The organism is Halorubrum sp. Atlit-26R (genome assembly GCF_003666015.1).
Taxonomy (GTDB): domain Archaea; phylum Halobacteriota; class Halobacteria; order Halobacteriales; family Haloferacaceae; genus Halorubrum.
This window is the reverse complement of sequence record NZ_QPLT01000002.1, coordinates 224515-280673: the sequence shown is the minus strand read 5'-3', so window position 1 is coordinate 280673 and position 56159 is coordinate 224515. Positions and strand designations below refer to the sequence as shown.

Genomic DNA, 56159 nt, shown 5'->3' with positions numbered 1-56159 from the left:
GCGATCTGCGACCCGGAGAACGGCCAGCTCATGCCCGGCCACGTCGCCTGCGCGGCCGACGAGAACTGGCTCTCGCCGGCGGACGAGCGCTTCTTCGGCGACTCCTTCCCGGGCGTGGTGGCGGACCTGACCGAGGAGGGCGCGCTGAACCGGCGCGAGGCCGCTGCGGGGACGCGCTGGGTCCACGCGGGCGGGTCGAGCCCGCAGCAGTCCGTGAACCTCCGCACCGCCGAGGAGCGCGAGGTGTCGCTCGTCGAACGGTCGAGCGGCGAGACGGTCGCGACGCTCGGCTTCGCCGACGCGCTCCGGGACGCCCACCCCGGCGCCATCTACCACCAGCAGGGCCGCACCTACGAGGTGGTCGAGCTGGACCTCGACCGCGACGTCGCGGAGCTCCAGCAGTCGTGGGCCGACTACTACACGCAGGTGCGCTCGGACAAGGACATCGTCGTGAACGAGGACCTCGACGAGCGCGCGCTCTCGGCGCGCGAGGACGTCCCCGTCCGGTTCGCGGACGTGACGGTGACCGAGCAGATTACGGGGTTCGCGCGGAAGGACGCCGCGACCGGCGAGTCGCTCGGCGAGTCGACGCTCGACCTCCCCGAGACGACGCTGCGGACGAAGGCGCTGTACTTCCCCGTGCCCGAGGACGTCGAGCGCGAGATGCGGCGTCTCGGCGACCCGGTGGACGCCGATGAGACTGACGCCGCGGCGGACGGCGGCGAACCGATCCCCGGCGGGGAGTACGCGTTCAACGGCGGCATCCACGCCGCCGAACACGGGATCATCTCGCTGTTCCCGTTCCACCTGCTGTGCGACCGCGCCGACGTCGGCGGCATCTCGACGCCCCACCACCCGCACACCGAGGGACCGGCGGTGTTCGTCTACGACGGGTACCCCGGGGGCGTCGGCCTCACGCGCCGCGGACACCACCGGATCGAGGAGCTGATGACCCGGACCGCGCGCCTCATCGACTCCTGCGACTGCGAGGGGGGCTGTCCCGCCTGCGTCCAGTCGCCCCACTGCGGCAACGGCAACGACCCGCTCGCGAAGGCGCCCGCCGTCAGGCTGCTGGAGTCCCTGACCGGCGCGGACGGCTGATACGGCCGGGCGTCACGACCCCCGCGACGCTCCGAGATCCGGCGACTCGGACGCCCCGAACCGACCCCAGCCGGTCAGTCGATGAGCGCGTTGAGGTACACCCAGCGGTCGGTCCAGAGCTGGTACCCGCGCGACGCGAGGAACCCGACGAGACAGAGCGCGACCCAGGCCACCGGATCGACGAGCGAGATCAGAGGGACGTCGACGAGCGCCGCGAGAACGACCGCCAGCGAGAGGGTCCCGAGCAGGCTGTAGTACTCGCTCCAGGTGATCCCGTACGGCGTGACGACCTCCATGTACACGTCGACGGAGCGGGCGTCCGCGGTGAGACGCACGGTCTTCCGGTCGGCGTCGTACTCGACGATCCCGCGCCCGTCGAGCTTCGGCAGGTGCGTCTGGTGTAGCGAGTTGTAGACGCTGTCCCGGATGTTTCGCGGCGGCGGCGCCTCGCCGGTCTCGTGTTCCGCGATGTATTCGGCCAAGTCGCGGAGCGTCGTCGTTCCCACTGAACTGCGGAGGTGCTTGATCACCTGTCGTCTGCGCTCGTTGCGGAGCAGGTCGTGTATCGCCGTTTCGGGAATCGTCTCGTGTCGATCGGTTATCGCCATCTTTCTGGTTACCCCCTAGCCCGCCGTCGCGGGCCTCGTCTCGATTCACGCGGACGGGCATCATTAGAAGTCGGCCCCTGCGGTGCGACCGCGGCGATTCAGGCGCCGGCTGACGCGGACCGAGCGGCGGAACCGATTTGGATCGGCTTACCGCGGGTCGGGGCCCCGACGCCGCCGCGTCTCTCCGCCCTCCGGAGATTCTCGTAACCGCCTCCTAACGGCCGTTTCACCGATAGTATCCGGGTGCTACCGCACGGGCCGAACCACGCAGGTCGGGCGTCGTCAGCGACCGCAGCGCGCCCTTCGGTGCTCGCGAACCGCTCGATCGACCGGTCGACTCCGAGGGACGGCGCCGTCCGAACGCCGACCGAGGTAACGTCTCGTTATCTGCTCTAATCGCCCGTTTAGAGGGCTAATTCCCTCGTTTTCTCACGAATCGTGCGATTTGCTAAGAGGGTGGGTCATATGGACTGAATCGCCCCGGTCGGGAGCCCGCCGGGGACGTTCGCGATGAGAGACACCCGACACGACCGCCGCACCGGAACGCCCCTCGGCCCGGCCGACGTGAGCGCCGCGTCCCGCGGGACGGGAGCGCTCCGCGGCCCGGTTCGGGGAGCTCGTCGGCGGACGAACGGTTCGGGCCCGCGCGGCGTGCGTCCGGGGTTCGACTCCCCGGCGGGCAGTTCGCCTCGCCGCCGGAAGGCGGGACTGGAGGCTGGGTGGCGGACTACCGCTCACGGCTGGCATCCGACTGCCGAGCAACCATGAGCGACGACAACAGCAACATCGAACTGTCACGGCGGAAGGCCCTTATGGGTCTCGGAGGTATCGGAATAGCTGGTGCTGCCGGTGGGTACGGTACTCAGGCACTATTCAGCGACACGGAATCCACGTCTGGGACGTTCACCGCCGGTGAACTCGACCTTCAGCTCGGCTACGAGGTTGAGCACTACGGGAACAGTGTCGACGGGACCAATCCAGTTAGTCCCCAAGATCAGGACGGCAGCCTCGCTATCGAACTGAACGATATCAAGCCCGGTGACAGTGGCTTGATTCGGTTCTCGATCCTGAACAACGACAACCCCGCGTGGGTCTGGTTCCGCGGCCGTCTCAGCAATTCGCAGGAGAACGGACAGGGCGACGCCGAACTGGACGCGGAAGGGCAGGATACCGATGGCTACGGCGAACTCGACGAGAATCTTGAGTTCCGCTCGTTCTACGATCAGGACCAAGGTGGTACCGTCGGTGACGGCCCTCAAACTGGCAGCATCTGGAACGACCGGTACATCCAGAAGCCTCTCGATCTGAAAGAGCAGCAAAATCAGGGGCAGTACGGATCGACCCCGGTCCTTCTCGACGGTGTTCGTGATGCCAGCTCTCCGGACACGTCGCCGTCTTCGGCCTACCCGAACGGCGAGCCGGTCGATCCGTTTGCCAACGGTGCCACGCAGTACGTGACGGTCAGATGGGCGCTTCCCACTTCCGTCGGCAACGAGGTTCAGGGCGACGCCATCACGGTCAACTTCGACTTCTACGCAGAGCAGTCGAGACACAATCCCGAGGAGCGGTTCCGTGGAACCGATGCCGGGCCGACACCTGACGGCGAGACCAACGTGAACACCACAAACCCGGGAAGTACCGCCGCCAATGACGGGTACCCCCAGAATCCCTGGGCGAGTCAGTACCAGTCTCAGGTGTTCGATCCGGCGAGCGAAAGCCCGAGCACCAGTGGACTGGTTCTCGGTCCTGAGCCCGACAACGGTCAACCGAACAGCTCAACGTAAACGTGAACGACAGACTACACCAGCTCGGTGTAGTTGTCCTCGTAGTGGCACTACTCCCCTTTATCCTCCACGCCTATCCGGTGATTGGAGGATTGGAGGCGAGTTACGTCGTACAATCAGGAAGCATGGAACCGACATATAGTCCCGGTGACGTGATATACGTCACTGATGTTCCGGCCGAGAACATCGAAGCAGGTGACGTGATCACCTTTAGAGAGGGGGCTGTCGGAGCCATAACTACTACCCACCGAGTAGTAGAGAAGACTCAGGGGTCAAGCGGTGAACCTCGTTTCATTACAGCGGGTGATGCGAACGAGAACCGAGACGCTGAAACTCGGAGTCCTCGAGAGATTGTAGGGGTCGTGATGTTCAGTGTCCCACTCATAGGGTACGTCATCAGCTTCGCCTCTACAAGCCTCGGAACGGTCGCGCTCATCATCGTTCCATCATTCCTGTTCGTAGTGTTGGAGGTGCGTGACCTCTGGCGTGAGGCTACATCGAGCGAAGAGAGCAAAGAAAATCTCACCGAAAAAAACAATGGATAATGACAACGGGATATCGCGGCGAAAGCTCCTCGGTAGTATTGCCCTCGCCGGTACGGCTTCAGCTACCGCGGGAGCGGGCACGTACGCGTACATCACCGACAGCGGGGAAGCGTCGTTCAGCTTCCAGGCGGGGAGCATCGTGCTGAAGATACATCCGAAGACCGTGGCGTTCACCTCGGCGGACGACACCGCCGGCGACCAAGACGACGGGAGCGAGATGACCGAGACGATCGAGCTGTCGAACCGCGGGACGCTCGACGCGAACGAGCTCGAACTGTCGAGCCTCGAACTCTCGGGTCCGCAGGACCTGCGGGACGCCGCGACGGTGACGACGTTCGAGTTCGTCGCGCCGGACGGGACGACGACGGAGCTCCCGACGGGCCAGTCGCTGGCCGAGCTGCGGGCGTCGGTCAACCAGTCGCCTCTCGCGCTCGACGGCGGAAACGCGGAGCCGGTGTTGGAGCCGATGGGCGACCCCGGAGTCCTCTCGATCGGGATCACCTACGACTACGAGGTCGTCACGACGAACGGCGGAACGCTCGCGGCCGAGTTCGGTTTCACGGCGGGGCAGTGACCGCCGCTCGCCCGCTCGGCCGGCGGCGAGTCGCCTCGACGCCGCGCCGATCGCCGCCGGCACACCACCGTCGCGGACACGGGGTGGAGCCGTGAGAGCGCTCCGCCTCGTGAACAAGCGGAACGTCCTGCGGCTGCTGGCGCTGCTCGTCGTCCTCGTTCCGATGGTCGTCCGCCTGCTGTGACCGCCGCGTCCCGGGACGGCACGAGCCCCGGCCGGAACTCCGCGCCGCCACCGACCTGCGGTCCCGGTGGTTTCACGGTGGAGGCGCCCGTGTCGATCCCATGGAGCTGTTCTGGCACCGACGGGACCTCAGAGTCGCCGACAACGTCGGGCTCGCGGCCGCGGCGGGAACCGGTGACGCCGACGCGGACAGGGGGCCGGCCGCGCCCGTCTTCGTCTTCGATCCGAGCGTCCTCGACCACGCGAGCGACGTGCGGGTGCGCCGCCTGCTCGACGGGCTCGCCGCGCTCCGGGACGACTACCGCGAGCGCGGGAGCGACCTGCTCGTCGCGCGCGGCGACCCCGAGACCGTCCTCCCGCGGCTCGCCGACGCGCTCGACGCCGAGCGCGTCGTCTGGAACCGCGACTACTCCGGGCTCGCCCGGGAGCGCGACGCGGGCGTCCGACGGGCGCTCGACGCGGTCGACGTCGCCCGCGAGGCGCACCACGACGCGGTCCTCCACGACCCCGACGCGATCCGGACGAACGCCGGCGACCCGTACTCGGTGTACAGCTACTACTGGAAGAAGTGGACCGACCGCGCGAAGGATAGCCCGGCGCCGACGCCGACCGGCGAGGGGCTCGTCGACGCCGAGCGGCTGGCGAGCGCGGCCGAGGCGCTCGACGCAGACGGCGGGGCGGTCGCGGACGGGGGCGACGCGGACGCCGAGGGCGTCGCCGTCGGCGCCGCGGTCGGCGATCTCCCGACGCCCGCCGACCTCGGCTTCGCGGAGCCGGACGCCGATATCGGGGGCGCGGGGACGGCGGCCGCCCGCGAGCGCCTCGACCGGTTCCTCTCGGAGGCCGTCTTCGAGTACGAGGCCGAGCGCGACTACCCGGCCCGGGAGGCGACCTCCCGGCTCTCGACGTTCCTCAAGTACGGCGAGATCGGCGTCCGGGAGGCGTACGCGGCCACGGAGGAGGCGATGGCGGAGGCCGAGTCGGACGCGCGGCCCGAGGACGCTCCCGAGCAGGTGGAAGAGTTCCAACAGCAGTTAGCGTGGCGGGAGTTCTACGCGCAGGTCCTCTTCCACAACCCCGAGGTCGTGACGGAGAATTACAAGGAGTACGAGGCGGGGATCGAGTGGCGCGACGACCCCGAGGAGATCGCCGCGTGGAAGCGCGGCGAGACGGGGTACCCGATCGTCGACGCCGGAATGCGCCAGCTCCGCGAGGAGGCGTTCATGCACAACCGCGTGCGGATGATCGTCGCCTCCTTCCTCACGAAGGACCTGCTCGCCGACTGGCGCCACGGCTACGACCACTTCCGAGAGAAGCTGGCGGACCACGACACCGCCAACGACAACGGCGGGTGGCAGTGGGCGGCCTCGACCGGGACCGACGCGCAGCCCTACTTCCGCATCTTCAACCCGATGACGCAGGGCGAGCGGTACGATCCCGACGCGGAGTATATAAAAGAACACGTGCCGGAGCTGCGCGGGCTCGACGCCGACCTGATCCACGAGTGGCACGAGCTGTCGCCCACGCAGCGCGCGAACACCGCGCCGGAGTATCCCGCGCCGATCGTCGACCACTCCGAACGGCGGGAGGAAGCGTTAGCGATGTACAAACGGGCGCGCGGCGAGGACCCGGACGAATAAGCGGGTGACGGCGGATTCGGGGTCGCTGTGACGGCGAACTCCTCCAAAGCCCGAGTCGTTCGCTTATAAATAGTCGACGACGGATAGACGACAAACGCCTCCAAAGCCCCAGCCGTGAGGCAGCCGCACGCTCGCTGTCGCCCGAAAATCGGAGATTTTCGGGATGACGAGACGCCTCCGGCGTCTCGAACCACGCGCTTCAGTCGCTCGCTTCGCTCGCTCTCTCCAGTGCTTACGTCGCCTGCGGCTGCCTCACGGCAGCGAGACGCTACGCGTCTCTGGCAGCCGGCGGCTCTGCCGCCGGCGACTGCCCCTTTGAGTCCCACCCCGCACAGCACCGCAGCCTCACGCCTCCCCAGCCTCGTCGGCCTCCCGTCGCTTCGCTCCGGTCGGCCGACTCCCTCGCGCGTGCTCCTCGCGGCCGCCTTCGGCGGCCACTCGCAGGCACGCGCCACCGCACGGCGGTTCTTATTTAAAAAGGCGTTATTTAAAAGAGCGCCTCGCTCTCGTCGAGGACGCGCGCCGGGCCGCCGACCTCCCAGACGTCCGTGTCGATGCCGATCTCGGCGATCCGGCTCTCCACCTCGTCGACGTGGTCGGCCAGGGTGTTCACGTACACCGAGGCGCCGGTGTCCGTCGAGAAGTAGACGGGGACGCCCTCCTCCCGGAGCTCGCGCACCGCGTTGAACACCGCGATCGTCTCGGGCTGCCAGTACACCCACCCCGCGGGGCCGGTCATCGTCGTGGCGGTCAGGGAGAGCGAGTCGTGCTCGGCCGTCTCGAAGATCCGGTCGAACGCGCCCGCACGGAGCGCGTCGGTCATCTCGACCAGCTGGTCCTGGACGTGCGCGGTCCGCGCCTGCATCATGTGGCTCGCGGCCGCCTCGCGGTGCGCCTCCTCGGTTTCTTTATAAGCCGGAACGTGCGCGGCGACGATCCGGAGGTCCTCCTCGGGGTCGAACCCGTCCTCGCTCACGCCGGTGTCGAGGCGGTAGGAGCGGCAGTCCTCGTCGTTGAGGCCGGCGTCGAGCCGCGAGTAGGCGCCCGTCACCGAGCGCGCCGCGGAGGAGGAGCCGCGGCGGGCGACCGTGGACACCTCCGGGAGCGACATGTCGAGCCCCGCGGCCTCGACGAGGGCGAGCGCGGCCGCCGCGAACCCGGACGAGGAGGAGCCGAAGCCGATGTTCGACGGGAAGGAGTTCTCGCTCTCCAGCCGCACCGCGGCGTCGACGCCGGCCAACTCGCGGACGTGGTCGACGACCATGTCGATTCGCTCCGCGGCGCGCCCGTCCACTTCCTCGCCGCCGATGACGTAGGTGTCCTCGCTCGCGTCGGGCTGCCACTCGACGGTGGTCGTCGTCGCCGTCGGGGCGGTACAGAGGCTGATGCTGTCGTGGTACGGGAGCCGCAGTTCCTCGTCGCGCATCCCGTGGTACTTGACGAGCCCCTGGATCGGGTGGGCTCGCGCGGTGGCCTTGCCGGTCATACCTCGGGAAGCGTCCGGCGGGGGATTAGTCGTTGCGATGGTCTCCTCTCGGACTCGCCACTCGGTCAGTTGCGGCGTTCAGTGGACCCGTCTCGTCCCGCACGAACGAGTGATTCGAGTTCTCTGGCCTCCGATTTGGAAAGAACCCCCGCGACTTCCGTCCACGATTGCTCGTCGACGATCCGCTTCACCACGTCCGAAAACGACTCACCCTCTCGCTTGTGCGCTTTGAGCAGTCTGTAGGCTTCCTCATCGAGCGAGACCGTTTTCGTCGTCATCACGGCAAACAAGTCATCTCGTGTATTTATAAATGTCAGCGCTGATCCCGAGCTGCTTCACCGTCTTCCGTCCCCGCGACGGCGACGGAACGGAGGGAACCCTTTTTGACCGGTCGGCGGGTACTCGGCGCCATGACCGAGTACACCGTCGAGTTCGTCGGCACCGGCGAGACGATCGAGGTGGCCGACACGGAGACGATCCTCAGTTCCTGCTTCGACGAGGGGATCGCCCAGGAGTACTCCTGCCGCGTCGGGATGTGTCTCGCCTGCTCCGCCGAGATCGTCGAGGGCGAGGTGACCCAGCCCGCGGCCCGCGGCCTCACCGACGAGGAGGCCGAGGAGTACGCGCTCACCTGTATGGCGCGCCCGCAGTCCGACCTGAAGCTCGACCGCGGGAAGTACCCGCCGAGCATCGAGGACGACGCGGCGACCGCCGCGGGCGAGGGCGACGGCGCGGCCGCGGACGACGACTGAGGCGGCTCGCGTCCCCCGCTCGCGCGCCACGTTCTCTCCGCTCCGCTATTCGTCGTCGCTCCGCTCTACTCGATCCGCTCGAAGCGGTGTCGCACCACGTCGGCGTCGTCGTCCCAGTCGAAGCTGCCGCCGTGCGCGCGGACCATTCGCTCCTTGTACGCCTCTAAGGAGGGCGAGCCCTCGCGCTTCGCGTCCTCGTCGGTCATGTCGCCGAGCGTCCGCCCGGTGACCTCGGTGAGTTCGAAGGCGACGCCCTCGATCTCGAACGCGTCGCCCTCCTCGCCGTAGCGATTCCCGCGGTGGAGCTGCGTCACCTCGCCGTCGAGGGCGGCTTGCTTCACGCGGTCGTTCGGCAGCAGGTCGGCCGGATCGTTGTCGGACATAGTCGGACCTTCGGCCCGGATCGGTTTATAAGCGCGGACGGGTGTCGGCGGCCGCCGAGCGTGCGAACGATCCCCGCGTTCTGCGAATCTCGAAACCGCCCGGCGGGAGGATCCGCACGGACGTGAACACCCGCGCTGCGCCCCGAGCCGAGGGATTCAAGATACTGCCGGGTCCCATCTCAGACGATGCGACAGGACCACCTCATCACCGCGACCCAGCTCTCGCGGGATGACATCGAGGCCGTGCTCGACCGGGCCCGGGCGGTCGCCGACGACCCCGCCGCCTACGCGGACCGGCACGCGGGCCGCGTGCTCGCGCTCTGCTTCTTCGAGCCGAGCACGCGCACCCGGATGAGCTTCGACAGCGCGGCCAAGCGCCTCGGGATGAACACCATCGGCATGGGCGACGTCGACTCCTCGTCGGTGTCGAAGGGCGAGTCGCTGTCCGACACCGTCCGCGTCATCGAGGGGTACGCGGACGCGCTCGTCCTCCGCCACCCGAGCGAGGGCGCCGCGACGCTGGCCGGCGAGCGCGTTGACGTCCCCGTGGTCAACGCGGGCGACGGCGCGGGGCAACACCCCTCCCAGACGCTGCTCGACCTCCACACGATCCGCGAGGACCACGGGCTCGACGACCTCACGATCGGGATCATGGGCGACCTGAAGTACGGGCGGACGGTCCACTCGCTGGCGGCCGCGCTCACCGAGTTCGACGCGAACCAGCACTTCATCAGCCCCGAGTCCCTGCGGCTCCCGCGCTCGGTCCGCTTCGACCTCCACGAGACGGGCGCGCAGATCCGGGAGCACGAGGAGCTGGAACCCGTGCTCGACGAGCTCGACGTGCTGTACGTCACCCGGATCCAGAAGGAGCGGTTCCCCGACGAGAACGAGTACCACCGCGTCGCCGGCGAGTACCGGATCGACGCCGAGACGCTCGAAGCCGCGGCCGACGACCTCACCGTCATGCACCCGCTCCCGCGCGTCGACGAGATCGCGCCCGACGTCGACGAGACCGACCACGCGCGCTACTTCGAGCAGGCGCACAACGGGATTCCCGTGCGGATGGCGCTGCTCGACACCCTCTTGGAGAACGCGAACCCGGACGGCGACGAGGGTATGGAGGTGGACCGATGAGCGAGCACGAACTCCGCGTCTCGAAGATCCGCGACGGCACCGTCATCGACCACGTCGAGGCCGGGCAGGCGCTGAACGTCCTCGCGATCCTCGGTATCGACGGGTCAGAGGGGTTCGGCGTCTCCGTCGGGATGAACGTCCCCTCCGACCGGCTCGGCCGCAAGGACATCGTGAAGGTGGAGGACCGAGAGCTCTCGCAGTCCGAGGTCGACGTCCTCTCGCTCATCGCGCCCGAGGCGACGATCAACATCGTCCGCGACTTCGAGGTCGTCGAGAAGAACCGCGTCACCCGTCCTGACAGCGTGACCGGCGTGCTCTCCTGTCCGAACCGCAACTGTATCACCAACGCCGACGAGCCGATCGAGACCCGCTTCGACGTCGTCGCCGACGGCGTGCGCTGCGACTACTGCGCGACGATCCTCCGGGCGGACATCGCCGACCACATCGACGTTTGAAACGTCGGCCGGCGTTCGGTGTGGGAGACACTCGCGAGTCTCCCTCCGGTAGATTTTAGCGCCCGCCGCCCGACGCGTCAAGTATGAGCAAGAAAGCCAAGCTCGTCCTCGTGCTGTCGCTCGTCGCGCTCGCGTACTTCCTCTTCGCCGGCGACAAGCAGCCCGTCGAAGTCGAGTAACGCCGCGACGTCGCGCCCGCGCCCTCCGCGGGCCGAACCGACTACCGTCCCGCACCGCTCGGCGAGTCGCATCGCGCGCCGAGCGCCGCGATACCGTCCGTTTTTACCGGACTGTCACGTACCCCGGCCCATGTACGGGGTCGTCACGCGCAACGCCGACGAGGTCGAGATGGAGCCGTTCGACCTCGGCTTCTACGAGGTCAAAGACGTCACGGGGCGGTCCGCCGAGCCGCTGCCGAACGCCGTGAACATGGTGTCGTGTTTCGGCGACAACGCGGCCGCGAGCGAGGACGACGACCTCGTCCCCGTCGACGAGCGCGGCGAGCCCGCGACCCGCGACCGCGAGTACTTCGACTGGGCGTACATCTGCCCGACGCACCCGGAGTACCGCGAGGGCCTCCTTGAGATCGTCGCGGACTGCGCGGCCGAGAACGGGGACGTCCGCCTCGACGACGTGGGGTTCCCCCGCGAGGGGTTCTGTCACTGCGACCGCTGCGAGCGCCTGTTCGCCGAGAGCGACCGCGACGAGTTCGCCGACTGGCGCGCCGACGTGATCACCGATTTCGTCGCCGAGGCGGCCGACCTCGTGCCCGGCCGCCTCCTGCTCACGCTGTACCCCGACCCCTACCCCGACCACCTCTACGAGCGCGCCGGGCTCGACCTCGACCGCCTCGCCGAGCACGTCGACGAGTTCGTCGTCCCCCTGTACGACACGGAGTACGCGACGACCTACTGGCTGGAGGCCATCGCCCGCGGGTTCCGCTCGCGGCTCGGCGGCGACTACGACCTCCACGGCGCGCCGCCGGAGACGCCGTTCTCGCTGGAGCTGTACGCGGTCGACGTCGACGTCGACGACCTGATCCACGCGGCCGAGGTCGCCGAGACGTACGCGAAGGACGTGTTCTTCGGCTACGACGCGAACAACGCGGCCGCCGCGCTCCGCCGGAAGGACGCCGACTCGCGCGACGGCGAGGTCCACCGGCCGGACTGACGGGACGCGTCGGCCGTTCGCTCGCGGTCCCGTGAACGAGGGTTTATATACGGCGGCGGCCGACGCCTACTCGACCGGCCGCCGGCGTGCGACACAACCGGTCGTCTCGCGTTCGCGCGAGGCGGCCGCCTTTCAACGTCCGCGCCGTAGCGGCGGTCGCTCTACACCGCTGAGCCGCAGGCTCGTTCGGGCTCGGCCGGACTCACCGATCGACCTCGCCCATGATCGTGTCCAGGCTCCCCAGCGACGCGATCAGGTCGGGGATCGCCTCGCCCTCGGCCATCTCGGGGAGCGCTTGGAGGTTCGAGAACGACGGCCCGCGGATCTTGAACCGGGCGGGCTCGTCCGTGCCGTCGGCGCGGATGTAGATGCCGAGTTCGCCCTTCGCGGCCTCGACGGCGCGGTAGATCTCGGTGTCGTCGTCCGGTCGGATCGTCCGGGGCACGTTCGCTTGGACGGTCCGCTCGTCCTCGGGCCAGTCTTCGAGCAGATCGACGCACTGCCCGATGATCTTCGCGGACTCCTCGACCTCGCGCATCCTGACGAGCAGCCGACTGTAGTTGTCGCAGCCGTCCTCGGTGACGACGTCCCAGTCGAGCTCGTCGTAGTAGCCGTACGGGTCGTCGCGGCGCAGGTCGTAGTCGACGCCCGACCCCCGGAGCACCGGACCGGTCGTCCCGTACTCCTTCGCGACCTCCGGCGGGAGCGTCCCGGTGTCGACCGTGCGGAGCTGGAGTATCTCGTTCCGCGTCAGGAGGTCGTGGTACTCCTCGATGCGCCGCGGGAGCCCGTCGAGGTACTCGCGGACGCTCCGCAGGAACTCCTCGCGCGGCTCGGGGAGGTCCCACGCGACGCCGCCGAGTCGGAAGTAGTTGAACATCAGCCGCTGGCCCGTCAGATCCTCGACGATGTCCTGGACGCGTTCGCGCTCCTGGATGGCGTACATGAACGTCGCCGTGAAGTCGCCGATCACGTCGAGCGCGTACGCGCCCATCGCCAGCATGTGCGAGAGGACCCGACTGAACTCCGCGGCCATCGTCCGGATCACCTGCGCGTACTCGGGCACCTCGATGTCCGCAAGGTCCTCCGCGACGCGGGCGTACGCCCACTCGTTGAGCAGCCCGCCGCCGCCCCAGTCCCAGCGGTCCGGATACGGCATGATCTGGTGGCGGTACGTGCCGGACTGGGCCATCTGCTCCTCGCAGCGGTGGATGTAGCCGATGTCCGGCTCCACGCCGATCACCTGCTCGCCGTCGAGGGTCACCTGAAGGTGGAGGACGCCGTGGGTCGCGGGGTGGTGCGGCCCGATGTTGAGGAGCATGGTGTCGCTGCCGGTCGCGGTCGACGACCCGGGTTCGATCGGCTCGTTCTCGGAGAGGGCGGCGATCTGCGGCTGATCCTTATCGTAGTCCATCGACAGGGGGTGCCCCTGCCAGGTCTCGGGCAGCAGGATCCGCCGGAGGTCCGGGTGGTCCTCGTACTCGATCCCGACGAGGTCGTACGCCTCGCGCTCGTGCCAGTCCGCCGTCCGGAACACCGGTGCGGCCGACTCCGAGACGGGATCGCCCTTGTCCGCGGGGACGACGACGCTGACCTCACGCGTCGGGTCGTCGTACGAGCGCAGGTGGTAGATCGACTCGTACCGCCCCTCGTACTCCTGTGCGGTGACGCAGGCGAGGTGGTCGTACCCCGCCTCGTCTCGCAGCGTCGAGAGCGCCTCCTGGACCGCGTCGGGCCGCACCCTCGCGGCCGGGGCGTTCAGGTGTTCCTCTCGCGCCGTGACAAGCTCGCGGACCGACGAGAACGGATCGGCCGTCTCCTCGTCGTCGCGGTCGCGCAGCAGCTCCGTCGACATGTCCGAAGGGAGGCGGGCGTACGACCCGAGGCTTCTGCCGGCTCAGTACGGGCATTTATAAGATCGCCGTCGTCACTGCTCGACGTGAAGTACCTGCGGCTCGAACTTCGGTATCCGCCCGATCTCATCCACCCGGTACACCGGCTCGTCGACGAGTCGGACGCCGTCGAGCGGGACGTGCTCCTCCACGGCAGCCTCTTCGACGAGACGGCCGACACGTTCCTGTTCTACGTCGAGGGCGACATCGACGTGTACGCCGAGGCGTTGCGGTCCGTCGACCGTATTCGAGAGTTCGAGATCACCCGGATCGACGAGAGCGGGTACTACGTCTTCCTCACGCAGCGGCGAGACGCCGTCGACGAGGCGATGTTCGGGTCGCTCCGACGGACCGGCGTCGTCGTCGTCCCGCCGATCGACTTCCGTCCCGACGGCGTCGCGCGCCTGACGGTCCTCGGGGAACACGGGCCGCTCCGGGACGCGCTCGCCGGGCTTCCGGAGCGGATCGACAGCGAGGTCCTCCGTATCGGCGAGTACGACTGGCGGCAGCACCTCTTCGATCCGGGCCTGACGGACCGGCAGTTCGACGCGCTCGCGGCCGCCGTCGAGTGCGGGTACTACGAGTCCCCGCGAACGGCCTCCGTCGAGGAGGTCGCCGAGCGGATCGGCGCCGCGCCGAGCACCGCATCCGAACACCTCCGGAAGGCCGAATCGGCGATGATGACCGCGTTCATGGAACTGCGCGACGTGACCTGATCGGGCGGGTGACGACGCACGCGACTCGTCGACGTGCGCGACCGTCGACACGCCCGAGCGACGACGCCCCCTAGTGAACCGTCCGGTCGTCGCTCGTGTCGATCTCCTCGATCGGGTCGGCGTTGCCGAATTCGGGTTCGGGCCCGTCGCCCGGTTCCGCCCAGTCGACCGCGTTCCGCAGCACCTGCCGCACGTCCTCGTCGTAGTAGATCGGGTACGTCTCGTGGCCCGGGCGGAAGTAGAACACCTTCCCGCTCCCCCGGCGGTAACAGCAGCCGGAGCGGAACGTCTCGCCGCCCTCGAACCAGGAGGTGAAGACGAGGGTGTCGGGCGCGGGGATATCGAACCGCTCGCCGTACATCTCGGTCTCGTCGAGCTCGATCCGCTCGCCGATCCCGTCCGCGATCGGGTGGCTCGGCTCTATCGTCCAGAGACGCTCGCGCTCCGCCGCCTCGCGCCACTTCAGCGAGCAGCTGGTGCCCATCAGCCGTTTAAATATCTTCGAGTAGTGCGCGGAGTGGAGGACGATGAGGCCGGTCCCGTCGAGGACGCGCTCGTGGACTCGGTCGACGACCGCGTCGCGCACCTCGTCGTGGGCGGCGTGGCCCCACCAGACGAGCACGTCGGTGTCGTCGAGGACCGCCTCGGTGAGCCCGTGCTCCGGCCCCTCGTCGAGGGTCGCGGTGCGGACCTCGTGGCCGCCCTCCTCCAGCGCGTCGGCGACGACGGCGTGGATCCCGTCGGGATACACGTCGGCGACGACGTCGCTCTCGCGCTCGTGTCGATGCTCGTTCCAGACCGTGACGCGTGCCATGCTCGGAGTCAACGCCCGACCGACTTGAGGGGTCGCCCTCGGCGCGCGGACTCGGCGATAAGCGCGGACCCGAAGGCACTTGACTCCGGAGACGACACGACGGCCCATGACGGGTCCCCGGAAGCTGTACCGCCGGCTCGACGACTGGGCGCGCGGCCTCTCTCGGCTCAGATACGCCCTCCTCACCGGCGTGGTCGTGACGGCGTCGGTCCTCTCGGTCGGCGTCCTCCTCGACGCGACCACGACGGTTCAGGCGGTCACGATGGGCGTCACCATGGCCGCGCTCTACTACGCGTTCGACATGAACGCGGACGAGGCGTGACCGCTTACGCCGACTCCGGCGTCGCTTCGACGTCCGCGAGCTGATCGGCCAAGTACTCCGCGATGGACACGGCTTCCTCCTCGACGAACCGCGCGAGCTCCTCGCCGTCGGGCGACTCGACGACGACGGTCGGGATCAGTTCGATCCCGTACGCTTCGACTAATTCTCCCTCCTTGCCGTCGGGCCCCTTCGTCACCGGGTACGCCTCGATCCGGTCGTCCGGGACGCCGGCGGCCGCGAGCGCGGCGCCGAACTCGGGGAGCTGTCGCCGGCAGTCGCCGCACCAGTCGCCGCCCCACACTTTGAATACGTATTCGTCGGTCCCGAGCGCCGCGAGGACCGCGTCGTCGAACGCGTCCGCGTCGAGGTCGGCGGCGGGCGCGAGGGTTTCGAGCGTCATGGGGCTGCGTAGGTCGTCGAGGCACCTAAACGGCGCGTCGGTGGCAATACGACGTCTCGACTGTGTAGAACACGGGCACCGCGGTATTCGGGCCGTACGTCGATTTGACTGTTTTTAAACCGCTGACCGTCACGAACTCCTCCGAAGCCCCAGCCGCTCGGCTGTACGTGGGTACATCCGGATCGACCGCGAACACGGCCGAAGCCCCAGCCGGGAGGCGGGCGCACGCTCGTTGCGCTCCTCGCTCAGTCGCTGTCGCTCCTTCGCTGCGGTGCTTACGTCGCCTGCGCCCGCCTCCCGGCTGCCCCTTCGAGTCCCGCCCCGCACCGCACAGCACCGCAGCCTCACGCCTCCCCAGCCTCGTCGCTGGCACCCTCCGCTTCGCTCCGGGAGCCAGCGACTCCCTCGCGCGTGCGACTCGCGCCCTGTCGGGCGCTCGTCGGCACGCGCCACCGCGTCGGCTCCGCGACGTCGGCCGTCTATTTATAAATGGAATCGGCCGGCACACGGCGATTTATAAATAAAATCGATCGTCGCGGCCGACATCGATTGCCGGAGTCCGCGGGGCCTTTGGGTCGCGACCGCCTCGGTTCGGGTAATGGACGACGACATCCTGTCGACGCTCGGCTCGCCGCTGGTGCGGGTCGACGCGCCCGCGGGGACGACGGTGGCGGCGAAGGTGGAGTCGCGCAACCCGGGCGGCTCGGCGAAGGACCGCCCCGCGCTGTACATGGTCGAGGCCGCGGAGGAGGCGGGCGAGATCGAGCCGGGCGACCGAATCGTCGAGCCGACCTCCGGCAACACCGGCATCGGGCTCGCGATGGTCGGCGCCGCGCGCGGCTACGACGTCACGCTGGTCATCCCGGAGGGGAAGTCGATCGAGCGCCGCCGCCTGATGAAGGCGTACGGCGCGACCGTCGAGCTCGTCGACGGCGACATCTCCGCCGCGAAAGAGCGCGCGGACGAGCTGGAGGAAGAGCCGGGAACCGTCCAGCTCCGCCAGTTCGAGAACCCCGCGAACCCCCGCGCCCACTACGAGACGACCGGGCCCGAGATCCTCGATCAGGTCGGCGACCGCACCGTCGACGCGTTCGTCGCCGGGGTGGGGACGGGGGGCACGCTCTCCGGGATCGGCCGCCGCCTGCGCGAGGCGTTCCCCGGCGTCCGGATCGACGCGGTCGAACCCGCGGACAACGCCGTCCTCTCGGGCGAGGAGCCGAGCGTCGACGACTTCCAGGGGATGGGGCCGGGGTTCGTCTCGCCGAACCTCGACGTCGACCTGATCGACGAGGTCCACACCGTCGAGCTCGACGCCGCCGAGGCCGAGTGCCGCCGCCTCGCCCGCGAGGAGGGGATTCTCGTCGGCCAGTCGTCCGGCGCCTCGAACCTCGCCGCGAAGGACGTCGCCGCCGAACTCCGCGAGAGCGGCGCGTACGCGGGTGAGGAGCCCCTCGTCGTCACCGTCTTCTGGGACAGCGGCGAGCGCTACCTGACCGCCGGCACCTTCGACGAGCCGGACGGCGAGTGACGCCCGCGACCGCGGCCACCCGGGAGTTGATTAGCGTCCGGCGCGCAGATCGGCCGTGAACACGCGCGCTGAATCGGCGGCGTCGGGCGAGGGTCCTGGAAACCGGTCGGACCCCGCTGACCGCCGCTTCGACGGCCCGTGGCTCGCCGCGCTCGCGGCGACCGTCGCCCTCTGGACGGTGCTGTACGCGGTCGACCGGGCGTTCCTGACCGGCGGAACGCCGATCGCCGCCGCGGTCGCGTTCGCGCACGGCTACCTGCTCGCGCCGCTCGCGACCGCGACCGTCCTACTCGACGCGCTCTCGCTCGCCGAGCGCCGCGTCGTCGACCTCGGCGTCTTTAAATGGCTGTACGCGCTCGCCGCGCTCCCCGTGCCGCCGGTCGCCGCGCTCTACTACGCGCACCGCGAGTGGCTGAAGCCGGCCGATTCGGACCTCCTCGGAGGACCGTGATGCCGGCGGACGCCGGCTCCCCGGAGGGCCCCGGCACCGTCGAGTCGCTCGTCACGGCGCCGGAGGGGGGCGCGCCGCCGGTCCGCCGCGACGCGGTCGAGATCCGCCCCGACGGCGTCGCGGGCGACCGCTACCGCAGCGGCGACGGTCACTTCCAGCTCGACGCCTGCGCGGTTACCCTCGTCGCCGCGGAGGCCCTCGACGCGGTCCGCGAGGAGACCGGGATCGACGTCCGCGACGGTCGTCACCGCCGGAACGTCGTCGTCGACGGGTTCGGCGCGGAGATGGACGGACTCCTCGACGCGACCGTCGCGGTCGGCGACGCGCTCCTGCGACCGACCCGCCGGCGCCCTCCCTGCGCGCACGTCGAGGAGCTCGCCGGCGAGGACGGGCTCGCGTCGGCGCTGCGGAACCGCGGCGGACTCTGCTGTGACGTGGTCGAATCCGGTCGCGTCGCCGTCGGCGACGCGGTGCGGGTCCGCGAGGCCGACCCGCGGACCGCCGGCGCGGCCATCGCGGAGCGGCTCGCCGATCGGGAGCGAACCGCAGAGGAGGAGCGAACCGCAGAGGAGGAGCGAACCGCAGAGGAGGAGCGAACCGCAGAGGAGGAGCGAACCGCAGAGGAGGAGCGAACCGCGGACGGGCAGCGATCTGCGGACCGGGAGTGAATCCCCAGACTGCTCGCCGCGAGAGGACGGTTTATACGGGTCGCGCGAGACGGCCGAGACGAGACGTGAACCGCGTGGTCGACGCCACGAGCGCTCGGAGCCTCTCGCCAGCGAATCGACCGGACCAGGCGGCGCGGAGGCGGCGGTCGGCGTGAACTGGCGCTACCGCCACACGGTGTTGACGCTGTGCATGCTCGCCTTCTTCGTGACGTACTTCGCCCGGCTGGCGATCAGCCCGGTCGTTCCCCTGATCATCGACGACTTCGGCGTCTCGAACACGGCCGTCGGGGTCGCGCTCTCGGGGATGTGGTTCGCCTACGGGCTCTCGCAGTTCCCGAGCGGCATCCTCGCCGACCGGTTCGGCGAGCGCCGCGTGATCCTCGTCGCGGTCGGCGGGACGACCGCGATGAGCCTCCTGCTCGCGATCGTGCCGGTGTTTCCGGCGTTCGTGCTGGCCGCGGTGCTCCTCGGGCTCGCGGCGGGGCTCCACTACGCGGTGGCGACCACGCTGCTCTCGCGGACGTTCGACGACCTCGGCACGGCGGTCGGGATCCACTCGCTGGGCGGGCCGCTGGCGGGGCTGGTCGCACCGGTGGCCGCGACGTGGGTCGGCTTCAGGTACGGCTGGCGCCCCGGGGTCGCGCTCGCCGCGCTCGTCGGCGTCCCCATCTTCGCCCTGTTCGCGCGGCGAGTCCGGCCGACCGAGCCGCGGCGACCGGACCAGGCGATGGCCGAGCGGCTCCGGCTCGCGCCGCTGCTCGAACTGATCGGGCGGCGCGAGGTCCTCGTCCCGCTCGTCGTCGCGACGCTCGGGACGTACGTCGCGCAGGGCGTCATCTCCTTCCTCCCGACGTTCCTCGTCGAGCTCCGCGGGTACTCGCCGGCGTTCGCCGGCGGCGTCTTCTCGGCGTTCTTCGTCGTCCGCGCGGGGGCGCAGGTCGGCCTGGGCCGGCTCTCGGACCGGCTGGGCCGCGACGCGAGCATCGCCGCGGCGCTCCTCGGCGGCGCGCTCGGCCTCGGGGGGCTGGTGGCGCTCCCCGACCTCCTGCGGCTCCCGACCGCGGTCGGGCTCCCAGCGCTCCCGACCCTCGCGGGGCTCGGCGTCGCCGTGTTCCTCGCCGGCCTCGGCTCATCGTTCTTCTCGGCGATCGACCCGCGCTTCATGGACGCGCTCGACGACGCGGAGCGCGGCGCCGGCTTCGGGCTGATCCGGACCGTCTACACGGTGATCGGCTCCGCGGGCTCGGTCGGCGTCGGGCTCGCCGCCGACCTCTTCGGCTGGGCCGCGTCGTTCGCGGTCATCGCCGGCATGTCGGGGCTCGCCTTCCTCGTCATCTCCGCGAACGCGCTCGTCGGCGAAGGGCGGTGAGGCGTCGGGGCGCCGCTCGGGGACAGCGCGGGCGCGGTGACGCGGCCGCGACGGCCGAGAGCCGCTCACCCGACGTAGCGCCGCCGCGTCGAGCGGTCGCCGTCCGCGTCGTACACGGTGACGACCTCGCCCTCGTCGTCGAGCGCGGGCGCGCTCCGCCCGAGGTAGTGGTCGGACGCGGTGTCCGCGCCGGCGCCGACGTGGACCGTCAGGGTCTCGTCGGGGCCGAGCGTCGCGCTCGGGAGGTCGTCCCGCTGGCCGTCGAGGTCGATTGCGTAGCCGGTCAGGTCGACCGGTTCGTCGGCGAGGTTCCGCAGCGTCACCGACTCGTCGAGGGCGTCCCCGGTGCCGTCGCCGACGCCGCTGCCCGGGCCCGCGTCGACGGCGTCGATCACGAGTCCGTCTGGGGCCGCCTCGGCCGCGAACGCCGTGACGTCGGCGAGGGTGTACCCGTCGGTCGGCGTCGATTGCGGGAGGCTCGGCTCCCAGCCGTCCGGCGCGGCGTTCGGGTAGGCCGTCTCGTCGGCCTCGATCAGGCCGATCAGCGTCTCGGCGACGATCCGACTCCCGACCGCGCCGAGGCGCTCGCCGTCCTGCTGGTACTCCGCCTCGGCGAGCACGTAGTACCACAGCGGCGAGTCGGGGTCCGCGCCGCGACCGTGCGCCCGCAGGGTCTTCATTATCGGCGAGTCCTCGCCGAAGTCCTCGTTGCGGATCGGGTCGTACCCCATCCGCGCGGCCACGTCCTGTCCGGACGGGATGCCGAGCGCCTTCCCGCGGCGGAGGTTCCGGACGGCGAGCGAGGAGTCGCCGGAGATCGGCAGGTCGAACAGCGTCGGCGCGAGGAGCGCGTCCGTCTTCCGCGCGTGCTGGTAGTCGCCGTCGCCGGTGTCGAGCAGCCGCGACCAGTCGACGACGAGGTCGCTCGGGACGGGCCGGCCGCCGCGGAGGTTCCGGCCGTCACCCGAGCCGGTGGGGAACAGCGGCACCTCGCCGACCTCGTCGTTGACGTCGAACGCGTGGCGGATCATGCTGTGGCCGAAGCGGTAGGCGGCGCCCCCGAACTCGACCGGTATCGCCGGCGTGCGCCCCGGCGGGACGAAGTGCTGTCGGCCGCGCTCCTCGATGTCGTCGAGGACGTATCGGTCGCAGATCCGCGGGAGGAAGTCGTGGCGCACGACCCACTGGTAGTGCCACCTGACGAGCCGCTGCGCCGCTTCGAGGACGGACTCGCCCTCTTCGACAAGGTCGGAGCCCGGGCCGCGGAGGTGGTCGACGACGCGGTTGTGGAAGTTCACGAACGCGAGCTGGAGCTGGGAGACGACGACGTTCTCGTCGTTACGCGGGTCGCCGATCAGCGCCACCCCCTGCTCGTTCCGCTGGAGGTCGGTCCCCGGGAGCCCCGAGAGCCCCCCGCCGTCCTCGGCGCCGGGTGCGCCCGCCTCGCCGGTGAGCAGCTTGCGCTCGTCCGTCTCGTGGTCGTAGAGGTACGGCGCCGCCTCGGCGTTCGTCCGGTACATCGAGTCGAGGTCGAGCGCCGGCGTCCGGAAGTTGCGCAGCGCGGCCGGGTCGTTCCGGCGGTCGATGTCCGAGGTCGGGTCGAACGTGACGTCGTGGTCGACGAACTGGCCGAAGATGCCGTAGCCGGCGGGCGTCTCGGCGTCGCCGACCGGGTCGTCGGGCGACTCCATCATCGGCGCGTCGGCCTCGCCGCCGGTCCCACCGAGCGTCCGGAGCAGGTCGTCGTCGCGCTCGTACGGGTCGAGCCCCGGGAACTGCGTGTGGAACCGGTGGCTCCTGACCGGCCCGGCGGCGGTACACGCCGCGTCGTTCATGCCGCGGTGCTCGGTTCCCCCGTGGATGGCGACGCTGTGCGCGTTCACCGTCAGGCGAAGCGCCGCCTCGTCTCCGTTCGGCCGGTCTCGCCGTCGGACCGGCTCCTCGTCGCCCCCGCCGACCGGGTTCCGAACCGTGAACGAGACGTCGTCCACGTCGACGCCGCCGTCCGGTTCGAGGACGAACCCCCCGTCGTCGCCGGTCGTCCAGTAGCCGATCCGGTCCCCCTCGCCGCCGCGCCGCTCGCCGACCACGACCCGGCCCGACAGCGGCCGATCGTCGCCGTCCACGACGCGACAGTGTATCTTGCCAGTGGTACCCATGGTGTGATAAACCAATCATCAGTAAGAAAAAATTTTCTAAATGAACTTTCAACGAGTTTTGCGGATCATGTTGCTGGTTCGATCTCGGCCCGTCGGGGCCGATCCCCGCGTGGTAACTCGCTCCGCACGACCCGAACCTTCGAGTCGGGCCGGGCCGTACGTCCGCCGTGTACGACTACCACGCCCACACGAACTACTCGGACGGGGCGTTCCTCCGGTGGATGGTCGAGGCGGCCGCGGACGCCGGGCTCGACGGGGTCGGGTTCGCCGACCACTGTAACGTCTCCCCGGAACCCGGCGCGCGGCGCTACAAGCGCGCGCTGGGGTTCAACCTCGACATGACGTACGAGCGGCGCCGCGAGGCGATCGAGGCGGTCCGCGAGGAGGCCGCGGTCGACGTGTTCGACGCCGTCGAGATGGACTACGACCCCGCCCACGAGGGTGCGATCGCCGAGTTCCTCGACGACGCCGGCTTCGACTACGCCGTCGGCAGCGTCCACGACCTCGACGGCGCGAACGTCCACACGCGCTCCCACTTCGCCGACAAGCCGGAGGCGGAACGGCGGGAGCTGGTCGATCGCTACTTCGAGAAGCTGGTCGGCCTGGTCGAGTCGGAGCTGTTCGCGATCGCCGCGCACCCGGACCTGATCGAGCGCAACCCGCACCTCCGCGGGTTCGCGACCGAGGACCACTACGCCGCGGTCGCCGACGCCTTCCGCGGCTCGCGGACGGTCCCGGAGATAAACGCCGGGCGCCTGCTCGACGACTACGGGGAGTTCCACCCGGCGCCCGCGTTCCTCGACCGACTCGTCGACGCCGGCGTCGACGTGACCGTCGGGACCGACAGCCATGAACCGGGCGAGATCGCGCCCCGAGCGCGGGAGATCGAGGCGGAACTCGCCCGGCGGGGGCTGGAGCCCGTCGGGCTCGACCGCGTGGTGAAACGGGCCTGACGCCCTCGGCTATCGACTCCGACGACGCCGCGCGTGGTACGGCAGACCCTCACGGGGCGTCACGGTTCCCCGATCTACTCCCCGTCCTCGTCGTCGTAGTCGGTCGTAACCACCGCGCTGCGAATGTCTTGGTACCGCTGTGAGTTCTGTAGCTCTTCGAGGCCGATGTCGAGGGTCCCCGAGGCACCCTGGTCGGTCGCGACACCGCTCGTGAGAACGCTCTGAATGCCCTCCTCGATGGTCATGTCTATGTCGTGTACGTCCGACTGCGGGATGTACGTCAACAGCCCGCCGGTCACCGGGTTCGGCGCCAACGGCAGGAACATCGAGACCATCTCCTCGTGACCGGTCGACTCCTCGATCGTCACCGGGGCCTCGCCGGTCTTGAACCCGAGCACGTAGACGTTCTCGTCGAAGCACTGGACGAGCTTCACGTCCTGAAACTTGTCGTCCTGCTCGTCGAGAACCACGTCTCCCATCCGCCGGAAGCTCTTGTACACCGTCCCGACGCCCGGGATCGAAGACACCACCAGATCGAAGACGTCCACGACCCGCTGCCCGTAGCGGTTGCGTCCCACGACCCCGACGACGGCGATGACGAGCACGAGGACCGCGATCGCGATGAGCTCGGAGACGAACGCCACGACGTCGGCGTAGATCCCGATCTCGATGAGCAGCTGGACGAATCCGCCCGACTCGATGCGCTGGATGAGACCGGCCCACCGCAGGACCCGAATGAGCGGGTCCAGCGCGTTCCGAACGAATCCGATCGCGATGCTGACGATGTACAGCGTCACGACGACGGGGATCATGATCGCGACGCCCGTGATCAGCGAATCGTACACGCGCGAATACAGGGATCGCCCGGTCTGTTTCGCCCGGGTCGCTACTTGGGAGGGCTCGCTATCGTCGGGGGACGACATGATACCTTCCTCTGCGGGGAACGGTAAAATAAATGGTCATTCACGAACCCGCCGACGGAGGTTCCCGCGCGCCTATCGAGCGCGACGAAGCTACGCTTCGTCGAACTGCGGGAATCTCCGATTTTCGCGCTTGACTTCGGCTTACGCCTCGTCAAACAACGCCTGACTGCGTCAGGCGAGCCCGATCCGGCTTACGCCGGGTCGAACAACGTCTCGCCGTCGACCATGTGCTCCTCGACGGCGTCCATGTCGAGGGTGAGGCCGAGGCCGGGCTCCTCCGGCACCTCGATGTAGCCGTCCTCGATGACGTCCTCCTCGACGAGGTCCTCCCACCAGCCGAGCTCGTAGGAGTGGTACTCGATCGCGAGCGAGTTCGGGATCGAGGTGCCGACGTGGGCCGCCGCCATCGTCGCGATCGGCGAGGCGACGTTGTGCATCGCGACCGGGACGTAGTACTGGTTCGCCACGTCCGCGATCTTGCGCGTCTCGCGCATCCCGCCGACCTTCGGCAGGTCGGGCGCGACGATGTCGACCGCCTGGTTCTCGATGAGGCGGCGCAGCTCGGTGACGCGGTAGCGGTTCTCGCCGACCGTGATCGGCGTGGTCGTGTTCTTCGTGACCTCCTCCTGAACTTCGAGGTTCTCCGGCGGCACGGGGTCTTCGAGCCACCACACGTCGTACTCCTCGATGGCGTCCGCGAGGCGCTTCGCCGAGCCGCCCGAGAACGTCCAGTGGCAGTCGAAGGAGACGTCGGCCTTGTCCTTCACGCGCTCGGTGACCTTCTCGACGATCTCCGCCTTGTGACGGATCTCGCCGGGGCGGAGGTGGCGGTTCGCGCGGTCCTTCTCGAAGCCGCTCGGCACGTCGAGGTCGAACTTCAGGGCGTCGTAGCCGAGTTCGTCGACGACGCGCTCGGCCTCGTCGGCGCAGGCCTCGGGGTCGGCCTCGTCCTCGGTGTGGCAGTCGCAGTAGACGCGCATCTCGTCGCGGTACTTGCCGCCGAGCAGCTGGTAAGCGGGGACGTCGAGGATCTTGCCGGCGAGGTCGTGGAGCGCGACCTCGATGCCGGAGATGGCCGTGACGGTGACGCCCTCGACGGAGCCCTCGCCGGACATCTTCTGGATCAGGTGTTCGTAGAGGCGGTCGATGTCGAGCGGGTTCTCGCCGACGACGAACGGCTTCATGCGCTCGATGAGCTCCGGGACGCCCGCGCCCCAGTACGCCTCGCCGGTGCCGACGACGCCCGCGTCGGTGTACACGCGGACGAGCGTCCACGGGAAGTTCCCGTCGACCATCGTCGTCTGGACGTCCGTGATCTCGACGTCGCGGCCGCCGCCGCGCGTCCCCGTGGTCCCCATCGTCTCGGCGGAGAGTTCCCGCATCGTGTACTCCGCGTTCGGGTCGTGGAGCGACTCGTAGTTTCGGCTCATGCGCGGTGATTCATTCGGGGCAGGGTAAATGTTTACCTTCGCTCGTCGGACGGCCCGAACAGGTGGCTTTTCATCCCCGTACGCGCAATGGAACCCATGGTCGAAATCACTGATTCTCTCGCGTGTCTGTACACGGGGCGAGTGGAGTCCCGCGGCGACGACTACGTCGTCACCGTTCCCGCCTCGGAGATCGAACACGGAAGCGTCGACGTCGGCGAGACGTATCGGATCGCCGTCTTAGACCGTGCCGAGTCGGGTGACGAGGAGTCGGCGTCGAGCGCCGGAGACGACGCCGCGTCCGTTCCGGACGCGAGCGGTAGCTCGGGCGAGAGCCCGTCCGACGACGGCCAGCGGCCCACCTCTCGCGGGGCCGCCGGCGCGGTCCAGCCCGACCCGCCCGTCTCCGAGGGGGAGGTCCGCGACGTGACGATCGAGACGCTGGGCGACAAGGGCGACGGGATCGCGAAGATCGAGCGCGGCTACGTCGTCATCGTCCCCGACGCCGAGCCCGGCGAGGAGCCGACCGTCGAGATCACGAGCGTCCGCGAGAACGTCTCGTTCGCGAACGTCGTCGAGGAGTAGCGACCGACCGGGGTCGCAGCGCCCCTCAGTCGCCGCGACTTTTCTGTTCCGGCGGGGCCCCCCGCGAGAACAGCGCCCGGAGGTTCGACGGCGAGAAGAACGAGGAGGGCTCGTCCATGTGGACGCCGATCTCCCCCGACAGCGCCCGCAGCCCGACTCGCTGAACGGGTTCCGGGAGCGAGTAGCACCGCCGGATCGCCTTTCCGAGCCGGATCTCCGTGGCCAGCTCCTCGCGCCACCCGGACTCGTAGTCGGCGAGCGTCGCCGGGTCGCGCGGGTCGATCGCCGCCGCGGCGACGTCGGCCGCGCGCATCCCGTAGAGGATGCCGCCGCCGGTGAACGGCTTCGTCTGCGCGGCGGCGTCGCCGATCAGGAAGCCGCGCTCGCTGGTCGTCCGCGACGGCGGCCCGACCGGAATCGCACCCGAGCAGCGTCGGTCGGTCGTCGCGCCGTAGGCGTCCGTGAGCCGGTCGAACATGGCCGACACGTCCTCGCTCGGGGGCGCCGCGAGCCCGTACTCGACGCCCGCGTCGCCGCGGGGGATCCGCCACGCGAAGAAGGTCGGCGCCGTCAGGTGGACGTCGACGTAGTCGCCCGCGTCCGGCTCCGGGTCGAAGCCGAGGACGCCGTGGAGCAGCTCGTCCGGCTCCGGGAGGTCGAGCGCGCGGCGCACCCGCGAGGTCGGCCCGTCGCAGCCGGCGACCATCCGGGCCTCCACCCGCTCCACGTCGCCCGCGGGCGTCTTGACTTCGACGACGACCCGGTCGGGACGCTCCTCGACGCCGACGACCGTGTGGTCCTCTCGGACGTCGGCACCGGTATCGCGCGCGCAGTCCGCGAGTGTCCGGTCGAGCCCGACGCGGTCGATCACGTTCGACACCGGCTCGCGCTTGTAGAACGGGTACGCCCGCGACCCCGGGCCGTCGACGTGGAAGCGAGCGCCGTACACGAGGTTCTGGAGGAGCTCGTCGCGGGCGCCGTCGGGGACGTACTCCCACACGTCGTCGGAGACGTGGCCGGAGCAGGCGAGCGGCTCGCCGACCGACCCCTTCTCGAAGGCGACGACGTCGCGGCCGGCCTCGGCCGCGCGCCGAGCGAACCGGGAGCCCGGCGGCCCCGCGCCCACGACGACGAAATCGTACATGGGGGAAGCGAGGTGACGGGGATATTTAATTACGGCGCGGCTAATCGGACGGGGCCGGCGGGTCGCGAATCGAGAGAGTACGGGGCGTCGTCGCTACGCCGACGGCTCCCGCGTCTCCAACCACTCCAGCGCCGCGTCGAGGTCGGTCCGCGGCGGCGAGCAGGTGAACCCCTCGCAGACGTAGGCTGTCGGCTCGCCGTCGGTCGCGTCGCGGTCGGCCCAGATCGGCGGCGCCTCCGTCATGTCGAGGCGGTCGAGCCACTCGTCGAGTCCGTCTTCCGTGGCCGGGCGCGGCGCGACCAGCGCGCCCGGCAGGTACCGCTCGCCGAGCGTCTCCCGCCACTCGTCCGGCACCTCGTCGGCGGCGACCGTCACTTCGATCCCGCCGGTCTCGACGACGTTCGCGGCCCGCACGAGCGAGGCGTGTTCCAGCGGGCTCCCGCGGACCCGGTCGGCGTGCGTCCGAACGACGCGCTCGGCGATCTCCCGGAACTCCCCGTCCGTCCGGAAGCCGTCGAGGAGCGCGAGCGTCTCGGCCGCGACGCCGAGGCTCGACGGCGTCGACCGGTCGGTGAACTCCTGCGGCCGCGCGATGAGCGGTCCGGCGTCGCCGGCGTCCGCTTTCGAACCCCCGTCGTTCAGGTCGCGCGTGAAGTAGATCGTCCCGTCGTCGGCGTCGTAGAACTCGTCGACGAGCGCGTCGGCCAGCTCCAAGGCGAACCCGAGCGGCTCCGGGTCCCCGGTCGCGGCGTAGACGTCGAGCGCGCCGCGCGCGAGGAACGCGTAGTCGTCGAGGTACCCCGGGCCGCGCACGTCGCCGTCGAGCCAGCGCCGGGCGAGCGCGCCGGTCTCCGCGTCGGCGTCGTAGAGCCGCTCGCGGCAGAAGTCGAGCGCCTCGCTGGCGATGTCGGCGTTCGGCTCCCCGAGGGCGTCTCCCGCCCGCGCGAACGCGGAGATGGCCCGCCCGTTCCACGAGGCCAGCACCTTCTCGTCGCGGGCGGGCCGCGGCCGCGACTCCCGGGCGTCGAACAGCGCCGTCCGCGCCTCCGTCAGGGCCTCCCGGACCTCGTCGGGCGCGAGGTCGCGCTCCGCGGCCAACTCCTCGACCGACGCGGCTATCGTCGGGACGGTCGTGCCGCGCTCGAAGTTGCCGCCGGGTCGGATCCCGTACCGCTCCTTCGCGAGCGACGCCGCCGGCTCGTCGAGGACGGCGTCGACCTCCTCGGGCGTCCAGACGTAGAAGGCGCCCTCGACGTCCTCGGCTTCGTCGGAGTCGCCCTTATCGTCGCCCCGCCGGCTCTCGGACGGCCGGCTCCGCGCGTCGAGGGTGCTGAAGAACGCGCCGTCCTCGTGGCGGAGCTCGCGGTCGAGGAACGCGAGCGACTCGCTCGCGACCCGGGCGTACGCGGGGTCGCCAGCGAGCCGGTAGCCGTCGAGGTAGGCCATCGGCAGCTCCGCGTTGTCGTACAGCATCTTCTCGAAGTGTGGCACCGTCCACTCGCGGTCGACCGCGTAGCGGTGGAACCCGCCGCCGATCTGGTCGTACATCCCGCCGCGGGCCATCCCGTCGAGGGTGCCCGTCGCGGCCGACAGGAGCGCGTCGCGGCCGCGCCCGGCGTACGCCCGCATGAGGAGGTCGATCCGCCCGGGCATCGGGAACTTCGCGCCGCCGCTCCCGAAGCCGCCGTACTCCTCGTCGTAGCCGCGGAGCGCGGCCGCGGCGGCCGTGTCGAGCAGGTCCTCGCCGGACGGCGAGTCTGTCCCCTCTCCATCTAGGTCCTCCGGATTCGGCGTCGGAACCGACTCCAGCTCGTCGCGCGCGCTCTCGGCCCACTGGTCGGCGCGCCGTTTCATCTCCTCGCGCTGCTCGGGGTCGCTCCAGGAGTCGGCGATGCGCTCGCAGAGCCCGCGGAAGCCGGGGTGATTCTGCCGCGGCTCGGGCGGGAAGTAGGTCCCGACGTAGAACGGCTTCCCCTCGGGCGTGCACCACGCCGAGAGCGGCCACCCGCCGCCGCCGGTGACGAGCTGGCAGACCGTCATGAAGGTGCTGTCGACGTCCGGGCGCTCCTCGCGGTCGACCTTGATCGGGACGAACGACTCGTTGACCACCTCTGCGACCGACTCGTCCTCGAAGCTCTCCTCGGCCATGACGTGACACCAGTGACACGAGGAGTAGCCGATGGAGACGAACACCGGCACGTCGTGTTCGCGCGCTCGCTCGAACGCCTCGTCGCCCCACGGCTGCCAGTTGACGGGGTTGTCCGCGTGCTGTTGGAGGTAGGGACTCGCCTCCCCGTCGAGGCGGTTCCGCTCGGTCGGCTGTGACATACGCCCGATTCGGCCCGGCGGGGCAAAAGGCGTCCGCACCGGGACGAGCGGCGCTGCCACCCCCGTGGTCGACCTCGCCGGCACCCCTATTTATATCCACAAACACGCATATATCTGGCCGAGAAGAGAGTAAGGTTTACACTACCGTGCGGACACCCGTCGGGCATGACGGAGACCGTACTCCTGGTGGGGGGCGGCGGCCGCGAACACGCGATCGCCCGCGCCGTGGCGGACGACTGCGCGCTGTACGCCTGCGCGAGCGTCCGGAACCCGGGGATCCGACGACTCGCCGAGGGCTTCGAGACGATCGACGAGACCGACGCCGCCGCGGTCGCCGACTACGCGACCGCGGTCGGCGCGGACCTCGCGGTCATCGGGCCGGAGTCGGCGCTGGAGGCCGGGGTCGCGGACGCGCTCGACGACGCCGGCGTCTACGCGTTCGGCCCGCGGGCGGAGGAGGCGCGCTTGGAGACGGACAAGGCGTACCAGCGGGAGTTCATGGAGGAGCACGCGATCCCGGGCTGCCCGGACTACGCGGTGTTCGACGACATGACGGCGGCCTGTGAGTACATCGACGAGTACGGCGGCGACCTCGCGGTCAAGCCCGCCGGCCTCACCGGGGGGAAGGGCGTGAAGGTCATCGGCGACCAGGTGACCGCGGAAGAGGCGAAGGCGTACCTCCGCGACTCCGACTACGACCGCGTCGTCTTGGAGGAGCGCCTCGTCGGCGAGGAGTTCACGATCCAGGCGTTCGTCGCGAACGGCGACGTGCGGACGACGCCCGCGGTCCAGGACCACAAGCGCGCCTACGAGGGCGACGAGGGGCCGAACACGGGCGGGATGGGGTCGTACTCCGACACGGGCCTCTCGCTCCCGTTCATGCGCGAGGGCGACTACGAGGCCGCCGTCGACGTGCTGGAGGCGGTCGTCGACGCGCTCCCCGACTACAAGGGCGTCCTCTACGGCCAGTTCATGCTCACCGACGAGGGGCCGAAGGTCGTCGAGTTCAACGCGCGGTTCGGCGACCCCGAGGCGATGAACACGCTGCCCGTCCTCGACACGCCGTTCGTCGACGTCCTCGCTGCCGCGCGCGACGGAGAGCCGCTCCCCGAGCTCGCCTTCTCGGGCGAGGCGACCGTCTGTAAGTACGCGGTGCCGGACGGCTACCCGACCGACCCCGACGCGGGCGCCGAGATCGCGGTCGACGAGGAGAGCGCCGGCGACGCCCTCCTCTACTACGCGAGCGTCGACGAGCGCGACGGCCGCCTGTACACGACCACGTCGCGCGCGTTCGCCGTCGTCGGCCGCGGCGACTCCATCGCGGCCGCCGAGGCGCAGGCCGAGGACGCGCTGGCGGCCGCGGGCGACCGCGTCCGCATCCGCCACGACATCGGGAAGGAGGGTCTGCTCGACCGGCGAGTCGAACACATGGACAGGATCCGCGACTGAGCGGGACCGAAACGTCTTCCTGACGCGCGTTTCTCTCGGGTGTTCTCGATCCGGCGGGAGAAATCCGCCGTTCGCAGCACTAACGAGAGCAGATCTCTCGTTCGCACACCGAAACACGAGGCATTCCAGAAACGCGCGCGAGTAGTATTGGGGACACGATCTGAAAATGTGGATGAGAAGTCCCCGTATCCTAAAGGCTACTCACCCTGTGAGCGTTGCGAACACGAAGAGGAGAACACTACCCGCGATAACGGTCGTGTCAGTCGTGAGTACCCCATATATCAACCCGACTATGCTGATAAGTAATAGAATGACGTTTAACGGCTTCACGGACTCATCGTCTTCGTCTTTATTCTCGTCTTCGTCTTTATTCTCGTCTTCGTCTTTATTCTCGTCCTCCTCCGGATCGGCTATTTCAAACGATACGCTCGCCTCGTCGTCATCCGTTTTTATATAATACTTTTGTCTACCGGGACCGGCCCCTTCGGGAACGGTGTTAGCGAATCTGATCTTCCGTGCCGCTCCTCCGCTGAGTTCATGTGAGTCCCGTGTGGCGACTCCGTGCTCGTTTTCGAGAACGACGTTCTGCTGACCGGAGAGCTCACCAGTATTCACGATACTAGCAACAAACTCCACGTCTTGCCCCGGACTCACCTTCTCTCCGTTTAGTTTCACCCTGCTAATTTCGAAATATGCCGGCTCTGCTTCGGAGTTAGCGAGGTCAACCACGACCTGGCGAGAGTCGTCGTATGACATTCGTAGTCGCCTTCCGTCGTTCTCAATGTGATAAAATATGTCGTCAGCAGGACTATACGTTTCCTGAGATATCACGGACCCAGTATGTAGGTTTAGAAATATATCTCCATCCGGGTAGAAGTCGTTAATATACAGCCGCATCTTGTCGTCGTTCTCCCACAGCTCGACGTTCGCGGATCCCACACCTGTCGTGTTACTAACCGTCGGTTCGTTTACTACCAGATCGCTTTCAAGTGTGGGTTTTTCTGCTTCACCCGACAAGGAAACCTTCAGTTGTACGTCTCCCGTGTCTAGATAGAGTTCGTCCTCACTAATAATATTATATTCGATATCTTCAATGATAATATAATCATTCGTATAGAACGTACCGGTTTCGAGATCCAAGTAGATGCTCTCCTCAGGATATACGTTGTTGAAATAGAGGCGTTTTCCTTTCTTTGTCCAGAGACTCACGTACATGGATGCCATCGGTTTTCCATCGGCCCACGAGATCGTCGGGTCCTCTATCTCAAGGTGCTCCCAAGGGGACTCCTCCTCGATAATAACGTCATCTGTAGACTCGCCATCGTGTTGCCGTACCAGCTTAGTGACGGCGGCTGGGTCCGCTCCTCTACTATCCCACTTGTTATATAATTCTACAGCAACCTCATCCTCGAACGATTCGGAGAACCGGTCATATGCTTCCCTCGTTTCCACGTGGCTAAGTGCCTCTCTCGCTTCACGTATCGGCAGGAACTTGTCTCTGTCACCCTCCGCATACCGTTTGAAAGCGAGTTTACCCGCCTTGTTGATCACGCTCTCGTCCGCCGATTCGGGAATACCTAATCGTGTGTAGAATCCGGTCGCTTCCGGATCGAAATCGTAACTCTGCATTGATGTGTGTCTGATTCAGTCCTTAACCGTCGGCAACGTTGACCGCATCTCTTCTACATTACTCTCGCTATGGCGACCCACACCTTCAAAAACAGCGTCGATACTGTTCCCGGATAGTAGATCCTCCGCTTCGACTTCCAGCGTCCCGTCCTTGTCAAATATAAACGTGACCGCAAGCGATGTTTCAGACGGGTCACGTGGTGGAATCGGCTTGTTTTTACCTAAAACGACATCTCCGATCAGATCGTTGTCTTCGGCCATCTCTGATTCGCCCTCCCTGATCGGGAAACGAACGGTCGTTTGGTCGTCCCTGATCGTGGAATACTGTTCTTTACGCGTCTCTACGGGCATGGCTTCGTTCGTTTCGATGACGGGAGACATGCGGCCGTCATTTAATTCGACACCCAACGTTTTGGGAACGACGTCAATGATGTCCGCGGCACCAACGCCGGTTTCTCCGTTTTCAGCCACACCGACATCAACTTCGTCCGCGAGTATACCAGCTTGAATGGCGGCACCACGGGCGACGGATCTGTCCGGGCTGATCTCTTGTGAAGGCGCTTGTCCGAAATAGTTCTCAACGAACTCGTGAACCTGTTTCATTCGAGAGGACCCACCGATCAGCAGAACCGTATCTACTTCCTCCGGATCGTACTCCGAAGTTTCAAATAGCCTGTCCATCGGCTCTCGGGTTCTTTCTATCAGCTCTTTCGACATCTCATTGAACTCTTCTCGTGCCAGCTCCGCTTCGAAATTGTAGCCCTCAAGGAGGAACGGAATACTGATCTTTGTCTCCGATTTTGAGGAGAGGGTGTGTTTTGCCTCCCTAGCTGCCTTATTGATCCGTTCCATTACTTCTGGGCTTTCGGTCGGATCCTGATCGGACTCGTTTTCGGCCTTGTGTGTGATCCAGTCCGCTATCGTTTCGGTCCAGTCTTTTCCTCCGAGAGAGTTTATCCCGTCCGTCTGCTTTGTTTCATAGAAATTGATGTCGTAATCGACCTCGACAAGCGATGCGTCGAACGTCCCTCCGCCGAGATCGTAAACGAAGACCAACTCGTCTCCACCCTCGCCGAGTTTTCCCTTCTGATATCCGTATGCGAGACAGGCCGCACTCGGCTCGGGGAGGAGGCGGTCTATTTCGAGACCCGCGATATCCCCCGCAGATTTCGTTGCTGACCGTTCGGCTTCTCCGAAGTATGCTGGAACGGTGATAACCGCGTTCGATATCGTTCTATCAAGCCGTGCTTCAGCGTCGTTAACCACTTTTTTCAGGGTAAGTGCTGAGATCTCTTCCGGTAGGTATTCTTCGCCATCTATGCGAAGAGGCTCCTGGTCACCCATCTTTCGCTTTATTTCTCGCACGGTTCTCTCGGGGTACTGTGCTGCCGAGTTCGCTGCTTCGCTTCCAACGATCGCCTCCGTACTTTCATCGATCTGGACGACGCTCGGGGTAAGATACTCCCCCTCCATGTTTTCGACTAGTTCCGGCTCCTCGTTGATCACGGTAGCGAGGGCGGATCGAGTCGTCCCGAGATCAATACCGACTGGCTTATAACGGCTAGACATACGACTTGATACTATTCTGAGAATATAAATAGCTGTGCTTCGCGTCAGTGATCAATTGAAATGAAGAAAACGCACGACTGAAGCTGGTTCAAAACGGAGATTTTGATTAATTCATTACTTATCCAATTTGTCAGATAACGTAATAATTTCACAATGTATAAAAGAAACGCGATTTTGGCTACTTCGTGCCTCGGCTGAAGAGGAAACGCGGTCGCGGTGGTACGGAGAGATTGCGGTACGCGGTATACACACCAGTCTCGGAGAGTGTCGATCCGGTACGGATCGACACTCTCCGAAATCACATCTGTAGTGACACGAAGAATCGTGTCATGAGACCACAGTAGCGTTGCTGAGCGTCCTCGTCCATAGCTCCTCGGTCCACGACCCGTGCTTCCGCTGTGAGCAGATCCCGTCTTCGCGGGAGCGAACGAATTGGCACCGAGGACGCCGATAATGATAGATACCGTCTTGACAAAACGCTTGCTTGGAGCAATTCATAATTGGACTTACATTAACTCGCCGACCGTATCCTTCGGAAAACATACATATGCGAAGTAGAATACGTATATAATAATCAAATATGTTAGTACAATAGGGACTCTCCACCCCGATATAATTAACAGCCGCTACACATCTCTATAGAGTATGGATACGAGATACACGCCATCCGAAACACGTCGATACGGTATACGTCCAGAAAGAAAGGGAATCCTCGAACTCGACGACGAAACGAGTCTGCCGTGTCAACACGAATAATGACTCGCAAAAATGATTCGGACGACATGGAGTCGAATGGTCCGCGTAGCGAGTCCTCGTCGGCCCCGAACGAACGGCAAACGGACGGGTCATTCTCGATTGAGGGTATCTCGGTTACGGCAGCATCGACGGATCGCCCGGGAGCATACGAATACGAGGACCTCAAGCGTGGTTCGGATACGAGTACGTTACTAACACACGCAGTTTTCTGGCCGATCTATTTATTAGTCGCTTTTCCGATACAGTATCTGATTCGGATCCTCCTTTGGGGTTTCTGGAGGAAAAGACACGTCTGGCATGTCCCTACTCGTCTCCAGATACTCTTTCGAGAAGCCACTGAGAACCTCCACAAACTCCGGTTTTTATTAAACCCGGATAGACGAGCGGTCTACCTCCGAGCATCCAGGGTGTACACACCGGCACAAGTATTTCCACATATCGCTGGGACGAAGCCGATCCCAGAGGATCCCAGTTCCAAACGCCAACGAAAGTCCGGTCGTTGGGATCGGCTTCGCAAACAGGTGTACGAACGTGACGAGTATACCTGTGTGAACTGTGGTGCTGAAGGTGGACCGAACGGCAGCACGGAATTGCACGCCGACCACGTTCTTCCGTCGTCGCGGGACGGCTCCGATACCTCACGAAACTTGCGTACATTGTGTCGAGAATGTCACGAAGCCAGACATGCCCGCAATTTCGACTGAATAACGCATCCGGCGGAACCATTTTCAAAGGTCAAATCTCGGCCGGACTCAGACGAAGTTGAGCGACCCTTATATCCCTGCCCCGTCAATCGAGGTCCGTGAGAGACGAGGGAACGAACGGAGACGGAGGATCGGCGGATCGACGTGGCCGACTGGAACGTCACCCGACCAGCGGCGTGCGGAACTCCCTGTGGTCGTGGCCGGACGCGAAGTCGCCGCTCGCGGTGGTCCGCAACTACGTCGTGATCGTCCTCGCGCGGATCTGTCCGAGCCTCCGACTGAAGAACTGGCTGCTGCGGCGGATCGGCGTCACGGTCGGGACCGGCGTCGCGTGGGGACTGGAGTCGACGCCGGACGTGTTCTGGCCCGAGCGGATCGCCGTCGGCGACGACGCGATAATCGGGTACGACGCCACCCTACTCTGCCACGAATTCCTCCACGAGGAGTACCGGCTCGGCGACGTCGTCGTCGAGGATCAGGCGATGATCGGCGCGGGTGCCATAGTCCTTCCCGGCGTCACCGTCGGCGAGGGGGCGCGCGTCGCCGCGAACTCGCTCGTCGCGGAGGACGTGCCGCCGGGCGCGACCGTCGCGGGCGTGCCCGCGGAGGTCGTCTCACAGGCCGAGGCGGCCCCGAGCAACGATTAAGCGGCGTCCTCGTCGCTCGCATCGGGGTCGGCGGTCGCGACCGGGTCGGCGTCCGCGTCGTCGGCGGCGTCCGAATCGTCCTCGGCGTCCTCGGCGGCCGCCGACTCCTCGGCGTCGGTGATGTGCGCCTCGGTGCTCACGCGCTCCAAGTCGACTCCGACCTCCTCGGCGACCGCGTCGAGGACGGCCCGCTGTTCGGCCATCTCGTTTTCGAGCGTCTTCACGCGCTCGGAGGTGTCTATCACCGTCTCCTGCGTCTCGTCGACCTCGTCGCGCAGCTCGCTGATCTTCTTGTAGGTGCGCTCCGCGCGGTCGGCGAGCGTCTGGATCTTCTTGGCGGTGTCCCCGAATCCCATACCGACGCGTCGGTCCGGCGATACGTGTGCTTTTCCGTTCGGTCCGGCGTCCGCGGCCGCCTCGGTGCGGGCGCGCCTCCGGCCGCTTCGGTGCCGTCGTGCCGCCGACCGACGGTGGACTTTTGCCCGACTCGCCCGTGATCCGGGTATGAGCGTCGACCGGATCCTGCTGACCAACGACGACGGCGTCGACGCCGCGGGGGTACGCGCGTTGTACGACGCGCTCGCGGACGAGTACGAGGTGACGGTCGTCGCGCCGGCCGACGACCAGTCCTCGGTCGGCCGCCGCCTCTCCGCGGACGTCGCGGTCGACGACCACGAGCTGGGGTACGTGGTAGACGGCACCCCCGTGGACTGCGTCGTCGCGGGGCTCGACGAGCTCGTCACGGACGCCGACGCGGTCGTCGCCGGCTGTAACGAGGGGGCGAACCTCGGCGCATACACGCTCGGTCGGTCGGGGACCGTCTCCGCGGCGGTCGAGGCGGCGTTCTTCGGCGTGCCCGCGGTGGCGACCTCGATGTACGTGCCCGGCGGCGACGACTGGTGGAAACGGGAGTTCGAGCGCGAAGACTTCGCGCACGCGGTCCGCGCGACGCGGTTCCTCTTCGACGAGGCGGCCGACGCCGGCGTGTTCGACCGCGCGGACTACCTCAACGTCAACGCGCCCATCGCGGACGCGGACCGGGCGCCGCTCCGGGTCACGACGCCCTCGACGTGGTACGGGATGCGCGCGGAGCGGAACGGCGACGGCCGCGTGGGCTTTTCCGACCCGATCTGGGGCCTGATGAACGACGGCGACGTGCCCGACCCGGTCGGGACCGACCGGCGGGCCGTCGTCGACGGCGAGGTGTCGGTCTCGCCGCTGTCGGTGCCCCACACCGCCGAACCGGACGCCGGCCTCGACGAACTGATCGACGCCTACGAGGCCGCCGTTCGGTCGTGAAAGCGGTCCCGCGACGCCCTCACTCGGCGCGCGGGCCCCTGTACCGCGCTACTCACCCTCGCCGGTGCTGACGGTCACCTTCGCCTCGCTCAGCACGCGGTCGCCCATCTCGTAGCCGGGCTCGTACACCTCGTGAATCGTGCCCTCGAGGCGGTCGCTGTCGACGCGGAGCATCACCTGGTGGCGCGCGGGGTCGACCTCCTCGCCCGGCTCGGGGTCGATCGCCTCGACGCCCTCCTCGGCGAGCACGTCGTCGAACTTCTCTAACGTCGACTCGACGCCGGGCCGGAGGTCGCTCCCCTCGTCCTGGTCGAGCGCGCGCAGGAGATCGTTGCGAACGGGGGTGAGCCGCTCGACGAGCGCCTCGGAGGCGCGCTCGCGGATGTCCTCCTGCTTCCGCTTCGCGCGCTCCTTGTAGTTGCTGAAGTCCGCCTTCACGCGGGCGAGCTTGCTCGTCAGCTCCTCGACCTCCTCGTCGCGCTCGCGGAGCGCCTCGCGGGTCTCGGCGAGGTCCGCCTCTAAGGCCGCGACCTCCCGCGCGAGCGCCTCGTCGTGTTCGGCGACGGCCGCGGCGATCGCCTCGCCGTCGCGGCGGGCGCCGGGGGCGTCTCTGCTCGACTCCCCGTCACCCGATTCGTTGCCGCCCGACTCGCCGCTCGCTCCCTCGGCGGCCGCCTCCGCCGTGCCGTTCGCTCTCGCCGCGTCGCCCTCGGCGTCGTCGGGGGACTCGACATCGACGGCGTCGTCGTCGCTCATACCCGATCGAAGTCGGTCGTCGGGGATAAGCGTTCAGAACTGCGCCGCGGCGAGTCAGCGTGCCCGGCGGAGGCCTACTCCCGCGCCGACAGCGCGGTGACGACGCCGTTCGTCCAGCCGAACCCGTACTGGGGGTCGTACTCGCCCAGATCGGCCGTTTCACCCTCCGTGCGGACGTCGTACTTCTCCGCCATGCGGCCGGTCTCCTCGAAGGAGCTCCGCGCGAGGTCGACCCAGCGGCTCGCGATCTCGTCGGCCAAGTCGTCGTGGCCGTACCGGCGCAGCCCGGTGACCGCCATCCAGTGGAGGGGGGCCCAGCCGCTCGGCGCGTCCCACTGCTCGCCGGTCGCCTCCAGCGTCGTCACCAGTCCGCCGGGGCGGAGGAAGTCGCGACGGAGCCGATCGGCGACCGCGGCCGCACGGTCGTCGGTCGCGGCGCCGGTGAAAAGCGGCGCGACGCCGGCGAGCGTGAGGCGGTCCGATCGGCGGTCGTCGACCCACGAGTGGTCGACGTAGAACTCGGCGTCCGGGTCCCAGCAGTACCGGTTGATCGCCTCGCGGCGGTCGGCGGCCAGGTCGGCGTACCGCTCGCCGGCCTCGCTCCGTCCGACCCGGGGGAGCCACTCCGCGAGGGCGGACTCCATGCCGAAGAGAACGGCGTTGAGATCGACCGGCACCAGCTCCGTCGTCCGGATGGTGGTGAGGTCGTCGCCCGCGAGCCACCGGGAGCTGAAGTCCCACCCGGACTCGCAGGCGGCCCGGACGTCGCGGAACAACTCGGGGCGGTCGTCGACGGGGACGCGCTCGGCGAGCCGCCGGTCCTCGTGGTACGACTCCGGCCGCGGGCGGGCGCGGTCGTCCCAGTAGCGGTTGAGGACCGTCCCGTCCGCGAGCCCGACGGCGCGGCGGTGGGCCGCCGGACCCTCCGCCTCGGCGACCCGACCGGACCCGTTCATCCAGAACTCGTGTTCCGTCCGGAGCGCCTCCACGTGGGGAGCGACCGCGTCGAACCCCTCGGCGCGCTCCAGCACGCGGAGCATCCGGTAGAACAGCGGGACCTGCGACCGACTGTCGTAGTACGCCCGGTTCCCCAGCGGGACGAAGCCGAAGCGGTCCAGAAGCGACGCGATGTTCCCGACCATCCCGGCGATCAGGTCGGTTCGGTCGGCCGCCGCCAGCCCCTCGGCGGTGAAGTAGCTGTCCCAGTAGTACATCTCGCGGAAGCGGCCGCCCGGGACCACGTGCGGGTTCGGGAGGGGAACGAGCGTCGATCCCGCCGGGCCGGCGTCCTCGAACGTTCGGGTCAACGTCCCCCACAGCGAGGAGACGTGGTCCTCCATCGACCGCGACGCGGCAAGGTCCGGCGACGCCGCGACCGGTTCCGGTAGCCGGAAGTGGGCCTCGACGAACGACTCTAAGTCGAAGTCGGGGCGGTCGCGTCCGGACAGGTACCGCTCGAACACGAGATCCGGGGAGACGCGCGGCTCGGCGTCGACGAACCGCTTGTCGTCGTCGTAGAGGTCCCGACGCTGGACGGTCCGAAAGAGCTCACCGGAGATCTGCGGAAAATCGGTGTAATCGAAGAGGCCGGAACTCATCTCCCCCACGTAGTGAAAGGATTGCTAAGTAATTATTGAATTGTCCGGGAAGAGAACGGATAACCCACAGCTCCGGACGTCCTCTTATCCATGGTCTATGATTAATTATAAGTGTAATAAATGACTACGGGCGGGTAGTTGATGACCCGCATTAGCATGCGATCGGTAAGCAAGTACTTCGACGGGGGTGACACGGTCGCCAACTACGAGCTGGACATGGAGGTTGACGACGGTGAGTTCGTGGTGTTCCTCGGGCCGTCCGGCTGCGGCAAGACGACCGCGCTCCGGATGATCGCGGGGCTGGAGGACCCCTCCGAGGGGGAGATATACTTCGACGACGACCGGGTCGACGGGACGCCGCCCGCCGATCGCAACGTCGCGATGGTGTTCCAGAACTACGCGCTGTACCCCCACATGACCGTCCGGGAGAACATCGAGTACCCGCTGAAGGTCAGGGGGGTCCCGCCGGAGGAACGCGACGAGCGGGTCGCGCAGGTCGCGGACCTGCTTCACATCGAAGACCAGATGGGGAGCGACCCGGGAGAGATCTCCGGGGGGCAGCGCCAGCGGACCTCGCTCGCGCGGGCGATCGTCCGCGAGCCGTCGGTGTTCCTCCTCGACGAGCCGCTCAGTAACCTCGACGCGAAGCTCCGCCTGGAGATGCGCTCCGAGCTCAAGCGGATCCAGAACGAGCTCGGGATCACGACCGTCTACGTCACGCACAACCAGGAGGAGGCGATGAGCATGGGCGACAAGATCGTCGTGCTGAACGACGGGACGATCCGGCAGGTCGCCGACCCCGAGGAGCTGTACGAGCGGCCCCGGACCACGTGGGTCGCGAAGTTCATCGGGTCGCCGCCGATGAACCTCTTCGAGGGCGAGAACCGCGACGGTCGCGTCCGGCTCGCCGAGGGCAACGCGCTCCCGATGCCGGCGGAGACGTCGTCGCAGACCGTCTCGGTCGGGGTCCGTCCCGAGGACATCGACGTGTCGACCGAGGCGCCCGACACGGACTGGACCGTGCCCGGCACGGTGAAGACGGTCGAACCGCTCGGGGAGTACGTGCTGGTCAACGTCGAGGTCGGCGGCTCCGTGGTGAACGTCAAGGTCCCGCACACCGACGCGACCGCGGGCGACCCGATCCACCTCACGTTCGACCCGACCGACGCGTACCTCTACGACGGGGACGGGGAGCTGGTGGCCTGATACCATGTCCGTCGAATCGTACCTCGAGGATCGGCTCGACCGCGACGTGGACGGGGAGAAGCTCACGGCGATCCTCGTCTTCATGCTCCCCGGCCTCACGCTGTTCGGCATCTTCTCGGTCGGGCCGATGCTGTACTCGGCGGTCGGGAGCTTCTTCACCTGGGACGGGTTCACGATCGGGCAGTTCGCCGGGTTCGAGACGTGGATCGCGACGCTCAACGACGACGCGATCATCAACTGGGACAACCTCCTCGCCCTGGAGTACCCGATGGGGGCGCTCCCGCAGAACATCATCTGGATGGTGGTCCACGTCCCGCTCAGCACCTTCCTCGGGCTCGGTCTCGCGCTGCTGTTCGCCGACCTGCGCGGCCGGAGCGTCCTCCGGTCGATGGTGTTCCTGGCGTTCACGACGCCCACCGTCGTCATCGGGCTCGTGCTGCTGTTCGTCTACGACCCGCAGGCGGGGATCTTCAACGAGCTGCTCCGGGTGATCGGGCTCGAAGGGCAGGTCCGCAACTGGACGCAGGAGCCGCAGATCGCGATCTACGCGCTCATCGCCGGCGGCGTCTGGGTCCAGACCGGGTTCAGCATGCTGCTGTACAGCTCCGCGCTCGCCGGGATCGACCCCGCGCTGCTGGAGTCCGCCCGCGTCGACGGCGCGGGGCGGTTCCGCCGGTTCAAGGACATCATCTGGCCGCTCGTCAAGCCCGTGACGGCGGTCGTCGTGATCATGAGCATGATCTGGGTGATCCGGATCTTCGCCATCGTCTACGCGGCCGGGGGGCCGTCCGGCGGCCCGGGCGGGGCGTTCTCCGTCCTCGGCCTGGAGGTGTACCAGGCCGCGTTCTCGGTCCCGATCGAGTACAGCAAGGCGATGGTCGTCGCGCTCATCGAGCTGGTGATCGCGCTCCCGATGGCGTGGTACATCGCGTCCATGGACTAACCGACAATGACTGACACACACAACCCAGACGGCTCGACCGACACGCACCGCAGCGACGATCCGACCGACGGCGGGCGGGGGACCGGCTCCGACGGCGATCCGAAGACCGACGGCGGGCGCGTGTACCACGAGCCGCCGGAGACCGCGCCGCTCTCCGACAGAGGCCTCCTCGAACGCGCCCGCGCCGCCGTCCCGAGCGCGCCCAGAGCGGTGCGGTACGCGGTCGCGATCGGCGTCGCGCTGCTGTGGCTCGTCCCGCTCGTGGGGCTGTTCATGGCCTCCGTCCGCCCGCTGGACCAGATCATTCAGGGCTGGTGGACGCTGGAGGGGATGACGGTCACCTTCGAGAACTACGCCCGCGCGTGGACGTTCCAGTCCGGCCCGATGCGGCAGGCGATGTACAACACCGCGATCGTCACGATCCCGTCGGTGCTCGCCGTGACGCTGCTCGGGACGATGGTCGCGTACCCGTTCGCCCGCTTCGACTTCCCGCTGAAGAAGTGGCTGTTCTTCCTGCTCATCGTGGTCATGGCCGCGCCGCCGGAGTTAGTGGCGATGGGCAACTACAACACGCTGCGTACCACCGGCCTGTTCGACACGTACATGGGCCTCATCTTGGTCCACATCGGCTGGGGGATGGGCTGGGTCGTCATGTTCCTCCGGAACTTCCTGCTCGGGCTCCCCGAGGAGCTGGAGGAGGCGGCGCGGATCGACGGCGCCTCGCGCTACCAGATCTTCAAGTCGATCGTGTTACCGTACTCCGCGCCGGCGCTCGTCTCGGTGGCGGTCATCCAGTTCACGTGGGTGTGGAACTCCTTCTTCTTCCCCCTCGTGTTCATGCGGTCCCGCGAGAACCAGCTCGCGCCGCAGGTGCTGCCGCTGATGAAGGGGCGCCTCCAGATCGACTGGGCGCTCGTCGCGGCCGGCTCGGTGCTGACGATGATCGTCCCGATCCTCCTGTTCGTCACCCTACAGCGGTACTACAAGCAGGGGATGGTCGCCGCGGTCGCCGACTGAGCCGACCCGGTCGCCGGTCCGTTTTCCGTCGAGAGGTTGCCCGTTTTCTCCCGTCAGGAGTCGCGCCACTTGTGGCCGCACTCGACGCAGGTGAACAGCCGAACCTCGTAGGAGCCGCCCGGCTTCGGCAGCATCTCGGAGGTGGCCCGGTCGCCGTCGCAGTCGGCCGCCGGACAGGGCTCCCGCGTCGTCTCGGCGGCGTCGCGGGTCGCGTCGGCCACGGCGGGGGGCCCGTCGTCCCGCTGTCCGTCCCGGGTCGCCATCGCCGCCTCCGCCCCTGAGTCTCGCGGCGCCTCGTTCTCGCAGGAGCGACACGCCCACGCGTCGCCCGCCGTGTGCATCATCGACCCGCACTCGTCACAGAACTTCATACGCGGTGAGTACGCTCGGCCGTCGGATATATCTGTTAACCTCCGCTCCGCGACGAGTTAAAAAAGAACCGCGATCCACCGCCTCAGTACGGCAGCACGCCGGTAACGGTGCCGAGCAGCGACGCGCCGATCGCGAGCACCTGCGCGACGAAGAAGGCCTTCGAGGAGGCCCACCCGAAGTACAGCAGCGCGATCATCGGGACCGCGCCGATCACCGCGGGCCACGTGCCCATGGTGAACAGGATGGCGAGGAGCCCGGTCGTCGCGAGGATGAGCACGTCCATCCCGAGCGAGACGAGGTTGCGCCGCCGCAGCTCCTCGGGGTCGAACATCCGCGCCAGCGACCCGCGCCGGTCGCTCCGGTCGTCCGCGGTCGACGTCGACTCCATCGTCAGTTACTCAGGGTCTCCTCGTGGGCGTCGTCGAGCGCGCCGACGATGTCTTCGGTCGGCGTGTCGGGCGAGGCCCACAGGCCCTTGAGCTGCGACCAGAACTCCTCCTGGAACGGGTTCCCGAGCGCGTCGTCGAGGTCCGGCACGACCGTCACCTCGGCGGCGAGGTCGGGCAGGTTCGCCATGACCTCGATCTCGTAGGCGTCGTCCGGGACCTGCGTGTTGGAGGCGATGAACCCCCCCTCCTCGACCCACACCTGCTGGCCCTCGGCAGAGACGAACGAGCTCAGCGCGTCGCGGGCCGCGTCGACGTTGTCCGAGTACGTCGGCACGGTGAACCAGTTGACCGACGAGGAGATGCCGTCGACGCCGGGCAGGCGGAACACGCCGAGGTCCGACGGGTCCTGGACCGCGTCCTGCGCGGGCGTGAACGAGCCCATGAAGTACAGCGGGAGGCTGTTGTCCCAGAAGTACTCGTACTGGACGCCGAAGTCGCGGGTCTGGCTGAAGTACCCCTCGTCGTGGAGCATCTTGATCTCGTCGAACGCGGTCGCGACTCGGTCGTCCGTCATGGAGGCGTCGCCGTCGATGAGCCCCTGCTGGAGCGACGCGCCGTCCTCCTGCCGCATGAAGAAGCCCTCGGTGATGTCGCTGAGGGGCCAGCCCGTGCCGTTCCCGGAGGCGATGGGCGCGTCGACGCCCTCGATCGCGGCGATGTCGTCGAGCAGCGTCATGAACTCGTCCCAGCTCTCCGGCTCGGAGAGGCCGTACTCGTCGAAGAACGACTGCCGGTACCAGAAGCCCGGCTTGAGGTCCATCTTGAACGGCGCGGCGTACACGTCGCCGTCGACGGTCACCCGCGACGGGTCGACAGCGAAGTTCTCCGCGTCCCACGCGTCGCCGACCGGCGCGAGGTGGCCGTTCTGGGCGTCCGAGATGATCCGCGCCGGCGAGGGCATCACGACGATGTCAGCGGAGGCCACGCCGGACTCGTAGTCCATGAGCGTGCCGGTGAGCAGGCTGTCGGTGTCGCGCGGGAAGTACTCCATGCTCATCTCGGTGTCCTCCTCCACGAAGCTCATCACGTTGCTGAACGACTCCTGCTCGCCGCCGGACCAGACGCCCGTGATTTCGAGGCTGTTCCCGCTCCCGCCGTCGCCGCCGTCGCTCCCGTCGGAGCCGTCGGAGCCGTCGCCGCCGTCTCCGCCGTCGCCGCCGTTACCGGAACACCCGGCGAGCGCGACGCTGCCGAGCACCGACGCGGTGCCGGTCGTCTTCAGGACGCTCCGCCGCGTAGTACAGGATCGATCATCGGACATGTCGTCCCAACCCAGTCGGCCCACTTACTTCAAATTTGCTTATTAATTACCGCTATAGTTACTAATCAGAATCGGCGGTCTCGGAACGCGATCACGGTTATTTATGAGTGTATTCCGGGTTGATGGGGGTATGACGGACAGAGCCGAACGCCCGTCCGACTCGTCTGACCGCCCGAATCTCGTCCTCGTACACTGTCACGACCTCGGACAGCACCTCGGCTGTTACGGGGCCGACGTCGACACGCCGAACATCGACCGGATCGCGGCCGACGGCGCGCGGTTAGCGAACAGCTTCTGTTCGGCCCCGCAGTGTTCGCCCAGCCGGTCCAGCATGATGACCGGCCACTACCCCCACGAGAACGGCGTCATGGGGCTCGCGCACATGGGCTGGTCACTCGGCGACGACTGGGAGACCCTCCCGAAGCGCCTCCGGGCGGCCGGGTACGAGACGGCCCTGCTCGGCTTCCAGCACGAGGTGCCCGACGAGCCCGAGCGGCTCGGCTACGAGCACGTCGACAGCGGGACGAAGCGCGCGCTCGAACTCGTCGACGTCGTCGACGACTTCTTCGCCGAGCGCGCGGACGCCGACGACCCCTTCTTCGTCTCGATCGGTATCGAGGAGCCGCACCGCCCGTTCCGCCGGGAGTACCTCTCGGAGTCGACGTACGACGCGTACGACCCCGAGGCGATCCCGCTCGACGACTTCCCGTACCTCCCGGACGCCCCCGGGGTCCGCGAGGACGTCGCCGACCTCCGGTCGGTCATCTCGGAGGTGCTCGACCCGGCGGTGGGCCGGTACCGCGAGTCCCTCGCCGACGCCGGGCTGGCCGAGGAGACGGTCTTCGTGTTCACGACCGACCACGGGCTGGCGATCCCGCGCGCGAAGGGCACCTGCTACGACCCCGGGATCGAGACCGCGCTCCTCGTCCACCAGCCGGGCGTCGTCGAGGGGGGCGACGTCCACGAGTCGCTCGTCACCAACGTCGACTTCACGCCGACGATGCTGGACCTGCTCGGCGTCGACCCGCCGACGGACGCCTCCGGCGAGTCGTTCGCGCCGCTGCTCCGGGGGGAGCCCCACGACGGCCGCGACCGGCTCTTCGCCGAGATGACGTGGCACGACCGGTACAACCCGATCCGCGCGGTCCGGACGGAGCGCTACAAGTACGTGCGAAACTTCTCGCTGCTCCCGAAGGTGTTCGTCCCGATGGACGTCGCGCCGACGGCCTCGGGCCGCGAGGTCCACGAGGAGTTCCACGTCCCGCAGCGGCCGGCGGAGGAGCTGTACGACCTCGAAGCCGACCCGAGCGAGTCCGAGAACCTCGCCTCCGACAGGAAGCCGTTCGAGGCGGCGGCCGAGGCGAGCGACCCGGACTCGGCCCACGTCGACGCCCTCGACCGACTCCGCGACGAACTGGAGGCGTGGATGGAGTCGACCGACGACCCGCTCCTCGACGGTCCCGTTCCGTACCCCGACGTGGAGTGAGGGTCTCGCGGGCCGCCGTCGACCGGAGGCGTCGCGTCGATCCGGGTCGTCGCGGACTCGGTGATTTTTAAGCACCGAAGTAGTTAATCGATCGACATGGACACCGAGGAACTCCTGGAGACGCTCCAGGCCGCGGACCTCTCTTACTATCAGGCGAACGCGTACGTCACGCTGCTCGAACTGGGGACCGCCTCCGCGACCGAGGTCGCGCAGGCCAGCGACGTGCCGGACGCCCGGATCTACGACGTGCTCCGGGACCTCGACGACTTCGGGTACGTGGAGCTGTACGAACAGGAGACGTTCCAGGCGCGCGCGACGGACCCGGAGACGATCGTCTCCGGGCTCACCGACCGCGCTGACGCGCTGGAGTCGGCGGCCGCCGAGATCGAGGAGCGCTACGAGCGACCGACGCTCGACACGCAGACGGTCAGCATCGTCAAGCGGTTCGACACCGTGCTGGAGGCCGCGCGGACGTTCGTCCGCGACGCCGACACGCAGGTCCACGCGACGCTCACCCGCGACCAGTTCGCGGCGCTGCGCGGCGACCTCGTCGACGCCCGCGACCGCGGCGTCACGGTCAACGTCACGGTCCTCGCCCGCGACGGCGACGAGCCCCTCGAGAACGCCGACTTCGAGGGCGCCGTGAGCGCCGCGCACCGCATCTCGCGCCCGGCCCCGTTCGTGCTCACCTCCGACCTCCGACGCACGGCGTTCGCCCCGAACCCCGCCGCGGTGGAAGACTACGGACTCATCCTCCGCAACCGGTCGTTCACCTACGTCTTCTTCTGGCACTTCCTGCTTTTCACCTGGCTCCCCTCGCCGGCCGTGTACGAGGCCGACGCGGCCGGCCCGCAGCGGTACGCGGACATCCGACAGTTCCTGCTGGAGAACCGCGACCGGATCCGCGGCGACGACCCCCTCCGCGTCGAGATCGAGGGCCGCGAGACCGAGAGCGACCGGTCCGTGACCGTCTCCGGCGAGGTCGTCAGCGCCGAGCACCTCTCGGAGGTCGACCGCGGGGACGACCGCGCCCCGAGCGTGATGGCGCTGACCGGCACCGCCTCCATGGTCGTCGACGACGGGGAGAAGCGGTGGACCGTCGGCGGCTGGGGCGCGACCTACGAGGACGTCGAGGCCGACCGGATCCGCGTGACCGGGACCGCGGCGGTGAACGAGGCCGAGCCGGCGGAGTGACGCCGGGCGGGGCGCCCGAGCGCGGGCGACGGCCGGATTTAAGCTCGCGGCCTCCCACGACACGTCCCGCATGCCACCTCGACCCTCGACCTTCTCGATCGCCGCCCGCGACCCGGAGACGGGCGCGGTCGGCATCGCCGTCCAGTCGAAGTTCGTCGCCGTCGGCGCCGTGGTCCCGTTCGTCAGCGCGGACGCGGGCGCGGTGGCCACGCAGAGCTTCGCGAACGTCGCGTACGGGCCGGACGGCCTCGACCTGCTGCGCGCGGGCCACGCGCCCGCCGAAGCGATCGACCGGCTCACGGCCGACGACGACGAAGCGCCCTCGCGACAGGTCGGGATCGTGAGCGCCGACCCGGACGAGCCGCCCGCGGCGTTCACGGGCGACGAGTGCCACGACCACGCCGGCGACCGGCAGGGCGACCACTACACGGTCCAGGGGAACATCTTGGAGAACGCCGACACGCTCGACGCGATGGCGGAGGCGTTCGAGGAGACGGAAGGCGGGCTCCCGGAGCGGCTGATCGCGGCGCTCCACGCGGGCAACGAGGCGGGCGGCGACAAGCGAGGCGAGCAGTCCGCCGCGCTGTACGTCGCGAAGCCCGAGGGGGGCTACGACGGGAGGAATGACCGCTGGGTCGACGTGCGCGTCGACGACCACGAGCGCCCGATCGACGAGTTAGAGCGCGTGTTCAAGATCTACGACGTGACCCTCCTCGAACGCGAGGCCCCCGACGACACGCGGGAACTGACCGGCGAGACCGCGGTCGCGGTCGGGTCGGCGCTCGCCGACCTCGGGTTCTACGACGGCGAGGCGACCGCGGAGTTCGGCGACGACGCCCGCGACGCGCTGGAGACGTTCCGCGGGATGAACAACTTCGAGAACCACTCGCTCGCGGTGTTGGAGGACGCCATCGCCCGCGGCTGGGACGAGACGGGATCCGACGCGGACCCCGAGTCGCGGCTCGTCGACGCCATCTGGCACGGGCTCTCTCGACTCGACCGGACGTAACGCCGACCCGCTACCGGTCTCTCGCCGTGAGCACCGTCGGACCGGGCCGGTCGACTTTTGCCCGTTCGCGTCCGAGCGGGGACATGACCATCGAACCCGACGCGGTCGCGGACCTCATCGAGGAGAACCTCCCCGACGCGGTCGCGCGCGTGACCGCGCCCCGGATCCACGACGACGAGGACGAGGACGCCCACTTCGCGGCGGTCGTCGTCTCCCCCGCGTTCGAGGGCGAGTCGCTCGTCGACCAGCATCAGCGCGTGTACGACGCGGTCGGCGACCACATGACGCGCTCGGTCCACGCCTTAGAGATCAAGACGTACACCCCCGAGGCGTACGCGGAACACGGCGACGGGAGCCTCGACGCAGACCTCCGCGAGGCGGGACTGCTCCCGGTCGACGAGACCTGACCCCCGGCCGCGTTGTAAGCCCTTCACTACCCTCCACACCGATGCGATCCGAACTCGCACGCGCCGCGCGCGGGGTCCTCGCCGCGGTCTCGCTGCTGGCGTTCGTCGCGCTCTTTCTCGCGCTCCAAGCGCGCGTCACCTCCCCGGCCGTCCTCGGCGGGCTCGCCGCGCTCGGGACCGCGACGCTGTTCGCGGCCGCGGGCCGGTCGGGAGTCCGACGGCTGCTCGGTCGAGGCGAGTCGACCGCGGCGAACAGCGACGGACCGGACGACGAGAGCGACGCGTGGCTCGACGAGCCGGCGGGCGACACGCCGTGGACCGACCGCTCCGACCGCGCCCGCGGTGACTCCGAACCCGACTGGCCGCTCGCACGGCTCGAACCCGCGCTCGACGACGCGTGGAACCGGTGGTCGGACGCCGCGCTGACGGTCGGGCTGGCCGCGCTGGGGGTCGGCGCGCTCGTCATCCTCGCCACCTACCCGGGCGACGATCCCCCGCTCGGACTGCTGATGCTGGTCGCGTTCGGGTTCAACGGGGCGCTCGTGACGCTCCCGTTCGTGTTTAAATAAGGCGCCGCAGAATCGGAATTCCGGTCAGCCGTCCTCGTCCGTCTCGGCCGCGATCGTCTCGTCGGAGCCGTCGCCGGAGCCGTCACTACCTGCGGCGCCGTCGTTGTCTGCGGCGCCGTCGTCGCCGCGACCGTCGTCATTTGCGGCGCCGGCGTCGCCCGCGACGCGGTCGGCGACCAGTTCGGCGAGCGGGTCCACCGTGACGGTCAGGCGGGCGACGAGGAACACGACGGGGACGAGCGCGACGAACAGGAAGGCGGCGTCGTACGCCCACGCGGCGCCGTTCAACACGGGTACCGCGACGCCGGCGAGCCCGCGGTACGCGACGAGGACGGCCCCGAAGGCGACGAGCCAGTACGCCATGCCCCCGGCGTTCTCGGCGACCCGACTCGGCGTCGCGTCGCTCTCGGCGTCGGCTCCGCGCCCCCCGAGCGCCAGCCGCGTCAGCAGCGCGAACTTCGGGGCGGCGTACAGGAGGATCCCCGCCACCGCGAGCGAGACGACGGCCGTCGCGACGGCGGCGAACGTCACCGGGGCGAAGGGGACGAGCCGGTCGATCCCCGGTAGCAGCGTGACGACCGCGAGGACGCCGACGGTCGCCAGCGCGCCGATCAGGAGCTTGCTCGTCGACCGGACCGTGTCGCGGTCGAGCGCTGTTCCGATCGCGGAGTCGTTGGAGCTCATGTGCGCCCGACCGTTGCCGACGGAGCGATATATAAGGGCGAAGCGTTTGCGCCGATTTTCGGCCGGTTTTGTCCGATTTGTCCTGTCACCCTGAACACCGTCGTATGCTACCAATTATCCCGACACTCGTTCTCATATTCCCGCGCGCTGGCGGCTTCCAGTACCTTTTACAGCGTCTCGCGGGAAGGTCGGCGCATGGGTGACGACTACCGCACGGAGGAGGACAGCCTCGGCGAGATGCAGGTGCCGGCGGACGCCTACTGGGGCGCACAGACCCAGCGCGCCGTCGAGAACTTCCCCGTCTCGGGGATCCCGATGAGCCGGCGGTTCATCCGCGCGCTCGGCGTCGTGAAGAAGGCGGCCGCGCAGGCGAACCGCGACCTCGATCTCATCGACGAGGACACCGCCGACGCCATCGTCGCCGCCGCCGACGAGGTGATTGCGGGCGACCACGACGACCAGTTCCCGGTCGACGTGTTCCAGACCGGTTCGGGGACCTCCTCGAACATGAACGCCAACGAGGTGATCGCCAACCGCGCCGCCGAGATCGCGGGCGCGGAGATCGGCGACCGCGTCGTCCACCCGAACGACCACGTCAACTACGGGCAGTCGAGCAACGACGTGATCCCCACCGCGATGCACGTCGCCGCGCTGGAGGCGGTCGAGAAGGACCTCGTCCCCGCCTTAGAGACGCTCCACGCCGAGCTCGAAGCGAAGGAAACGGAGTTCGACGGCGTCGTCAAGACGGGCCGGACGCACCTCCAGGACGCCACCCCGATCCGGCTCGGGCAGGAGTTCAGCGGGTACCGCACGCAGGTCGCGAAGGGGATCGAGCGCGCCGAGGGCGTCCAGTCGAACCTCCGCGAGCTCGCCCTCGGCGGCACCGCGGTCGGGACCGGGCTCAACACCCACCCCGAGTTCCCGGAGCTCGCCGCGGAGTACATCTCGGACGAGACCGGGACCGAGTTCCGCGAGGCGGCGAACCACTTCGAGGCGCAGGCCGCCCACGACGCGATGGCGGAGGGCCACGGCGCGCTCAAGACGGTCGCCGGCAGCCTCAACAAGATGGCCAACGACCTGCGGCTGCTCGCCTCCGGCCCGCGCAACGGGCTCGGCGAGATAGAGCAGCCGGAGAACCAGCCCGGCTCCTCGATCATGCCCGGGAAGATCAACCCGGTCGTCGCCGAGTCGGTCAACCAGGTCCACAAGCAGGTCGTCGGCAACGACGCGGCCGTCTCGGCGGGCGCCGCGCGCGGCGAGATCGACCTAAATCTTTATAAGCCCGTCATCGCGCACAACTTCCTCGAGTCCGCCCAGCTGCTCTCGAACGTCGCCGAGACGTTCGGCGAGCGCTTCGTCGGGAAGCTTGAGGCCAACGAGGAGCACTGCGAGACGCGCGTCGAGCAGTCGATGGCGCTCGCGACCGCGCTGAATCCCGCGATCGGCTACGACAAGGCCTCAAAGGTGGCCAAGAAGGCGCTCGCGGAGGACAAATCCGTCAAGGAGGTCGCCGTGAGCGAGGGGTACCTCACCGAGGACGAGGCGGACGAGGTGCTCGACCCCGAGGCGATGACCCACCGCGTCATCCTCGGCGACGAGGACTGAGCCGCGGGGGCGACGGCGCGGGGGAGTCGCTCGGGGTCGGCCCCCTCGGGACCGACGCGCGCCGGACCGCCGACCGAAGCCGGCAGAACATTTTTTGTGAATGTGTGTGAGCCCCGCACATGGCAGAGAGTGACTTACAGGCCGAGCAGGAGCCGTTGAAAAAGGAGTACGAGAAGAACCCCGAGGCGGCCCAGATCACGCTGTCCGCGACCGGCGAAGAGCAGGGCGACGCCCGGTCGTGTAGCGTCGACATCGGCCGGGCGATCTACGAGGCGGAGCTCCACGAGGGCGCCGGCGGCCCCGGCGGGGGCGCCTGCTCGGGCGACCTCCTCTTGGGCGCGCTGGCCGCCTGTTCCCAGCTGACCGCGCAGGCCGTCGCCGAGAGCTTCGGCGTCGACGCCGAGGTCGAGGTCGAGGCCAGCGGCGACCTCGACCTCCGCGGGACGATGGGCGTGGACGACGAGGCGTCAGTCGGGTTCGAGGACCTCCGGCTCGACGTCAGCGTCGACGGCGATGTCGACGAGGACACCCGCGCGGCGCTTCAAAAGTACACCGAGAAGTACTGCGTCGTCTACCAGACGCTGGCGGACCCGCCCGCGGTCGAGACGAACTGGACGTTCGACTGACGGCGGCGCCGCCGCGCTCGGTGTTGCGGACGGGCCGCCGCGCTCGCCGTCACGGCGACCCCGCGGCCGCGCCGTTCGCGCCGAATCGGAACCATTTAAGCCGATGTCTGTCCCGATCCCACACGGATGAAACTTCACGAGTATCAAGCGAAGTCTCTCTTCGCGGACGCCGGGATCCCGGTTCCGGACTCCCGGCTCGCGACGAGCGTCGACGAGGCCCTCGACGCCGTCGACGAGATCGGCTACCCGGCCGCGATCAAGGCGCAGGTCCACGTGGGCGGCCGCGGGAAGGCCGGCGGGATCAAGATCGCGACCGACCGCGAGGAGGCCGAGCAGTACGCCGAGGAGATCCTCGGGATGGACCTGAAGGGGTACACCGTCGATCAGGTCCTCGTCGAGGCGGGCGTCGACTTCGTCGACGAGCTGTACGTCGGCGTCACGATGGACCGCGGCGAGGGGAAGCCCGTCCTGATGGTGTCGACCGAGGGCGGGGTCGACATCGAGGAGGTCGCCGAGGAGAACCCCGACGCGATCGCGCGCGAGCACGTCGACCCCGCGTTCGGGCTCCACCCCTACCAGGCCCGGAAGGTCGTCTACGAGGCCGGCGTCGACGCCGACGTGGCGCTCGACGTGGCCTCGATCCTCTCGACGCTGTACGACCTCTACGAGGAGAACGACGCCTCCGAGATTGAGGTCAACCCCGTCATGATCACGAGCGACCGCGACGTGGTCGCCGCGGACGCCGTGATGAACATCGACGAGGACGCGCTGTTCCGCCAGCCCGACCTCGCCGAGATGGCCGAGGCGTCCTACGAGGACGACCTCGAACGGAAGGCCGGCGAGTACGGCTTCGACTACGTCCGCCTCTCGGGCAACGTCGGGATCATCGGCAACGGCGCCGGGCTGGTGATGACGACGCTCGACCTGGTCGATTACTACGGCGGCGCGCCCGCCAACTTCCTCGACATCGGCGGCGGCGCGAAGGCCGAGCGCGTCGCGAACGCGCTCGACATGGTGTTCTCCGACGACAACGTCGACGCGGTCGTGTTCAACATCTTCGGCGGGATCACCCGCGGCGACGAGGTCGCCAAGGGGATCAACGAGGCCCTCGAACGGTTCGACGAGATCCCGAAGAAGGTAGTCGTCCGGCTCGCCGGGACGAACGCCGAGGAGGGGATGGAGATTCTGAACACCGACCTCGTCGAGGTCGAGAAGACGCTGGAGGACGCGGTCCAGCGCGCGGTGAAGAACGCGGACGAGGTGACCCAATGAGCATTTTCGTCGACGACGACACCAGAGTGGTGGTCCAGGGGATCACCGGCGGGGAGGGGAAGTTCCACGCCGGCCAGATGATCGAGTACGGCACGAACGTCGTCGCCGGCGCGGTGCCCGGCAAGGGCGGCCAAGAGGTCGACGGCGTCCCCGTCTACGACACCGTCGACGAGGCCGTCGAGGCGGAGGACGCGGACGCCTCCGTCATCTTCGTGCCGCCGGCGTTCGCCGCCGACGCGATCTTCGAGTCGCTCGACACGGACCTCGACCTCGCGGTCGCGATCACCGAGGGGATCCCGACCCAGGACATGGCGAAGGTGAACAAGCGCCTGAGCGAGACCGACACCCGTCTCATCGGCCCGAACTGTCCCGGGATCATCACCCCCGGCGAGGCGAAGCTCGGCATCCTCCCCGGTAACATCTTCTCCGAGGGCAACGTCGGGCTCGTCTCCCGTTCCGGCACGCTCACCTACCAGGTCGTCGACAACCTCACCGAGCGCGGGCTCGGCCAGTCGACCGCCATCGGCATCGGCGGCGACCCGATCATCGGGACCTCCTTCGTCGACGCCCTCGAGGCGTTCGAGGCCGACACCGACACCGACGCCGTCGTGATGTGCGGCGAGATCGGCGGGGAGGACGAGGAGCAGGCCGCGAAGTTCATCGGCGAGCACATGGACACGCCGGTCGCCGGCTTCATCGCCGGCCGCACGGCGCCGCCGGGCAAGCGGATGGGCCACGCGGGCGCCATCGTCTCCGGTTCCGGAACGGGCACGGCGCAGTCGAAGATCGACGCGCTCAACGACGCGGGCGTCCCCGTCGGCGACACCCCCGAGGAGGTCGCCGACCACGTCGAAGACTTCTTGTAGGCGCTCGCGCACCGCCGTTCGCGGGCGGCAAGCCCGATTTTCAGTTTCGGTATCCGAGGCGAAAACTAAAATTACTGGTAGGGAGACACACACAGCATGAGTCCCGCCCCAGACGACCCGCCGCCCGACCCCGGTGCGGATGCGAGCGACGCGTCTGGAGCGCCCGGCGACGGCGGCGCGAGCCGCGTCCTGTTCGTCGACGACGAGCCCGGGGCGGCCGACCTCGCCGCGACCCACGTCGAGCGGCTCGTTGACGGGATCGAGACGGTGACGCGGCTGTCGCCGGACGAGGCGCTGGACGTGGTCCGCGAGGGGCGCGTCGACTGCGTCGTCAGCGACTTCGACATGCCGGGGGCGGACGGGCTCGAACTGCTGGAGTCGATCCGCGACCTCGACCCGGGGCTCCCCTTCGTGCTGTTCACGGGAAAGGGGAGCGAGGAGATCGCGAGCGACGCGATCTCCGCGGGCGTCACCGACTACCTCCAGAAGGGCGCGGGGCGGGACCGCTACGAGATGCTCGCCAACACCGTCGCGAACGCGCTGGGACGCCGCCGGGCCGAGCGCGACCTCCGGAAGGTGAACGCGAAGGTCACGGCGATCCACGAGTTCGCGACGGAACTGGCGTCGGTGACCGACGTCGAGACGGTGTTCGACCGCACGGTCGACGCGGCCGAGGAGATCCTGGAGTTCGACCGCTGCGTCACCGCCCGCCGACGCGGCGACCGGGTCGTCCCCCTCGTACTCTCCGAGAGCGTCACCGAGGACGAAGTCCGGACGTTCGACGTCGGCGAGGGCGTCGTCGGGACCACGGTCGCGGAGGAGGAGACGATGGTGGTCGACAACCTCAGCGTCGACCCCGCGGACCCGGACGACTTAGAGGACCCCTCGTCTCCGGGTCGTCCGACCGCCGGGACCGACCGACGGGAGGGGTCGGAGGTGGCCGACCCGGTCGCCGACGACATCCGGTCGGCGATCAGCGTTCCGATCGGCTCGCACGGCGTGTTGCAGGCCGTCTCCAACGGCTACGCCGCGTTCGACGAGCGCGACGTGGAGTTCGCTGAACTGATCGCCTCGCACGCCGCGAACGCGATCGAGCGGATCGAGACGGAGGCCGAGCTCCGACGGGAGCGCGACCGGCTGACGGCGCTGTTCCACGACCTCCCGCTCCCGGCGGTGCGTACCGTCGCGCTCGGGGAGAGCGAGCGTCGCCTCGACGCCGCGAACGACGCGTTCGAGCGGACGTTCGGCTACGGCGCGGACAGCGGGTACGAGGAGGTCCGCGAGGCGATCAT

Annotated in this window: 54 protein-coding genes and 1 pseudogene (2 of these 55 only partly in view); 34 read left to right on the top strand and 21 right to left on the bottom strand. The window is 68.2% G+C overall.

Annotated elements, in window-relative coordinates:
• Positions 1 to 1101 carry the 3' portion of a DEAD/DEAH box helicase gene (locus DVK07_RS03810; protein WP_121595812.1) on the top strand. 1296 nt of this gene lie to the left of the window's left edge, so only the last 1101 of its 2397 coding nucleotides appear in the window; its start codon lies beyond the left edge, outside the window; the stop codon is at positions 1099 to 1101.
• Between the two features lie 74 nt (positions 1102 to 1175).
• Here the strand turns inward: DVK07_RS03810 and DVK07_RS03805 are convergent, their stop codons facing one another.
• Positions 1176 to 1709 carry a hypothetical protein gene (locus DVK07_RS03805; RefSeq protein ID WP_121595811.1) on the bottom strand — a complete coding sequence of 178 codons (534 nt, stop codon included), beginning with the start codon at positions 1707 to 1709 and terminating at the stop codon, positions 1176 to 1178.
• 764 nt (positions 1710 to 2473) lie between these two features.
• On the opposite strand from DVK07_RS03805, the gene DVK07_RS03800 reads away from it, so the two are divergent.
• The 4 genes from DVK07_RS03800 (at position 2474) to DVK07_RS03785 (ending at position 6435) form a co-directional block, all read left to right on the top strand.
• Positions 2474 to 3493 (top strand): SipW-dependent-type signal peptide-containing protein, encoded by a 1020-nt coding sequence (locus DVK07_RS03800; RefSeq protein ID WP_121595810.1) that lies wholly within the window; start codon positions 2474 to 2476, stop codon positions 3491 to 3493.
• A gap of 2 nt (positions 3494 to 3495) precedes the next feature.
• Entirely contained in the window at positions 3496 to 4038 is a 543-nt protein-coding gene (locus DVK07_RS03795) for a signal peptidase I (protein WP_121595809.1), read from the top strand.
• Positions 4031 to 4612 carry a TasA family protein gene (locus DVK07_RS03790; protein ID WP_121595808.1) on the top strand — a complete coding sequence of 194 codons (582 nt, stop codon included), beginning with the start codon at positions 4031 to 4033 and terminating at the stop codon, positions 4610 to 4612. Before DVK07_RS03795 ends, DVK07_RS03790 begins: the two co-directional genes overlap by 8 nt.
• A gap of 284 nt (positions 4613 to 4896) precedes the next feature.
• Entirely contained in the window at positions 4897 to 6435 is a 1539-nt protein-coding gene (locus DVK07_RS03785; RefSeq protein WP_121595807.1) for a deoxyribodipyrimidine photo-lyase, read from the top strand.
• Positions 6436 to 6922: 487 nt separating this feature from the next.
• Here DVK07_RS03785 and mvaD read toward each other — a convergent pair whose 3' ends face one another.
• Together mvaD and DVK07_RS03775 are read right to left on the bottom strand one after the other, a co-directional pair.
• Complete coding sequence (gene mvaD / locus DVK07_RS03780) at positions 6923 to 7921, bottom strand: phosphomevalonate decarboxylase MvaD (protein ID WP_121595806.1); 999 nt, start codon at positions 7919 to 7921, stop codon at positions 6923 to 6925.
• Positions 7922 to 7986: 65 nt separating this feature from the next.
• Positions 7987 to 8199 (bottom strand): antitoxin VapB family protein, encoded by a 213-nt coding sequence (locus DVK07_RS03775; RefSeq protein WP_121595922.1) that lies wholly within the window; start codon positions 8197 to 8199, stop codon positions 7987 to 7989.
• A gap of 132 nt (positions 8200 to 8331) precedes the next feature.
• On the opposite strand from DVK07_RS03775, the gene DVK07_RS03770 reads away from it, so the two are divergent.
• Positions 8332 to 8673 (top strand): 2Fe-2S iron-sulfur cluster-binding protein, encoded by a 342-nt coding sequence (locus tag DVK07_RS03770; RefSeq protein WP_017343374.1) that lies wholly within the window; start codon positions 8332 to 8334, stop codon positions 8671 to 8673.
• 65 nt (positions 8674 to 8738) lie between these two features.
• Here DVK07_RS03770 and DVK07_RS03765 read toward each other — a convergent pair whose 3' ends face one another.
• Positions 8739 to 9056, bottom strand: a complete 318-nt coding sequence (locus tag DVK07_RS03765) for an ASCH domain-containing protein (protein ID WP_121595805.1) — start codon at positions 9054 to 9056, stop codon at positions 8739 to 8741.
• Between the two features lie 186 nt (positions 9057 to 9242).
• Here DVK07_RS03765 and pyrB point away from each other — a divergent pair, with 186 nt between their 5' ends.
• From pyrB to DVK07_RS03750, 3 genes are all read left to right on the top strand, one after another.
• On the top strand, positions 9243 to 10190 hold the full coding sequence (pyrB, locus tag DVK07_RS03760; RefSeq protein ID WP_121595804.1) for an aspartate carbamoyltransferase: 948 nt from the start codon (positions 9243 to 9245) through the stop codon (positions 10188 to 10190).
• Positions 10187 to 10645, top strand: a complete 459-nt coding sequence (gene pyrI, locus DVK07_RS03755) for an aspartate carbamoyltransferase regulatory subunit (protein WP_121595803.1) — start codon at positions 10187 to 10189, stop codon at positions 10643 to 10645. Before pyrB ends, pyrI begins: the two co-directional genes overlap by 4 nt.
• A gap of 309 nt (positions 10646 to 10954) precedes the next feature.
• Entirely contained in the window at positions 10955 to 11815 is an 861-nt protein-coding gene (locus DVK07_RS03750; RefSeq protein ID WP_121595802.1) for a hypothetical protein, read from the top strand.
• Between the two features lie 202 nt (positions 11816 to 12017).
• On the opposite strand, the gene DVK07_RS03745 is transcribed toward DVK07_RS03750, so the two are convergent.
• On the bottom strand, positions 12018 to 13670 hold the full coding sequence (locus tag DVK07_RS03745; RefSeq protein ID WP_121595801.1) for an NADH-quinone oxidoreductase subunit D: 1653 nt from the start codon (positions 13668 to 13670) through the stop codon (positions 12018 to 12020).
• 84 nt (positions 13671 to 13754) lie between these two features.
• Here DVK07_RS03745 and DVK07_RS03740 point away from each other — a divergent pair, with 84 nt between their 5' ends.
• Positions 13755 to 14423: a helix-turn-helix domain-containing protein gene (locus DVK07_RS03740; RefSeq protein ID WP_121595800.1), complete on the top strand. Its 669-nt coding sequence runs from the start codon at positions 13755 to 13757 to the stop codon at positions 14421 to 14423.
• Positions 14424 to 14493: 70 nt separating this feature from the next.
• Here the strand turns inward: DVK07_RS03740 and DVK07_RS03735 are convergent, their stop codons facing one another.
• Positions 14494 to 15237: a ThuA domain-containing protein gene (locus tag DVK07_RS03735; RefSeq protein WP_121595799.1), complete on the bottom strand. Its 744-nt coding sequence runs from the start codon at positions 15235 to 15237 to the stop codon at positions 14494 to 14496.
• 106 nt (positions 15238 to 15343) lie between these two features.
• Between DVK07_RS03735 and DVK07_RS03730 the strand changes: the two genes are divergently transcribed.
• On the top strand, positions 15344 to 15559 hold the full coding sequence (locus DVK07_RS03730; protein ID WP_121595798.1) for a hypothetical protein: 216 nt from the start codon (positions 15344 to 15346) through the stop codon (positions 15557 to 15559).
• A gap of 4 nt (positions 15560 to 15563) precedes the next feature.
• On the opposite strand, the gene DVK07_RS03725 is transcribed toward DVK07_RS03730, so the two are convergent.
• Entirely contained in the window at positions 15564 to 15959 is a 396-nt protein-coding gene (locus tag DVK07_RS03725; RefSeq protein ID WP_121595797.1) for a thioredoxin, read from the bottom strand.
• 598 nt (positions 15960 to 16557) lie between these two features.
• On the opposite strand from DVK07_RS03725, the gene DVK07_RS03720 reads away from it, so the two are divergent.
• The 4 genes and pseudogenes from DVK07_RS03720 to DVK07_RS03705 all read left to right on the top strand — a co-directional run bounded on the left by DVK07_RS03720 (position 16558) and on the right by DVK07_RS03705 (position 19975).
• Positions 16558 to 17487, top strand: a complete 930-nt coding sequence (locus DVK07_RS03720; RefSeq protein ID WP_121595796.1) for a PLP-dependent cysteine synthase family protein — start codon at positions 16558 to 16560, stop codon at positions 17485 to 17487.
• A 55-nt stretch (positions 17488 to 17542) separates the two neighbouring features.
• Entirely contained in the window at positions 17543 to 17938 is a 396-nt protein-coding gene (locus DVK07_RS03715; protein WP_121595795.1) for a hypothetical protein, read from the top strand.
• Positions 17938 to 18489 (top strand): annotated as a pseudogene (locus tag DVK07_RS03710) (MOSC domain-containing protein); the annotation flags it as partial. The gene DVK07_RS03715 and the pseudogene DVK07_RS03710, both read left to right, overlap by 1 nt.
• A gap of 268 nt (positions 18490 to 18757) precedes the next feature.
• A complete protein-coding gene (locus DVK07_RS03705; RefSeq protein ID WP_121595794.1) occupies positions 18758 to 19975 on the top strand; it encodes an MFS transporter in 1218 nt (405 codons plus the stop codon).
• A gap of 65 nt (positions 19976 to 20040) precedes the next feature.
• Here the strand turns inward: DVK07_RS03705 and DVK07_RS03700 are convergent, their stop codons facing one another.
• A complete protein-coding gene (locus tag DVK07_RS03700; protein ID WP_121595921.1) occupies positions 20041 to 22101 on the bottom strand; it encodes a peroxidase family protein in 2061 nt (686 codons plus the stop codon).
• A gap of 200 nt (positions 22102 to 22301) precedes the next feature.
• On the opposite strand from DVK07_RS03700, the gene DVK07_RS03695 reads away from it, so the two are divergent.
• Positions 22302 to 23087 carry a PHP domain-containing protein gene (locus DVK07_RS03695; protein WP_121595793.1) on the top strand — a complete coding sequence of 262 codons (786 nt, stop codon included), beginning with the start codon at positions 22302 to 22304 and terminating at the stop codon, positions 23085 to 23087.
• Between the two features lie 74 nt (positions 23088 to 23161).
• On the opposite strand, the gene DVK07_RS03690 is transcribed toward DVK07_RS03695, so the two are convergent.
• A complete protein-coding gene (locus tag DVK07_RS03690) occupies positions 23162 to 23932 on the bottom strand; it encodes a DUF502 domain-containing protein (protein WP_007344727.1) in 771 nt (256 codons plus the stop codon).
• 269 nt (positions 23933 to 24201) lie between these two features.
• Positions 24202 to 25440 carry a mandelate racemase/muconate lactonizing enzyme family protein gene (locus DVK07_RS03685; protein WP_121595792.1) on the bottom strand — a complete coding sequence of 413 codons (1239 nt, stop codon included), beginning with the start codon at positions 25438 to 25440 and terminating at the stop codon, positions 24202 to 24204.
• A gap of 96 nt (positions 25441 to 25536) precedes the next feature.
• Here DVK07_RS03685 and DVK07_RS03680 point away from each other — a divergent pair, with 96 nt between their 5' ends.
• Positions 25537 to 26022, top strand: coding sequence for a TRAM domain-containing protein (locus DVK07_RS03680; RefSeq protein WP_121595791.1), 486 nt, complete (start codon positions 25537 to 25539; stop codon positions 26020 to 26022).
• A 25-nt stretch (positions 26023 to 26047) separates the two neighbouring features.
• Here DVK07_RS03680 and DVK07_RS03675 read toward each other — a convergent pair whose 3' ends face one another.
• Positions 26048 to 27166: a geranylgeranyl reductase family protein gene (locus DVK07_RS03675; RefSeq protein ID WP_121595790.1), complete on the bottom strand. Its 1119-nt coding sequence runs from the start codon at positions 27164 to 27166 to the stop codon at positions 26048 to 26050.
• Between the two features lie 93 nt (positions 27167 to 27259).
• Complete coding sequence (locus tag DVK07_RS03670) at positions 27260 to 29494, bottom strand: thioredoxin domain-containing protein (RefSeq protein ID WP_121595789.1); 2235 nt, start codon at positions 29492 to 29494, stop codon at positions 27260 to 27262.
• Between the two features lie 165 nt (positions 29495 to 29659).
• Between DVK07_RS03670 and purD the strand changes: the two genes are divergently transcribed.
• Complete coding sequence (gene purD / locus DVK07_RS03665) at positions 29660 to 30943, top strand: phosphoribosylamine--glycine ligase (protein ID WP_121595788.1); 1284 nt, start codon at positions 29660 to 29662, stop codon at positions 30941 to 30943.
• A 201-nt stretch (positions 30944 to 31144) separates the two neighbouring features.
• Here purD and DVK07_RS03660 read toward each other — a convergent pair whose 3' ends face one another.
• Positions 31145 to 32572 (bottom strand): hypothetical protein, encoded by a 1428-nt coding sequence (locus tag DVK07_RS03660; protein WP_121595787.1) that lies wholly within the window; start codon positions 32570 to 32572, stop codon positions 31145 to 31147.
• Between the two features lie 15 nt (positions 32573 to 32587).
• On the bottom strand, positions 32588 to 34141 hold the full coding sequence (locus tag DVK07_RS03655; protein ID WP_121595786.1) for an Hsp70 family protein: 1554 nt from the start codon (positions 34139 to 34141) through the stop codon (positions 32588 to 32590).
• 755 nt (positions 34142 to 34896) lie between these two features.
• Here DVK07_RS03655 and DVK07_RS24310 point away from each other — a divergent pair.
• A complete protein-coding gene (locus DVK07_RS24310) occupies positions 34897 to 35601 on the top strand; it encodes an HNH endonuclease (protein WP_121595785.1) in 705 nt (234 codons plus the stop codon).
• Positions 35602 to 35699: 98 nt separating this feature from the next.
• Positions 35700 to 36248 (top strand): DapH/DapD/GlmU-related protein, encoded by a 549-nt coding sequence (locus tag DVK07_RS03645; protein ID WP_121595784.1) that lies wholly within the window; start codon positions 35700 to 35702, stop codon positions 36246 to 36248.
• On the opposite strand, the gene DVK07_RS03640 is transcribed toward DVK07_RS03645, so the two are convergent.
• On the bottom strand, positions 36245 to 36604 hold the full coding sequence (locus DVK07_RS03640; protein WP_121595783.1) for a DUF5798 family protein: 360 nt from the start codon (positions 36602 to 36604) through the stop codon (positions 36245 to 36247). The two genes, DVK07_RS03645 and DVK07_RS03640, sit on opposite strands and share 4 nt — an antisense overlap.
• A gap of 148 nt (positions 36605 to 36752) precedes the next feature.
• Between DVK07_RS03640 and surE the strand changes: the two genes are divergently transcribed.
• On the top strand, positions 36753 to 37547 hold the full coding sequence (surE, locus tag DVK07_RS03635) for a 5'/3'-nucleotidase SurE (protein ID WP_121595782.1): 795 nt from the start codon (positions 36753 to 36755) through the stop codon (positions 37545 to 37547).
• 48 nt (positions 37548 to 37595) lie between these two features.
• On the opposite strand, the gene DVK07_RS03630 is transcribed toward surE, so the two are convergent.
• Complete coding sequence (locus DVK07_RS03630) at positions 37596 to 38303, bottom strand: nucleotide exchange factor GrpE (RefSeq protein ID WP_121595781.1); 708 nt, start codon at positions 38301 to 38303, stop codon at positions 37596 to 37598.
• Between the two features lie 74 nt (positions 38304 to 38377).
• The gene (locus DVK07_RS03625) at positions 38378 to 39901 is read right to left on the bottom strand and encodes a trehalase family glycosidase (RefSeq protein ID WP_121595780.1); all 1524 of its coding nucleotides are present in this window, start codon (positions 39899 to 39901) and stop codon (positions 38378 to 38380) included.
• Between the two features lie 156 nt (positions 39902 to 40057).
• Here DVK07_RS03625 and DVK07_RS03620 point away from each other — a divergent pair, with 156 nt between their 5' ends.
• The 3 genes from DVK07_RS03620 to DVK07_RS03610 are packed head-to-tail and all read left to right on the top strand — an operon-like array spanning position 40058 to position 43067.
• Entirely contained in the window at positions 40058 to 41107 is a 1050-nt protein-coding gene (locus DVK07_RS03620; protein WP_121595779.1) for an ABC transporter ATP-binding protein, read from the top strand.
• Positions 41108 to 41111: 4 nt separating this feature from the next.
• Positions 41112 to 42050, top strand: a complete 939-nt coding sequence (locus tag DVK07_RS03615; protein ID WP_121595778.1) for a carbohydrate ABC transporter permease — start codon at positions 41112 to 41114, stop codon at positions 42048 to 42050.
• A 6-nt stretch (positions 42051 to 42056) separates the two neighbouring features.
• Positions 42057 to 43067 (top strand): carbohydrate ABC transporter permease, encoded by a 1011-nt coding sequence (locus DVK07_RS03610; RefSeq protein ID WP_086220456.1) that lies wholly within the window; start codon positions 42057 to 42059, stop codon positions 43065 to 43067.
• Positions 43068 to 43120: 53 nt separating this feature from the next.
• Here DVK07_RS03610 and DVK07_RS03605 read toward each other — a convergent pair whose 3' ends face one another.
• The 3 genes from DVK07_RS03605 to DVK07_RS03595 all read right to left on the bottom strand — a co-directional run bounded on the left by DVK07_RS03605 (position 43121) and on the right by DVK07_RS03595 (position 45086).
• Positions 43121 to 43438 (bottom strand): RPA12/RPB9/RPC11 RNA polymerase family protein, encoded by a 318-nt coding sequence (locus tag DVK07_RS03605; protein ID WP_121595777.1) that lies wholly within the window; start codon positions 43436 to 43438, stop codon positions 43121 to 43123.
• Between the two features lie 83 nt (positions 43439 to 43521).
• A complete protein-coding gene (locus tag DVK07_RS03600) occupies positions 43522 to 43827 on the bottom strand; it encodes a hypothetical protein (protein WP_121595776.1) in 306 nt (101 codons plus the stop codon).
• 2 nt (positions 43828 to 43829) lie between these two features.
• Positions 43830 to 45086 carry an ABC transporter substrate-binding protein gene (locus DVK07_RS03595; protein WP_121595920.1) on the bottom strand — a complete coding sequence of 419 codons (1257 nt, stop codon included), beginning with the start codon at positions 45084 to 45086 and terminating at the stop codon, positions 43830 to 43832.
• 193 nt (positions 45087 to 45279) lie between these two features.
• On the opposite strand from DVK07_RS03595, the gene DVK07_RS03590 reads away from it, so the two are divergent.
• From DVK07_RS03590 to DVK07_RS03570, 5 genes are all read left to right on the top strand, one after another.
• Positions 45280 to 46635: a sulfatase gene (locus DVK07_RS03590; RefSeq protein WP_121595775.1), complete on the top strand. Its 1356-nt coding sequence runs from the start codon at positions 45280 to 45282 to the stop codon at positions 46633 to 46635.
• A gap of 96 nt (positions 46636 to 46731) precedes the next feature.
• Positions 46732 to 47829, top strand: coding sequence for a TrmB family transcriptional regulator (locus DVK07_RS03585; protein WP_121595774.1), 1098 nt, complete (start codon positions 46732 to 46734; stop codon positions 47827 to 47829).
• A 70-nt stretch (positions 47830 to 47899) separates the two neighbouring features.
• Positions 47900 to 48838, top strand: coding sequence for a DUF1028 domain-containing protein (locus tag DVK07_RS03580; RefSeq protein WP_121595773.1), 939 nt, complete (start codon positions 47900 to 47902; stop codon positions 48836 to 48838).
• Between the two features lie 83 nt (positions 48839 to 48921).
• The gene (locus DVK07_RS03575; RefSeq protein WP_121595772.1) at positions 48922 to 49245 is read left to right on the top strand and encodes a BolA family protein; all 324 of its coding nucleotides are present in this window, start codon (positions 48922 to 48924) and stop codon (positions 49243 to 49245) included.
• Positions 49246 to 49286: 41 nt separating this feature from the next.
• Positions 49287 to 49814 (top strand): hypothetical protein, encoded by a 528-nt coding sequence (locus tag DVK07_RS03570; RefSeq protein ID WP_121595771.1) that lies wholly within the window; start codon positions 49287 to 49289, stop codon positions 49812 to 49814.
• Between the two features lie 24 nt (positions 49815 to 49838).
• On the opposite strand, the gene DVK07_RS03565 is transcribed toward DVK07_RS03570, so the two are convergent.
• On the bottom strand, positions 49839 to 50498 hold the full coding sequence (locus DVK07_RS03565) for a hypothetical protein (RefSeq protein WP_121595770.1): 660 nt from the start codon (positions 50496 to 50498) through the stop codon (positions 49839 to 49841).
• A gap of 195 nt (positions 50499 to 50693) precedes the next feature.
• Between DVK07_RS03565 and DVK07_RS03560 the strand changes: the two genes are divergently transcribed.
• The 5 genes from DVK07_RS03560 to DVK07_RS03540 all read left to right on the top strand — a co-directional run.
• Positions 50694 to 52103, top strand: a complete 1410-nt coding sequence (locus tag DVK07_RS03560; RefSeq protein WP_121595769.1) for an aspartate ammonia-lyase — start codon at positions 50694 to 50696, stop codon at positions 52101 to 52103.
• Positions 52104 to 52222: 119 nt separating this feature from the next.
• Entirely contained in the window at positions 52223 to 52729 is a 507-nt protein-coding gene (locus DVK07_RS03555; protein WP_121595768.1) for an OsmC family protein, read from the top strand.
• A 126-nt stretch (positions 52730 to 52855) separates the two neighbouring features.
• On the top strand, positions 52856 to 54001 hold the full coding sequence (sucC, locus tag DVK07_RS03550) for an ADP-forming succinate--CoA ligase subunit beta (protein ID WP_121595767.1): 1146 nt from the start codon (positions 52856 to 52858) through the stop codon (positions 53999 to 54001).
• A complete protein-coding gene (gene sucD / locus DVK07_RS03545; RefSeq protein WP_049929456.1) occupies positions 53998 to 54867 on the top strand; it encodes a succinate--CoA ligase subunit alpha in 870 nt (289 codons plus the stop codon). The genes sucC and sucD overlap by 4 nt, the downstream gene beginning before the upstream one ends.
• Before the next feature lie 96 nt (positions 54868 to 54963).
• Positions 54964 to 56159, top strand: the start of a protein-coding gene (locus DVK07_RS03540; RefSeq protein ID WP_121595766.1) for a GAF domain-containing protein. It continues 1381 nt past the right edge of the window; only the first 1196 of its 2577 coding nucleotides appear in the window; its start codon is at positions 54964 to 54966; its stop codon lies off the right edge, out of view.

What these genes read in the sequence shown, in the direction of transcription:
- pyrI (WP_121595803.1), top strand. Translation starts at nt 10,187, where the DNA reads ATGAGCGAGCACGAACTCCGCGTCTCGAAGATCCGCGACGGCACCGTC.
- DVK07_RS03610 (WP_086220456.1), top strand. Translation starts at nt 42,057, where the DNA reads ATGACTGACACACACAACCCAGACGGCTCGACCGACACGCACCGCAGC.
- DVK07_RS03615 (WP_121595778.1), top strand. Translation starts at nt 41,112, where the DNA reads ATGTCCGTCGAATCGTACCTCGAGGATCGGCTCGACCGCGACGTGGAC.
- DVK07_RS03580 (WP_121595773.1), top strand. Translation starts at nt 47,900, where the DNA reads ATGCCACCTCGACCCTCGACCTTCTCGATCGCCGCCCGCGACCCGGAG.
- mvaD (WP_121595806.1), bottom strand. Translation starts at nt 7,921, where the DNA reads ATGACCGGCAAGGCCACCGCGCGAGCCCACCCGATCCAGGGGCTCGTC.
- DVK07_RS03730 (WP_121595798.1), top strand. Translation starts at nt 15,344, where the DNA reads ATGACGGGTCCCCGGAAGCTGTACCGCCGGCTCGACGACTGGGCGCGC.
- DVK07_RS03570 (WP_121595771.1), top strand. Translation starts at nt 49,287, where the DNA reads ATGCGATCCGAACTCGCACGCGCCGCGCGCGGGGTCCTCGCCGCGGTC.
- DVK07_RS03745 (WP_121595801.1), bottom strand. Translation starts at nt 13,670, where the DNA reads ATGTCGACGGAGCTGCTGCGCGACCGCGACGACGAGGAGACGGCCGAT.
- DVK07_RS03660 (WP_121595787.1), bottom strand. Translation starts at nt 32,572, where the DNA reads ATGCAGAGTTACGATTTCGATCCGGAAGCGACCGGATTCTACACACGA.
- surE (WP_121595782.1), top strand. Translation starts at nt 36,753, where the DNA reads ATGAGCGTCGACCGGATCCTGCTGACCAACGACGACGGCGTCGACGCC.
- DVK07_RS03775 (WP_121595922.1), bottom strand. Translation starts at nt 8,199, where the DNA reads ATGACGACGAAAACGGTCTCGCTCGATGAGGAAGCCTACAGACTGCTC.
- DVK07_RS24310 (WP_121595785.1), top strand. Translation starts at nt 34,897, where the DNA reads ATGACTCGCAAAAATGATTCGGACGACATGGAGTCGAATGGTCCGCGT.
- DVK07_RS03725 (WP_121595797.1), bottom strand. Translation starts at nt 15,959, where the DNA reads ATGACGCTCGAAACCCTCGCGCCCGCCGCCGACCTCGACGCGGACGCG.
- DVK07_RS03670 (WP_121595789.1), bottom strand. Translation starts at nt 29,494, where the DNA reads ATGTCACAGCCGACCGAGCGGAACCGCCTCGACGGGGAGGCGAGTCCC.
- DVK07_RS03805 (WP_121595811.1), bottom strand. Translation starts at nt 1,709, where the DNA reads ATGGCGATAACCGATCGACACGAGACGATTCCCGAAACGGCGATACAC.
- DVK07_RS03555 (WP_121595768.1), top strand. Translation starts at nt 52,223, where the DNA reads ATGGCAGAGAGTGACTTACAGGCCGAGCAGGAGCCGTTGAAAAAGGAG.
- DVK07_RS03685 (WP_121595792.1), bottom strand. Translation starts at nt 25,440, where the DNA reads ATGAGCCGAAACTACGAGTCGCTCCACGACCCGAACGCGGAGTACACG.
- DVK07_RS03600 (WP_121595776.1), bottom strand. Translation starts at nt 43,827, where the DNA reads ATGGAGTCGACGTCGACCGCGGACGACCGGAGCGACCGGCGCGGGTCG.
- DVK07_RS03720 (WP_121595796.1), top strand. Translation starts at nt 16,558, where the DNA reads ATGGACGACGACATCCTGTCGACGCTCGGCTCGCCGCTGGTGCGGGTC.
- DVK07_RS03630 (WP_121595781.1), bottom strand. Translation starts at nt 38,303, where the DNA reads ATGAGCGACGACGACGCCGTCGATGTCGAGTCCCCCGACGACGCCGAG.
- DVK07_RS03735 (WP_121595799.1), bottom strand. Translation starts at nt 15,237, where the DNA reads ATGGCACGCGTCACGGTCTGGAACGAGCATCGACACGAGCGCGAGAGC.
- DVK07_RS03575 (WP_121595772.1), top strand. Translation starts at nt 48,922, where the DNA reads ATGACCATCGAACCCGACGCGGTCGCGGACCTCATCGAGGAGAACCTC.
- DVK07_RS03620 (WP_121595779.1), top strand. Translation starts at nt 40,058, where the DNA reads ATGCGATCGGTAAGCAAGTACTTCGACGGGGGTGACACGGTCGCCAAC.
- pyrB (WP_121595804.1), top strand. Translation starts at nt 9,243, where the DNA reads ATGCGACAGGACCACCTCATCACCGCGACCCAGCTCTCGCGGGATGAC.
- DVK07_RS03625 (WP_121595780.1), bottom strand. Translation starts at nt 39,901, where the DNA reads ATGAGTTCCGGCCTCTTCGATTACACCGATTTTCCGCAGATCTCCGGT.
- DVK07_RS03675 (WP_121595790.1), bottom strand. Translation starts at nt 27,166, where the DNA reads ATGTACGATTTCGTCGTCGTGGGCGCGGGGCCGCCGGGCTCCCGGTTC.
- DVK07_RS03785 (WP_121595807.1), top strand. Translation starts at nt 4,897, where the DNA reads ATGGAGCTGTTCTGGCACCGACGGGACCTCAGAGTCGCCGACAACGTC.
- purD (WP_121595788.1), top strand. Translation starts at nt 29,660, where the DNA reads ATGACGGAGACCGTACTCCTGGTGGGGGGCGGCGGCCGCGAACACGCG.
- DVK07_RS03750 (WP_121595802.1), top strand. Translation starts at nt 10,955, where the DNA reads ATGTACGGGGTCGTCACGCGCAACGCCGACGAGGTCGAGATGGAGCCG.
- DVK07_RS03800 (WP_121595810.1), top strand. Translation starts at nt 2,474, where the DNA reads ATGAGCGACGACAACAGCAACATCGAACTGTCACGGCGGAAGGCCCTT.
- DVK07_RS03680 (WP_121595791.1), top strand. Translation starts at nt 25,537, where the DNA reads ATGGTCGAAATCACTGATTCTCTCGCGTGTCTGTACACGGGGCGAGTG.
- DVK07_RS03790 (WP_121595808.1), top strand. Translation starts at nt 4,031, where the DNA reads ATGGATAATGACAACGGGATATCGCGGCGAAAGCTCCTCGGTAGTATT.
- DVK07_RS03585 (WP_121595774.1), top strand. Translation starts at nt 46,732, where the DNA reads ATGGACACCGAGGAACTCCTGGAGACGCTCCAGGCCGCGGACCTCTCT.
- sucC (WP_121595767.1), top strand. Translation starts at nt 52,856, where the DNA reads ATGAAACTTCACGAGTATCAAGCGAAGTCTCTCTTCGCGGACGCCGGG.
- DVK07_RS03770 (WP_017343374.1), top strand. Translation starts at nt 8,332, where the DNA reads ATGACCGAGTACACCGTCGAGTTCGTCGGCACCGGCGAGACGATCGAG.
- DVK07_RS03565 (WP_121595770.1), bottom strand. Translation starts at nt 50,498, where the DNA reads ATGAGCTCCAACGACTCCGCGATCGGAACAGCGCTCGACCGCGACACG.
- DVK07_RS03605 (WP_121595777.1), bottom strand. Translation starts at nt 43,438, where the DNA reads ATGAAGTTCTGTGACGAGTGCGGGTCGATGATGCACACGGCGGGCGAC.
- DVK07_RS03590 (WP_121595775.1), top strand. Translation starts at nt 45,280, where the DNA reads ATGACGGACAGAGCCGAACGCCCGTCCGACTCGTCTGACCGCCCGAAT.
- sucD (WP_049929456.1), top strand. Translation starts at nt 53,998, where the DNA reads ATGAGCATTTTCGTCGACGACGACACCAGAGTGGTGGTCCAGGGGATC.
- DVK07_RS03560 (WP_121595769.1), top strand. Translation starts at nt 50,694, where the DNA reads ATGGGTGACGACTACCGCACGGAGGAGGACAGCCTCGGCGAGATGCAG.
- DVK07_RS03655 (WP_121595786.1), bottom strand. Translation starts at nt 34,141, where the DNA reads ATGTCTAGCCGTTATAAGCCAGTCGGTATTGATCTCGGGACGACTCGA.
- DVK07_RS03765 (WP_121595805.1), bottom strand. Translation starts at nt 9,056, where the DNA reads ATGTCCGACAACGATCCGGCCGACCTGCTGCCGAACGACCGCGTGAAG.
- DVK07_RS03640 (WP_121595783.1), bottom strand. Translation starts at nt 36,604, where the DNA reads ATGGGATTCGGGGACACCGCCAAGAAGATCCAGACGCTCGCCGACCGC.